The organism is Collinsella sp. TF09-1AT (genome assembly GCF_003436895.1).
In the GTDB taxonomy this organism is placed as follows: domain Bacteria; phylum Actinomycetota; class Coriobacteriia; order Coriobacteriales; family Coriobacteriaceae; genus Collinsella.
This window is the reverse complement of record NZ_QSRC01000003.1, coordinates 1-57671: the sequence shown is the minus strand read 5'-3', so window position 1 is coordinate 57671 and position 57671 is coordinate 1. Positions and strand designations below refer to the sequence as shown.

The window sequence follows — 57671 nt, the reverse complement described above, 5'->3', positions numbered from 1 at the left end:
GCCGGCCCGCAGTTTTTGCAGGCCATAACCGGCGCTGACCAGCCGGTGCGTATTGCGCCGTTTGTGCTGGGCTTTTTGGGCGTGGGTCTGTATCACGCGGCCTATATCTCGGAGGTCATTCGCACCGGCATCGAGGCCGTCCCGCGCGGTCAGATGGAGGCTGCCCAGAGCCAGGGCTTCACCCGCGCGCAGGCTTACTGGTACATCGTGCTGCCCCAGACGTTCAAGATCATCCTGCCGCCGCTGTGTAATCAGGCGCTCAACTTGGTCAAGAACACGTCGGTGCTGGCGCTCGTAGCCGGCGGCGACCTTATGTACCGTTCCGACAACTTTGTGAGTCTGTACGGTTACCTGCAGGGATACATCGTCTGCTGCCTTATGTACTTCATCATCTGCTTTCCGCTCGCCATGCTGGTGCAGTGGCTCGAGCGCCGCTCCAAGGAGCGTCCGCGCGGCGTGAGCCTGGCCGAGCTGGGGCTCGACAACGTAGAGGAGGCCTAGCGCATGGAAATCTTCAACGCGACCAACCTGCTCTACATTTGGGGCGGCTTTGTTAAGACCATCGAGATCTCGGTGCTGTCGATCTTTTTCTCGCTCATCTTTGGCACGGTGCTGGCGCTCATCAAGAGCTATGCGCCCCGTCCGTTCCGTATTTTGGTGAGCGCCTACATTGAGCTGTTCCGCTGCACGCCGAACCTGCTATGGATTCTGTTTATCTACTTTACGGTGCAGGGTTTGGACATTGTGATCTCGACCATAGCCTTTACGCTGTTTACCAGCGCTGTTATGGCCGAGATTGTGCGCGGCGGCCTCAACTCGATTCCGCGCGGCCAGTTTGAGGCAGCGCAGAGCCAGGGCTTTGGCTTTTTTGCCACCATGCGCTACATCATTCTGCCGCAGACGTTTAAGACGATCATTCCGGCGCTGTTCAGCCAGTGCACGACCGTCATCAAGGACAGCTCGTATCTTTCGGGCATTAACGTGGCCGAGCTCATGTACACGGCAAACGTCGTGATGGCCCATGCGATCGACCTGTCGCAGGTGCTTATGCTCTACGGCCTGGTGTTTGCGATGTACTTTGTGCTCAACTTTGGTATCTCGTTGCTGGTGAGGGCATATCAGAGGCGAATGGTGGCCGCATAGTCCTGCTTCCCCAAGCACGGCACCTTGCCCCTCAATCGTCGCTTGCGTACATTTAGTACGCGGCGCTCCTCTTTCGGGGCAATCTGCCGCACTTGGGAAACCAGGACCGGCGTAAGTGACAAAATGGGAAACAGAGACTGCCTTTTTCTCATTTGTTAGAAAGGAATCGCGATGAGCGATCTGGAGAATAAGAAGAATCCTGTGGTCATTACCATCGCGCGCGATTTTGGTGCCGAGGGTCACGAGATTGGCCGCATACTTGCCGATGAGTTGGGGATTCCGCTGTACGATAACGAGCTGCTGGTGCGCGCGTCACTGCGTGCGGGCGAGTCGCTCGACAAGATGGCCGCCTATGATGAGCGTCTGGCCGTGGAGAACATGGCGTTTCTGCCCGACCGCTACGATGCGCGTTCGTACTCGGATAAGTTGTTCCAGAAGATGAGCCAGGTGATTTTGGACCTGGGCGAGACCGAGAGCTGCATTATCGAAGGCCGTCTGTCCGATTACCTGCTGCGTAACAATCCCAACCACATTGCCGTGTTGGTGACCGCACCCTTTGAGGACCGCGTCGAGATCGTGCGCAAGAAGCGTGGCCTTAATAAAAAGAAGGGCGCCAAGCTGGTCAAGCAGCAGCAGAAGGCGCGCGAGGCGTTCTATAAGCGCTATAGCGCCGGAAAGTGGAAGATGACGAGCGGTAAAGACATCGTCGTCAATCGCGCCAAGCTGGGTCGCGAGGGCTGCAAAGACGTCATCGCGGCGGCCTACCGCTACAAAGTGGCCCAGCTCGAAGGCTAGCCGACCAAAACCACCACAAAGGGGACAGGCACCTTTGTGGTGGTTTTTGTTTTAGGCCGAGGGAAAGGCCTTGGTGAGACCGGCGCGCGTCTGCGTGTCGGTCTTTTGGTAAATAGAGCTCAGGTGGCGCTGTACCATGCGCATCGAGATACCAAGCTCCTCGGCGACCTGTTTGAGCGGGCGCTCGTCCTGGGTTACGGCCATGAGCACGTCGACTTCGCGCGGGGTGAGAGCGTGATCGGTGATGAAGACCTGACGCTGCTCCTCGATACTCGGTGCTGCCAGCGCCTCCTCGGCAAGCTGTTGATGTTCGCGCTCCTGCTCGGTTTGGGGCAGGCGGAATAGGCCCGCGGCAACGAATGCTGCGCAGGCGGCGACGAGAAGCACGACCGCGCCAATCATGATGAGGGCGACGTTGCCAGAGGTCACAAGCGCAAGCGAGACGCCCGACGTGGTGAACGCGCACACGTTATTGGCCGCACGGCCCATGCCGGCCCAGAAGGCGGGCACGTGCATGCGCGGTGCCAGCTGAGTAAACGTGGCGGTAAAGAATGTGACGAAAAAGCCCGAGCTCAGGTAAAAGACAATGAGGCCCAGGTTGGGATCGGCTCCTGCTTCGACGGCTAAGACCGAAATGGTGGAGAGTACCGTGACGCCGAACATGACGAGCCCCATGTAGCGACGCTCGGCAAGATTAAAGATAAGACCGGCGGCAAGACCGCTCGCTGCCAAAAAGAGGCGCGGCCAGGTCTGCACGGCGATGGTGCCGTGGGCGTTGGAGAACGTGACCACGTTATCGAGAGTAGAGAACAGACAGGCCAGAATCATGACGAGCGCGATGCTCCAACACGCCTGCTTGGCAAGGGCGTGCGACGGCTCAACAAAGGGATTGATGGCGGGGCTGGAGCTCTCAGCAGCCTTTTGGGGAACGACGCTGAGGGCGGAGATAGCGATCGTTGCTGTGCCAAGGACGATGAGCTCTGCGATGCCGCCGCAATTGAGCAGGTTGATGGCGAACTGCATCAGGATGCCCGCGGCATAGGCTGCTCCCGCACCGGTGGCGAGCTTGGGATCGTCTTGGAATGTCGTTGCGAAGGCATGGTGTGCCGCGCCGCCCAGTAGGCCGAGTCCGAGGAATGCGAGGCATCCCAGAATCTCGAGCGCAAGCGGGCTCGTGGGGGACTGAATCTGAGTCAACCCCAAGATGGCGATGGGGACGGCGGCGCTGACAACTGCCTGAGGCCGGCTTTTGCGCTGTGCGAGCCCGAGCAGCGGCGCATATCCGATAAAGCCGATCACGCTGGCGCCGAGGATGAAGCCCTGCGCAATCACAACACGCTCGGCACCGGCGAGCAGCCCGACATTAATGTCGAATCGAAACTCGGCGGCAAGAAAGACAAAGGTAAAGAGCGCAAGTGCCAGAAGCGCGTTGATTTTAGGCTTACTCAGGTTCAAGAACGGTCCTTTGGATGGACGAATAATCGTGTCCTCGATTGTAGCCTTCCTGGGACGAGTGTGGCGATGGTGAAATCATATTGAATTAAACCGCAGGTAGAGGCCTAGGTTCACATCTACGAACCTAGGCGTACGGAGTCATTTGGCGCATCTTGGTGGTACAGGACCACCACAAAGGGGACAGGCACCTTTGTGGTGGTATGCCCCTACGACCAAGGAGGCCGTTATGTACGGAAGCCGCTTTGATAAGCAAACTCAGCGGGAGTGCACCTGCTCGCTGGTTCATGGTACCTGGCACTGCGTGGGCGCCAAAATCGCTTGTGCCGGCGCGTGTGCGCTTATGGTCGGTCAGTTGCTGCTGCCGAGCGTGGCGCTGGCGACGGAATGCGCCGATCTCGCCGCTGGGACGGATGAGGTTGCCGCGGCTCCGGTGATGCCGACGGTTGCGGAGGATACGGCGGCTTCGGCGCCGGTACCGGTGGCCCCGGCTGCGCCGATGGCTGACTCGGCTCCGGTGGCGCAATCCACGGCAGAACCTCAGCAGGCTCAGCAGGACGCACCGGCGGCAACGGTGAACGATGCGACATCCGCCGAACAAAACACTCCCAGCGACAACGCCGCCACGCCGGCGAATGACGCCATCATGCCCTGTGGCGTGACCGACGCCATCGAGAACCCGGGTGGCGTCAACTTCAACACGACCGTGGTCGATCATTATACGGACTGTGTGCTTCCGGGCAACATCACGCTCGAAAAGGGTCAGTCGTATACCTATGATTTTCCCGATGTTGAGGGCGGCATGCCGGATGAGCCGCTCTGCGAACTTGTCGAAACCAAGTACTACCGGGTCGATGCTGTTTCGGGCACCCTGGCTGAAGTCCAGGACACATCTATGTCCGATGTGACGGCTCACTTTGAGCCTGTTGGCGATCACATGAGGCTGACGCTGACCTTTACGGGTGGCGCGGCGGGCGGCTCGTATCGACTCACGCGCAATGAGGTTCTTTATATTGGCGCGGCACTGACGTATACCGGAACTGACTATGAGGGCGGTGCCATCATTGTTGGGGATCCCGATGATATCTTCAACGCCTATCAGCCGGGCAGCTCGATTACCGTCAACGAAACCAGGTACGACTATTACCTCCGCTACGCCATCAATAGCGAAATTACGCTTGTTGCGTCAGAAAACGAAGCCATCCATAACCTGGACGTCAACGACGTGAAGACCGACTACGCGCCCGGCGAGGCGCCGCGCGCGACCGCGACGATCCCCACTGCCGATGCCGACAAGTACGAGATCGCCTACGAGTGCTGGGAGGAAATGGATGGCAGCGACCCTGCGGAGCTCACGCCCGTTGCCTTCTGGTATTCCGATCCTGCCAAGTATCCGACGGGCGCGAGGAGGATCGAACACTTCGAAGAGGGCAAGTTCTACATGTACTCCGTTGAGCTGAGGCTCAAGGGCGACAATACCGTGGCCGATGACTGCATGATGCACGTCAACGGTCATTGGGCGCACCACATCAAGACCGTCAACGGCGTCTTCGCGCCCGATGCTGACAATATGCTGTGCGAGCAGCCGATTGACGAATGGCGTGCCATCGACGTTATCGAGATCAACGGCGCCACGACCACCTTTAAGGCGGGCGATAAGCCGGTCTTTACGGCGAATGTTCCGACGGGCTCCAATTCCCTTCCTCAGTGTGAGTACTGGACGGGTAGCGACGGCAGTGAGGTGAATTCCGTTGAGTTTTGGGACCAGCACATCACCAATCACATCGACGCCTTTAAACCCGGCGTGACCTATCGCTACGGCATCTACCTCAAGGCCGCGCGCGGCTTCTACTTCACACCCGACACCAAGCTGGTGATCAACGGCCAGGAGTGCGGCTACCAGATGGGCGAAGCGAGTGTAGTTGATCCCGAGAGCGGCTGGATCTACACCCTGTGGCTCAACACCGATTTGACCTTTACGCCTGAAGCCACGCCGGCTCCCGATCCGCAGCCTACGCCGGATCCCAAGCCGACACCGCAGCCTGAGGTTAAGCCTGAGGCTAAGCCCGAAGTGAAGCCCGAGACCAAACCAGCGGCTAAGCCGGTCACGACAACCACCACGACCAAGACGGTTGAGAAAACCACGCCGGCCAAGAAGCCCGATGCTGTCCTGGTCGCCACGGGAGACACCACCGCGATAACGGTCGCCGCCCTGGGCATCGCTGGCGCAACTGTTGCCGCTGCCGGTGTTGCTGCGACCAAGCGTCGCAAGCGTTAGGTTGCGCTCCGCCACGACGGATGAATAACCCCAACCACCACAAAGGTGCCTGTCCCCTTTGTGGTGGTTTGCGCAGGTAGAACGGTAGGTTCGTATATATGAACCTACCGTTCGCTTTGTTTTTGGACGACGATTACGCTGGATGACTTTTGGTTTTCAGGAAAGGAACGACCATGAGGTGGACCACTGTTCGAGCGCTTTGTTGCCGCCTGACCGTTGTCGCTGTGACCCTCACCATGGTGACGGGTTCGTTGCCCGCGGGCGTGTTTGCCGAGGCCCTCAACACCGACGGCACTTTTGTACAGACGGATAACGGCCAAGCAGGCGACGCCGCTTCCGCCGATTCGGCTGACGCCCAAACGTCAGACTCTGCTTCCGCCGGCCCCATGCCCGATGCCGGCGCTGCCGACCCCACAGCGCTCGATGCCGGTGACACGCCTGCGCCCCCGGCCTCCGAGATTGCATCGGCGGCGGGCCTGACGGGCGCCGGGCAGACCGAGAGCACACCTGCGGGTACGCTCGCCACCGATCTCGTCGAGGGCAAGGAACTCGCCGAGCAGCAGAAGCAAGAGGAGACCGCCGAAGCCGAAGCAACCTGGAACGAGGAGCTTGAACTCTGGGCAACCTCGAAGGGCGCCACGGGCGTAAAGGGCGAATACGACGATGGCTACGTGGCCGGCGAGCAGACCCCCGCGCAGTACTACTTCTCGATCGATAGCCTCACCAACGAAATTTCTATCGAGTATGGCGACGCGGGCATTACCACGTTGGAGGTGCCCTCGACCATCGACGACAAAAATGTCGTAAGCCTTACGGGTATGGGAAGCGCTGCGCTCACATCGATCACCTTCGCCCCTAATTCGCATGTCCGCTCGGTTGGCGGCTTGGGCGGCAGCAGCATCAAAGAGATCGCACTGCCCGATTCGGTCGAGGAGCTCAAGAGCTATGCATTCTACAAAAGCAAGACGCTCCAAACGGTAACCTGGCCCAACAACGCGGCCTTTACCACGATTCCCGAGCAGGCCTTTAAGGACTGCGAACAACTTGACGACAATGTGGTGGCAACGCTGCCGCCTTCGGTCAAAACTATCGACTATCTTGCATTCGCCTATTGCGGCGTGCCGCAGTTCTATGTCTCGGATACAACGGTACTCACCTTTACGCAGATCAATGTGCCGGGCACGGTGGAGCGGATTGGGCCCTATGCCTTTAACGGGTGCTCGCATGTGTCGTCGGTGACGATTGGCGACGGCGTCAAATATATCGGAGCGCACGCGTTTACTTACCTCGATCCCGCACTGGCCGGTAAGGAAATCGTTGTGCCCAAGAGCGTGCAGTCGATTGATCTGGAGCCGTTTGACAATACGCGCATTACCAGCGCCGCCGGCAGCTCAACCACCAACCACAACGCGGTGACCCTGCGCGTCATGAATCCCGACATCAAGCTTGAAGAGGGGGGCCTGTACGTCAACAACGTGACGATCGATGGCGTCGATTACTCGATGCCTTTTAGCGAGGGCCAGACCATCTATGCCTATGCGACGGACTCGGCGGGCAACCCCTCGATGATTAAGAAGGTTGCGGATGCCGTCGGCGATCAGATGGACTCGGCCGACCCTTCGCGTCCCGCCTATACCTTTGAGTGGATGGGCGAGGCGGCCCAGGTGACGGGCAAACTTCCCCAGAGCGCGACGGCTACACTCGTGCAGGCGGGGCAGTCCACGCCGCTGGCGGTTGGCGATGACGGCAGCTTTACAGCGGACGCTCTCTCCAAGACAGCAGCCACCCTGCGCATTTCGCTCAGCGGTTACTATGGCATGGTGCTGGCGCGCCCGGGCGACCAGATGACGGGCACATGGAATATCGGAGAGATTAAGGCGGAGGACTTTACCAAGATTCCGGCCTCGCGCGCGATTGAGCTCAACGTGGCCTATCTTGAACCGATTGTGGGCCAGGATAAGACCGAACGCATTGAGCTCGATAGTCTCGATAACATCGATCTGACGGTGAAGAGCGGCGGCAAGACCCTCAAGCCGGCCAAGGGTGACAAGGAAAACGACTATCGCATCCAGGGCACGGTGCTCGTGGTGTCGCAGGCTATTGCCGACGCGGACCAGGATCTGGAGATAACGCTCGAGCCCAAAGACAGACTCAAGCTGGGTGGGGCGACGGCGACGGTGAAGCCTTCGGCTGGTAAGGTCGCTATCGACTTGAAGCCCTGGGGTACGGCGACGGTTACCACCAAGGGCGAGTATATGGGAGCCAACCGCGTGCTCGTGTTCCGCGCATCCGATGGCAAGCTGGTCGCCGACGGTGTCACCTATCTGACGGGCTATGAGGATGACGGCGCCACGCCCATCATGAAGGCCGAAACGCCGCGCCTTAAGGCCGGCTCCTATACGATCGTTGCCTTTAACAAGACGAGCTACGACATTCAGGCGAAGGACTACTCCACATTTAGCCGCTTGGGTTTGACCGCGGGCAAGCATATCGTGCAAAAGCAGGTGAAGATTGAGGACGGCAAACAGCTCGACGTGACGCTCGACGTCCCCACGTTTGACGTGGAGACGTATCGTGCCGAGCGCGGGCTGACGGCGGGCTCGGTTATCGCTGATTCGTCCGCGGTCGTTGGCGTGGAGACCGAGCTGCGCATTCATTACGAGCTCAAGGACAGCCAGGCTGCCAAGATTGAGATTCCGCTGGCCAAGGATGCCGTCGAGGATGTGTCCGCAGGCTCTCGCGAAGCCGGCGCCAGCTCCGATGCCGGGTGGGTTGACACAACTTGGGAGGGCGACAACCTCGTTCTCAATATGAAGAAGGGCATGGGCGCCGATGTGTTCGTGCGCTTTAAGCCCAAGACTGCGGGCACCTATGTCGTCTCGCCGCTTATTACGCTGGGCGAGGTGACATTGCCGCTGGGAAGCACCACACTCGAGGTTAGCGGATCGTGCATCGAGGTCGACAGCACCGACGTTCACAGCCTGCTGGGCAATGTGGCCTACGTTTATGCGGCGCCGGGCAAGAGCGTGCAGCTCACCGTGGGGACGGGCTCGTCGGCTGCAAAGTACACCGGCAAGACCAATAAACTCGGCCGTGCCAAGATTGAATACGACCTGCCGCAGGATACGCTTGCCGCCGAGCGCGTGATGCTCGAGGCGCGTGTGGGTTCGACCGACGTTGCCGCGGCTGCCGCCGATGTGACGGCTCGCAATTATGTGCGCTATGTTCCGGGCACTTCGGTCTGGAACTTTGATGTGACGTATCGTGGCGGTACGCAAAGCCTGGTCAAGGACGGCAAGGACACCGGCAAGAGCCTGTGGACCTTCCATCATCTGCCACAAAAGAAGAACGCCTACTGGACCTTTGACATCACGCTCGAGGTGGGAAACGAAGAGGCCGCCGACACGCTCGACCTGTACGTGGACTGCGTGGATGGCAAGACGGTGACGATTCCTCTGACTCAAAAGTCGCGCGAGGGCACCCGTGTGCGCTATGTGGCGGAGTATGTGGACGAGGGTTACCTTAAGCTGCTCGACGAGTTTAACAAGGCGAATGACTCGACCTATGTGAACTGCGGAAACTTTGAGCAGATCTTTATGCCGCAGACCTACCGCATCTCCAATGCTCAGCTTATGACCATGCTGAGTTTTGATGCCAACGCTTCGGCCAAAAAGCATTCCGCCGCGGCTGAGGAGCGCCAACAGGAGTTCTCGAATGCTGTGCAGCAGTGGCACGAGTATATGATGGATAACTCGTTTAATGATGTCGACGAGGCCTTTAACGACGCGATTGACCAGATGGTCGCCGATGCGTTTGCCGAGGAGGACAAGGACGGTAAAGAGGACGAAGCCCAAGGTGGAACTGCTCGCAAGGCCCGCCGTGCCCCTGCCGCCAGCGACGGCGAGGGTGATGATGCTGGCAACGACGAGGCGGCGCAGTTTGCCGCCGAGCTTAAGGCTGCGGTTGGCGGCTCGTCGGCGCTGCTGACCAAGCAGGGCGACAGCTATGGCGTCAACGTGGACAGGATGATCTTTGAGGATGCTTACGGCACCAGCGAGGATTGGTATCAGGAACTCGCGGCGGCCCAGGGCGCGAACGCTGCGGATGCGGCCGCCATCAAGGAGCTCGTCGACCATGCGTCGCGAGCGGAGTTTATTGCCCAGCAGGCCGAGGATCTGGTGGGCCAGTCGATGGGTATCGGCCAGCTCAACCAATACGGAAGCTGGAATGACGCAACCGCTGCGGCGCTCAACAAGTGTGCGGGCATTAAGGCCAGCGAGTACAACGGGCAGTCGACGAGCGGGTTTAACGATTTGGGCCAGGCGCTCGGCAGCTCGCTGAGCTACAAGGCGGCTGATGACGATACCGTCAAGGGCTTTAAGGTCGCCGCGCCCGATGGCGAGCAGACGGCCTATATAGAGTCGGAATTTATCGAGAACTCCAATAACAACAAGAACCAGGCGCTTCTGTTTAACTCGATTGCCATGCAGTGCGACATTCTGGACAACCTGTACGACAACTGGAATGTGGTCCATAGCCTCAACAACTCCAAGGTGCGCGGATGGCTCATGGCCTGGAAGCTCAACGGCGACGTGAGCGCCCATATGAAGCTCATCCGCACGATCCGTTCGCTCAAGAGCTATAAGATCGAGTGCGAGATGTTCGGACAGGTCTTTAAGACCGATGCGTGGAAGGCGGCCGGCCAGGCGTTTCCCGCGGCGACCCAGGGCATCGGCATCTTTACCGGCATTTACGGCGTGAACGATGCCAGCAAGAACTGGGAGAACGTGAACGTCCGTATGCAGAAGGTGAAGGGCGAGCGCGAGGGCTATGAGCTTCAGCATACGCGCTTGCTTGCCAAGCCCGAGAAGACCGAGGACGACTGGAAGTGCATTTACGCGCTGCGTGACGCCATGGAGAAGGCGCGTGCGTTTGAGGATCTGCTGTATCGCCAGCTCTGCCACGACAGCACCGATGTGGCAGTGGGCTCCATTATGACAATCGCCGGCGTGTTGACGGCCGGTTCGGCGGGTACCGTGGTGGGCGCTGCCTATGATGCGGCTTCGACCAGCGTGGGTTCGGAGCGCGCGATTAAGCTGACCAATGCTGAGTGCGCCTACGATGTCGCCTGTGAGCAGGTGGAGCGCGCGTGCCAGAATCGTATTACGGTCAACTGGGGCGAGCTGACCGATGCCGAGGTCTATAACGCCAACAAGGACGGCTTGATTTCGGACGAGAAGATGCAGTCGATCTTTGAGGCACGTTACCGCCATGTGGCTGCCAAGGCTGCACCCGACCCTGCGGGCGTGGTGTATGAGGGCCTGCTGTCCAATACGGTCGAGGGTGCAACGGTTGAGCTGTGGAGCGCCGACGATGCCACCGGCACCAATGCCACGCGTTGGGATGCCGAGGAGTATGAGCAGGACAATCCGCTTGCAACGGGTGCGGACGGTGCGTACAACTGGAATACGCCGACCGGCTGGTATCAGGTGCGCGTGACCAAGGACGGGTATGAGGAGGCGCGTTCGGATTGGCTGCGCGTGCCGCCGATTCAGACTGAGGTGAACATTGGCTTGGTGTCGACGGCGGCGCCCGAGGTGGCTTCGGCCCATGCCTATACCGATTGCATCGAGGTTGAGTTTGCGCAGTATATGGATGCGAGCGACGATGCCCTGGTCGCATTGTGCGCGCAGGGCTTGGGCGACGTGACGTATACGTGGCTCGACAAGCAGGACGATCCCAATGGCAAGCCGTTGTCGCGCGTGCTGCGCATTCGCTATGCCGATGCGCGTGAGGCGGGCTCGACGGTGGCGTTTGAGCTTGATGGCGTTCGGAACTATGCCGGCACGGCCATGTCGCGCTGGGCAAGCGGGGAGCTTGCCGTGGGCGTTCGTGCCGACAGACTCAAGCTCAACGTGGAACAAGCTGTGACCATGCTTGAGGGCGGCGACTTTAAGCTGGTGGCATATGTGACCGATAAGGCGGGCAAGCCGTTTGCGGGCGCCAAGGTTAGTGTTGGGCTGGAGTCCTCGGCTATCTGCTCTGTCGATGCCACCCAGGCCGTGACGGGCGAGGACGGCGCGGCGACGTTTGTGCTGCATGGTGCTCTGCCCGGTTTGACGACGTTGACGGCGGCGGTGGATGGCACGGCTCTGTCCAAGCAGGTTGACGTGCGCGTGTCTGCCGAGGCCGTGCGACCGGCGCGACCGGCGGCGACGATTGGTGCGACGACGTTTGGCTCGTGGTCGCCCAAGGAGAATTACATTACGGTGCCCAAGGGTACGAAGCTGGAGCTTTCGGCGGAGGATGACGCGACCATTTGGTACACCACCAACGACACCTGCCCCTGCCGTGACGAAGGCCGCGTAAAGTACATCGAGCCTATTGCGCTCGATAGCAACATGTATGTGCGCATTGCGGCACAACGCCCTGGCATGTCGTACAGCGAGTATTCCGAGCGTCTGAACATTACGATTACAGTGACCGATGAGGCGGTGCCTGAGCCCAAGCCGGAGCCCGGGCCGGAGCCCGAGCCCAAGCCGGAACCCAAGCCGACGCCTGGCGGTGGCGAGCAGGGTGGCGGTGCGGATGGCTCTGGCGGTACCGGGGCTCCTGCGGGTGGTTCGACTTCGACGACGACCACAGTGACGACGGACAAGTCCAAGGGTAAGGGCGAAAACGGCAAGAAGTCCGATGGAGCGGCGCTCGTCAACACGGGAGACACCACTGCGATGACGGTCGCCGCCCTGGGCATCGCCGGCGCAACCGTTGCCGCGGCCGGCGTCGCCGTGACCAAGCGCCGCAAGCGCTAGGTTTTGGTGGCGGCGCCCATTCTCGGCTTTTACAAAATCTCAATCTGTAACGCCAAGCCAGATATTTGGACTCAAGGTGTTACAGATTGAGACGAAACGACCAGGCAAGTCCCAAACCACCACAAAGGTGCCTGTCCCCTTTGTGGTGGTTTGGACGGCCGGCACAAAAAAGTCCCCGCCGGGCGTGTGCTCGACGGGGACTTTGCCGTTTCATGGCTAGCGCTGTAGGTGATTACTCGCCCAGCAGGCTCTTGGTGATGGAAGCGGCGGCCTTCTTGCCGGCGCCCATCGCCAGAATGACCGTAGCGGCACCGGTGACGATGTCGCCGCCGGCCCAAATGCGGGGATCGGTGGTCTGGCCGGTCTCCTCGTCAGCGACGATGTAGCCCCACTTGTTGAGCTCCATCTTGCCGCCGATCTTGGCAGCGAAGGGGTTGGCGTTGGTGCCGATAGCCGAGATCGCGACGTCGCAGGGGATCTCCTCGATGGCACCCTCGATGGCAACCGGACGACGGCGGCCGGACTCGTCGGGCTCGCCGAGCTCCATCTTCTGGACCTTGACGGCGCACACGGAGCCGTCCTCGCCAGCGACAAACTCGAGCGGGGAAACGAGCGGCAGAACCTCGACGCCCTCGGCCTTAGCATGGTGCAGCTCGGCGCGACGGCAGGGCATCTCGTCCTCGGTACGACGGTAGGCGATGATGGCGTGCTCGGCGCCCAGGCGCTTGGCGGTACGGACGGCGTCCATAGCCACGTTGCCGCCACCAAAGACGACGACGTTCTTGCCGTGCTTGGTGGGGGTGTCGTACTCGGGGAACTTGTTGGCCTTCATCAGGTTCACGCGGGTGAGGTACTCGTTAGCGAAGAAGACGTTGGGCAGGTTCTCGCCGGGGACGTTGAGGAACTTGGGCAGGCCGGCGCCGGTCGCCACGTAGATGGCGTCGAAGCCCTGCTCGAACAGCTCCTCGGCCGTGGCCATGTTGCCCACGACGGAGTTGTACTCAAACTTAACGCCCATGTCCTCCAGGCCGTCAATTTCGCGCTTGACGACTGCCTTGGGCAGACGGAACTCGGGGATGCCGTAGACCAGCACGCCGCCGCCGGTGAAGAAAGCCTCGAAGACGGTGACGTCAAAGCCGTTGCGGGCGAGCTCGCCGGCGCAGGTGATGCCGGACGGGCCGGAGCCGACGACGGCGACCTTCTTGCCGTTCTTGGGGGCCATCTTGGGCGTGGAGGCGAGCTCGGGGCGGTCACCCAGGAAGCGCTCGAGCTGGCCGATGGCCACGGGCTCGGACTTCTTGCCACGGATGCACTTGCCCTCGCACTGGTTCTCCTGCGGGCAGACGCGGCCGCAGATGGCGGGAAGCATGGAGTCCTCGCGGATGGTATCGAGGGCACCGCCGAAGTCCTTCTCGCGGATCTGCTCGATAAAGCGGGGGATGTTGATGTTGACGGGGCAGCCCTCAACGCAGAACGGCTTCTTGCAGTTGAGGCAGCGCTCGGCCTCGGCCAGCGCCATCTCCTCGGTGAAGCCCTTGTCGACGGGGCGGAAGTCGCAGGCGCGCTCGGCAGCCGGCTCCTCGTTATCGGGGGTGCGGGGCGACTTCATATCGGCAACGAAACGACCGTTAACTAGTGGCATGCGCAGCTCTTTTCCTCATAGGCCTTGAGGGACTCGCCCTCTTCGGAACGGTAAGCGGCCTGGCGGGCACGAAGGTCATCCCAGTCGACCAGGGTGGCATCGAAGTCGGGGCCGTCGACGCAAGCGAACTTGGTCACGCCGCCCACCTCGACGCGGCAGCAGCCGCACATGCCGGTGCCGTCAACCATGATGGGGTTGAGCGACGCGGTGATGGGGGTGTCGTACTTCTGGGCGGTGAGGGTCGAGAACTTCATCATCGGAACGGGGCCGACGCAGAAGACCTGGCTCACGGCCTTGTCCTGCAGCAGGCGCTCCAGCGGAGCGGTGACAACGCCCTGCTCGCCATAGGAGCCGTCGTCGGTGGTGATGTGGATGTGGTCCTCGTCGAGGAGCTCGCGGAACTGGTCCTCCATGAGCAGGAGGTCCTTGGTGCGGGCGCCCATGATGGCGTGCACCTCGTGACCGGTCTCGACCAGGTGCTTGGCGACCGGGAAGGCAATTGCTAGGCCGACGCCGCCGCCAATGACGGCGCAGGGGCCCTCGGCCATCTCGGTGGGAACGCCCAGCGGGCCCACGACGTCGCGCAGCGACTCGCCGGCCTCGTAGGTGGAAAGCATCTCGGTGGTCTTGCCGATCACCATGAAGATGAACTCGACCCAGCCCTCGTCACCGTTCCAGCCGGCCAGGGTGAACGGGACGCGCTCGCCCGTCTCGTTGGCGCGAACCATGAGGAACTGTCCAGCATGCGCATGCTTGGCGATTGCGGGCGCCTCGATGCGGAACTTGAACACCTTCTCCGAGAACTGCGTCTTCTCCAGGATCTTATACATAGAACCCCTCTCTTGTTAGGGCGACCGAACCGTGCCTCCACGGAAATGGACGGCAGCCCGATTAGAACCGTACGCGCACAGGCGTTGTGCAGACATACGGTGCAAATTATACCCTCATGGGCATGTCGCTTGCGTGTATCTTCGGCAGGTGGGAAAAGTGACCTGCCAAAAAGGGACAGGTTTATTTTGGCAGGTTTTAGTGCTTGCCGTTGGCGGAAGCGGCGCCGTTTACGTGATCGCGGGCGTAGATTACGCCGTGGACGATGGCCAGACCGGCAGCGTCGGCGGCACGGGCGCAGGTGTCCTGGAAATCCTCGGCCTCGCGGGCGCGCAGCTGCTTGAGCACATAGTCGGCGACGGCCATCTTGCCGGGAGGGTTGCCGATGCCGGTGCGGATGCGGCTAAAGTCGCGGCTGCCCATCTTGTCGATGATGGAGCGCAGGCCGTTGTGACCGGCATGGCCTCCGCCCACCTTGACGCGCACATCACCGGCGGGGATGTCGAGCTCGTCGTGGATGACGAGCAGCTCCTCGGCCTTGATCTTGTACTCGCGGCAGAGCTTGGAGATGGGGCCGCCCGAGGTGTTCATGTACGACTGCGGCTTGACCAGCACGATCTGGCGCTTGCCGTCCTCTTCCTCGGCATCGTTGATGTTGATGAGCGCGACCTCGGCGCCGGCCTGGTTTTTCCAATACGTGACACCGGCCTGACGGGCCAGCTCGTCGATCGCCTTAAAGCCGGCGTTGTGGCGGGTCTCGGCATATTCCTCGCCCGGGTTGCCAAGCCCGGCAATCATGCGAATCTTAAGCGGCTGTGCAGCTGCCATGTTCATCCTTTCGTTGATTTGTCGCCTGCTATGGTGAGCGACCCTGTTGCCACTGTCAAATGGAGGGCAATTGAGGTTGTTTGGGGGCGTTTGGACGCCCGTCAAAATCCGAGGTGGACAGTTAGTTCAGATACGTATAAGTTCTGAGGACTCGAAGTGCTTAATTCGATGCCGATACGTTGTTTTAGAGCTTTAGTTAGTCCATATGGCGCCGTTTTGAAGTCTACCCTGCCTTCAAATAGGGCGAATGGTATAGAGATAGCTGTAAAACAGCCTAATTCACTGTGTCCATTTATACGTATTTGAACTGACTGTCCAGCCCTGCTCGACGGCGCACGGGTGATTCGCCGTTTAGACCGGCACAAGGCCGATTCCGGCCCGCAGAGCGTTGAGCCAAGCGGCCTGACGCTTGCGATAGCCCTTGATGCGATACCGGAATCGGACTCCCGCGAGTCGATGCATCGTTTGGGCGAAGGCTTCGAGTGCAACAAGGTCTTTCATTTGGTCGCGATTGATAACCAGGACGTGGATGCCCATTGCTTTGAGTCCATTATTTCGATTGCCATCGTGGATGCGAGCGTTTTGAAGCTCATGCCCAATTCCGTTGTATTCGTTGTCGACTCCGGCTGCCGGGCAATATAGGTCGCAGATGGCGTAAGGGATGCCGGAGGACATGTTGACCGCAAGAGTGTCGAAGTCGATTCGATGGTTGAGTAGCAGGCCTCCCATGGGCAGGCTGCAGCATCCGAATCCGCCAAAGCGCATGGGCGCTCCGAGAACGGCAAACATTAGGGATTCGGCTGGGGATGCAGATCCGGGTCGGGCGAGATTGACTGCCGTGCGAAACGAGGTGTATGAGCTACTTTTGGCGAAGCGCGCGACCGCCTCAAGCTCTTCGATAGTTGTGGCGGGCTCGCATTTGTAGTGCGCCTGTTCGTAGCGGGTTTCGTTCTGCTGTTCGGCCGCCGACTGATCGCCCCGGCAATCGAGGTCGTCCATCGCTTCGCAGTCATCGCCCTTGGGCCAGATGTCGTCATAGGCAATGGGGTATGTTGCCCCAGGAGGAAGGGAGTAGGTTCCGAGCAGTTCCATGAGAAGCATCAAGGATTTGGCGACTGATTCATTTTTGGAACAAAGCATGGCTGTCATGGCAGGAGACGTTGCGTAGATGTCGGCCTCGACGTGCATAATTGCACCTTCAGGAAGAGGCGCGGAGAGAATATGCTGAAGAAGTCGCTTGTCGGGGCGTCTGTTGTCTTCGCTTGAAACGAGAAGATCGAGCAGTTCGGAATCATCTTCATTCCAGGCGTCGAGTATCGAAAGTGCGCCAAAGTCTATCGCGTCATTATTGGGAATGCAGCTAGCCAAGGCCTGTGCTTGCTGTTCACTATCAACGGAGTCCCAGGGTAGGGCAGAGTACGCCCGTCGTGCGCGACGAATTGCGCGGAGGGCGGAGAGATGTGAAATCACGGTCGTCATAGCTATAACGTACTAAGTTGGCGGCAGAATGCGACCGCCATACCGTTCTTTTCGCTCAGCGGGGCGCTGCGCGCCATGAACGGCTGGGTGTTATGAAATCGATGGAATCGGTTGAGGGGATTGCAGGAAATTGAGCTCTGCCGCGAAGGTTGACGATAGCTACTGGACAGCTAGTTCAGATACGTATAAGACGGCGGGCGTTCGAGGCGTTTCTAAGGGCCTTCGAGGGCGATTTGAGGGTAAATATGCGGCGGTTGTACTCGAAAACGATGAGCATTGGGCGGCATGGCATCCGCCGGGGAGCTCAGAAGGCTCCGAACGGCCCTTTGGGGCTTTAAAAAAATACGTATCTGAACTAATTGTCCAGGGAAGGTTGGCGAGGGATAGAAAAAGGGTCGGAAGCGAGCTTCCGACCCTTTAAAAGCATCAAAGATGATGCGATGCGCGTTGGATTACAGTGCGAAGTCGCCGCCGACGAGCGTGGAGACGGGCTCCTCGTGGTAAACGGCGGAAATGGCCTGGGCGAACTCCTCGGCGACCGAGATGGTCTTGATCTTGCCGCCGACCTCGACGGGGATGGCGTCGGTGACGACGCACTCGACGATGGGGGCGTCGTTCAGGCGCTCGATGGCCGGGCCGGAGAAGATGCCGTGGGTGGCGCACACGTAGATGTCGCCGGCGCCCATGGCCTTGAGCTCCTTGACGTTGGCGCACAGGGTGCCAGCGGTGTCGATCATGTCGTCATTGATGATGCAGGTCTTGCCCTTGATGTCACCGATGATGCCCATGACCTCGGCGGCGTTGTGGCGCGGACGGCCCTTGTGGGCGATGGCGAGATCGCAACCGAGCATGTCGGACAGCTTCTTGGCGGCCTTGGCGCGACCCACGTCGGGGGACACGACAACCAGGTTGTCGGTGTCGAAGTGCATGTCGTTGTAGTACTGGCCGAACAGCGGCAGTGCGGACAGGTGGTTAACCGGGATATCGAAGAAGCCCTGGATCTGGCCCTGGTGCAGGTCGAGGGTGATGATGCGGTTGACGCCGGCGCGCTCGAGCAGGTTGGCGACGAGGCGGGCAGTGATGGGCTCGCGCGGGCCGGCCTTGCGGTCCTGGCGGGCATAGCCGTAGTGGGTGATGACGGCGGTGATGGAGCGGGCAGATGCGCGCTTGGCAGCGTCGGTGGCGATGAGCAGCTCCATGAGCATGTCATTGACGTTGCCGCCGGCCACGGACTGAATCAGGAAGACGTCGGCGCCGCGGACGGTCTCGTCGTAGCGGGCGTAAATCTCACCATTGGCGAACTGCTTTAGCGTAAGGCCCGAAAGCTCGACCCCAAGGTACTCAGCGATCTTCTGAGCGAGGGGACGGTTGGAGGAACCGGAATACACGCGGATGGACTTGCGCATATTCTCCGACTTCTCGGGATCATTAATCGGCATTACCCTTCTCCTTTATACATCGAATGCCATATAGATGCCTTGTTGCATTGTAACCGCGCGGCGGGGTTTATCGAGTCTTGATAACGTCTTTACCGTCAACGGACACGAACCGACCACTCATCCGGTCGCGCAGGTCAGCATAGAAAAAGGAGCCGTCCCCATGGGAACAGCTCCTTAGATGCTTGATAAAACGTTATACCTCGTCGTCCTCGTGCAGACGGCGGCGATAATCGGTGGCCCAGCCTTCAATATTTACCTGACGGGCGCGGCCCAGGCCGAGTGCGTCTGCCGGAACCGGCTCGGTGATGACGGAGCCGGCGGCCACGAGCGCGCCGTCGCCGATCTGGGCGGGCGCGACCATCATGGTGTCGGAGCCGATGAAGGCGTCCTTGCCGATGACGGTCTTGTGCTTGTGGACGCCATCGTAGTTGCAGGTGATGGAGCCCGCGCCCACGTTGACGCCGGAGCCCATGGTGGTGTCGCCGATGTAGGACAGGTGCGGCACCTTGGAGCCCTCGCCGATCGTGGACTTCTTGATCTCCACGTGCGTGCCGGCCTTGGAGCCATCGAGCATGTGGGTGCCCGGGCGCAGGTAGGCGCGCGGGCCGCAGTCGACGCCGTTCTCGATGACGGCCTCGATGGCGATAGTCTCATCGATGACGCAGCCGCTGCCGACGGTGGTGTCGGTGAGGCGGCTGTTGGGGCCGAGCTGGCACTCCTCGCCCACGGTGACGTGGCCGATCAGGTGCGTCTGCGGCCACACGACGGTGTCGCGGCCGATGACGGCGTCGGGGCCGATCCAAGCCTGCGTGGGGTCGATGAAGGTGACGCCCTCGGCCATCCAGTGCTCGTTGATGCGATCGCGCGCGATGGCGGTGAGCTGCGCGAGCTGGATGCGGCTGTTGACGCCCAGACCGTCGCGGTAATCATCGCAGTGGAAGATGGAGACCGCCTGGCCGTGGCCCTTGAGAATTTCGAGCATGTCGGGCAGGTAATACTCGGACTGCGCGTTGTCGTTGCCGATCTCGTCAATGTGGGCGGCGAGCTGCGCGCCGTCAAAGGCGTAGCAGCCGGCGTTGCACTCCAGCAGCGCGGCGGCCTGCTCGGGCGTGCAGTCCTTCTGCTCGATGATGCGCTCGATCTGGCCGTCGTCGCCCAGCTTGATGCGGCCGTAGCCGAAGGGGTCGGGCGGGGTCATGGTCATGACGGTGCAGGCGAGCTCGCCGGTGGCGACGGTCTGTGCGAACTTGGCGACCGTGTCGGCGGTGATGAGCGGCAGGTCGCCGTTGAGTACGACGACCGGGCCTTGCGTGATGCCGCAGGCCTCGAGTGCGACCTTCACGGCGTGGCCGGTGCCCAGGCGCTCGGTCTGCTCAACGCACTCGACCTTGGTGGCACTGTTGGCGTAGGCGCCGTCGATGAGGGCGCGCATCTCGTCGGCGTGGCTGCCGATGACGACCACGACGCGGCTGCAGCCGGCTTTGATGGTGGCGTCGACGATCCACTGAACCATGGGCTTGCCCAGGATCTTGTGCGAAACCTTGCAGTGGTTCGACTTCATGCGGGTGCCCTCGCCGGCGGCGAGGATAATTGCGGTTGCGTCCATGTGATCTCCTGTTACGTTATAGAGACGTGTGTTTGGAAACGATACACGGCGCAATATGATACCGCAGGCATATGATGAGCGCGTAACGATTGGTTTGCGGCGGTTGAGGCTTGCGTCGCCGGTGTGGCGTTTACGCTGGTTGTGTATGGCGCCGGCGGCGCTGCGGCGTTGGCGTTTGAGCGAGGGGATGGGGGTGCCCGTGGACATCACGCGAGAGGAATCGGGCAGTGAGCCCGTCGCGGCATTCTCGATGTCGCACCCGGCGGTGCCGGCGCTCTATATGGTGCTGACGCTGGGGCTTACCATGTTCTCGATGCAACCGGTGTTGATTGCGCTGTCGCTTGCGGGCGGGCTGGCGTACGGGTTTGCGACGCGCGGTGCAGCGCGTACGCTGGGGGCGCTTCGCTGGCAGCTGCCGGTGATTTTGATCATCGCGCTGGTCAATCCGCTGTTTAGCGCCTCGGGCTCGACGGAGCTGTTCCGTATTGGCATGCGCGCGGTGTATCTGGAGAGCATGGTATACGGCCTGTGCATGGGCGGGCTGTTTGTGGCGAGCGTGCTGTGGTTTGAGGCCGCGGCGTCGATGCTTAGCTACGACAAGGTGCTCGCGCTTTTTGGCAACGCCGCGCCGGTGGTCGCGCTCATGATCTCGATGTGCATGCGGCTTATCCCGCAGTTTCTGCGCCGCGGTCGTACGGTGCTGGCGGTGCAAGATGCGATTGACGTGCCGGGGCGCGCGCCGGCCGACCCCGTGCGCTCGCGCCTGCGGGCGTCGAGCGTGCTGATGGGCTGGGGCATGGAAGATTCGCTGGAGCGTGCGGACGCGATGCGCTCGCGCGGGTGGGGTGCCGCGACGCGTCGCACGACGTACGCGCGGTATCGGCTGGGGCGCGGCGATGTTGCCGCGCTGGTTGGGCTTGCGGCGTTTGGTGCCGCCGCGGTAGCGGTGGCATGGGTTGCGACGACGCAGTATTCGTTTTACCCGCAGCTTTCGGTGCCGGCGCCGTGGCCGGGCTATGTTGTATACGCGGCTTGGATGGCACTGCCCTGCGTGCTGCACGCGGTTGACGAAAAGAGGTTTGGCTGATGACTCGGTTGGACGGGAGCATGATGACGGACGCGGCGCGCGGCTCGGATGAGCCGGCGATTGAAGTGCGAGGCCTGCGCTTTGCCTACCCCGGGGCCGAGGCGCCGGTGCTCGAGGGGCTTGACTGGGCTGTTCCCCAAGGCGCGTTTGCGCTGCTCGTTGGTGGTACCGGGTCGGGTAAGTCGACGCTGCTGTCGCTGCTCAAGCCCGAGATCGCTCCGGCGGGCGAGCGCACTGGCGAACTGCTCGTGCTGGGCGAGAACGTTGCCGACATGGACGTGCGCGCGTCCGCGGAGCGCGTGGGCTATGTGTTTCAGGACCCCGAAAACCAGATTGTGTGCGAGACCGTGTGGCACGAGATGGCGTTTGGCCTGGAAAACTTGGGCATGTCGCGCGACGAGATGCGCCGTCGCGTGGCCGAGACCAGCTATTTCTTTGGGTTGGAGGATTGGCTCCACCGCGATACCGACACGCTTTCGGGCGGACGCAAGCAGCTGCTGTCGTTGGCTGCCGTGCTGGCGTTGCGCCCGCGCGTGCTGCTGCTCGATGAGCCCACGTCCCAGCTGGACCCCGTCGCCGAGAAAATTTTTATGCATGCGCTGTTTCGTGTGAATCGCGAGCTGGGCTGCACGGTTGTTGTGGCAACGCACCAGCCGCGGCCGATGCTCGAGTATGCGACGTATGCGTACCGGATTAAGGGCGGTCGCGTACGCGAGGCGGCTGACCTAGCGAGTTTGGGTAGTCGCGAGGGACTTTTGGCTTTGGACTCTTGCCGGCCCGCGCAGGGGGCGGCGACGAGTGCGGCAGCGGCTATCCGCGAGGGCTGGTTTCGCTACGATCGCGCGGGCGGTTGGGTGCTGCGCGGGCTCGACGTGGCGTTTTCGGCCGGCGTGGTGCATGCGGTCGTGGGCGGAAACGGCTGCGGCAAGTCAACGATGCTCTCGGTGCTGGCCAAGACGGCTAAGCTGCAGCGTGGCCGCATGGTGCGTGGGACGGCTTCGGCGGCGCTGCTGCCTCAGAATCCCAAGGCCCTGCTGGTTGCCGAGACGGTTCGCGATGAACTAATGGAATGGGCTTCGACCTGCGGGTACGACGAGGCCGTGGCACAGGAGCGCGCAGCAAGTCTGGGGCTGTCGGGCCTGGATGGGCGCCACCCGTGCGATCTTTCGGGCGGACAGCGTCAACTGCTTGCATTGGCAAAGCTGCTGCTGATTGGCCCCGAGCTGTTGCTGCTTGATGAGCCCACCAAGGGCCTTGATCTGGCAAGTCGCTGCATTATCGCCCGAGCCCTGCGTGAGCATGCGCAGGCCGGCGGCACCGTCATCATGGCCACGCACGACCTGGACTTTGCCGAGCAGGTCGCTGACGAAATCGCCATGATGTTTGACGGCGAGATCGCCTGCGTGGAGCCGCCGACCGACTTCTTTGCCGAAAACGTGTTTTATAGGGCGTGATGGAATGGCGGATTATCGCGTCTCGCGCCTACTTGCAAAAATGGAAATCCCGCTGCTGCTGGCGGTCCCCGCAGTGATGACTGCGGCGTTGCTGGCGGGCGTTGAACAGGCGGCGCTTGCCATGCTTGTCGTGGTGGCGTTGGTGCTCGCGCTGTTCTTTGCGGGCTACGAGGTATCGCGCCCCGGCCTGCGCCAGATTATGCCAACGCTGGTTCTGGCGGCGTTGGCCGCGGCGGGGCGTATCTTGTTTGGCCCCATTCCCGACTTTAAACCCGTGAGCGCCATCGCCATTATCGCGGGGGCGACGCTGGGCCGGCGCAACGGGTTTATGGTCGGCGCGCTGGCGGCGCTGACCAGCAACTTCTTTTTTGGCCAGGGTATGTGGACGCCGTGGCAGATGTATGCCTGGGGACTCGTCGGCTATGTTGGCGGCGCCCTGGCGCATGCGGGTGCGTTCGACCGTGCGGATGGGACCGTGCGCATGCCGGCATTGCTTGCGTACGGTTTTGCATCGGGCCTGCTCTATGGCGTCGTGATCAACGCATACGACATCATCGGTTTTGTGCAGCCGCTCACGTGGGCGGGCGCCGTGGCGCGTCTTGCCACGGCGGTGCCGTTCGACATCACGCACGGACTCGCGACCTGCGTGTTTTTGGCCGCCCTGTACAAGCCCTGGTGTCGCCGCATCAACCGAGTCGTCGTGAAGTACGGGCTGTAGGGCTGGTTGTGTCGGGGCGGGAATCAATACTGTCGAAGTGCCATTTCAAAACTACGCCGGTTTACGGGGCTAGATTGGCACAGGCAGGCCATACCGGCTTTTTTCGAAATAGAGTAAGCCGTTTACCTGCAGTTTTATTATTTCGGAATTGCGTATGGTTGGGGGTTTGCGATTTAGCCCCGTAAACCGGCATAGTTTTGAAATGGCCGGTTGACATGACGGGCATCGTGGCCCTCAGAGAGCCAAATTGATCCGTTTTCTTCCGTCCCCAGACGTCCCAGGGAATCAGCTGACCCCGCCCGCCACGAAAGCTGCCCATCTACTACGCTTAGCCTGATACCCCCGACCATGACCGCGTTTTATGAAAAACCGCAGGCTTTCTACCTGCGGTTTTCTTTTCGCGTTGTTCGCTGTGGTTGAGGGTGGCGGCCTAAACGTAGTAGATGGGCAGGTTTCGTGGCGGGCGGGTTGCGCGAACACGCCCGCAAGACGAAAACGCCCCGCTTTTCTTCGTCTTTGGGAGATCAGTTGGGTTAGAGTTCAAGGGCGAGGGTAACGGGGCAGTGGTCGCTGCCAAAGATGCCACCGCGGATGCCCGTGTCGCGCACGTTGCCGGCGATTGCGTCGCTCACCAGGAAGTAATCAATGCGCCAGCCAGCGTTGTTTTTGCGAGCATTAAAGCGGTAGCTCCACCAGCTGTAGACGCCCTCGACGTCGGGGTTTGCCGCGCGCCAGGTATCGGTAAAGCCGGCATCGAGCAGCTCGGTGAACTTGCCGCGCTCTTCGTCCGAAAAACCCGCGTTGCCGCGGTTGGACTTGGGGTTCTTAAGGTCGATCTCCTCGTGCGCCACGTTAAAGTCGCCGCAGGTCACCACGGGTTTACCGGTCTCGCGCTCAAGTGCGCTCAAAAAGCCGCGGTAGGCATCGTCCCACGCCATGCGCACATCGATGCGGGCGAGCTCGTTTTGGGCGTTGGGCGTATAGACGTCGACAAACCAGAACTTATCGAACTCGAGCGCGCAGACGCGGCCCTCGGTTGCGGCCTGCGCCACGAGCTCTGCCGCCTCGCCCTCGCCGGCGTAGGGCAGCAGGGCATCGGCGCGCAGCACGCGCAGCGGTTCCTGGCGGCTAAAGACCGCGGTGCCCGAATAGCCTTTGCGCTCGGCGTAGCTCCAGGTTTGGTGATAGCCGGGCAGGTCGATATCGACCTGGCCCTCTTGCAGCTTGGTCTCTTGCAGCGCCAAGATGTCGACATCGAGCTCCTGCGCGATCTGGATAAAGCTCGGGTCCTTTTTGAGCACGGCGCGCAGGCCGTTGACGTTCCACGAGGCGAAAGTGTAAGTCTGAGGCATGGTGTCCTTTCGACGGGGTTGGCAGGCTTAAGATTAGCGCAACAAGGGCGGAGCGGGCACCACGCGTGACAACCCAAGGGCCGCGTGCTGGGATATTGCCCGACGCTGCCCGACCAACCAGGACGGAGGACTCGTATGACGCAGGCAATATCGGACCCCAAGCAGGCCTCCGCGGCGCTGGCGGAGCTGTTCGATACCCACGAGCGCGTGGTGTTCTTTGGCGGCGCGGGCGTTTCCACGGCGAGCGGCATTCCCGATTTCCGCAGCGCGGACGGCCTGTATCATCAGCAGTTTGCCTACCCGCCCGAGACTATGCTCTCGCATAGCTTTTACGAGACGCATCCGGCCGAGTTCTTTGACTTCTACCGCACCAAGATGATCGCGCTTGGCGCCAAGCCCAATCGCTGCCACACCAAACTGGCCGAGCTGGAGCGGACCGGCAAGCTTAGCGCCGTGGTGACGCAAAATATCGACGGCCTGCATCAGATGGCCGGCTCGCAGCGCGTGTTCGAGCTGCACGGCTCGGTCCACCGCAACATTTGCCAGGCGTGCGGCGCAGTCTATAGCGCCGAGTGGATCTGTGCGCGCGATCACGAGGATGCCGCGGGCGTGCCCGCGTGTCCTGTGTGCGGCGGCCGCATCAAGCCCGATGTGGTGCTCTACGAGGAGCCGCTCGACGAGCATGTGCTTACCGGTGCCGTTGCCGCCATCGCCGCGGCCGATGCCCTTATTGTGGGCGGGACTTCGCTCGTGGTGTATCCGGCGGCGGGCCTTACGCGCTACTTTACCGGCGATACGCTGGCCATTTGCAATCTTGCTCCCACCGATCAGGATGCAAATGCCGACCTGCTGATTTCTTGCGACATCGCGGCCGCGTTTGCGTTCTAGCCCGCGCACGCGGATACAATAGAAAGACTGATTGCAAAACGACCCCGCCGCCAGCGCCCAAGCGCGGCGGCGTGGGCATTTTAGGAGGATGTTCATGGCGAACGATAGCAAGACATGGCGGTGCGGAAAGTACGAGCTCAGCTTTGACCGTCCGCGCATCATGGGCGTCCTCAACGTGACGCCCGATTCGTTTAGCGACGGCGGCGAGCACTTCGATGCGGATGCCGCTATCGAGTACGGCCTGGCGATGCTCGACGCCGGCGCCGACATCATCGACGTAGGCGGCGAGTCCACGCGCCCCGGCTTTACCCCGGTCAACCCCGACGAGGAGGCTCGTCGCGTGCTGCCCGTGGTGCGCGCGCTGGCCAAAGAGGGCGCCATCGTCTCGATCGACACACGCCACGTGGCGGTTGCCAAGGCTGCCGTGCGCTGCGGTGCCTCGATCGTCAACGACGTGACGGGCTTCACCGACCCCAAGATGGTCGAGTTTGTCGCGACAAGCACCTGCGGCGTCATCGTGATGCACGCCGGCGAGGTCGCGGCACCTACCCGCACACATGCAACGGTGCAGCTCGATACCTCGGCCGCGGCGTTTGTTGCCGAGAAGGCGCGCGAGGCGGCTGCCGAGGCCGCGCGAGAGGCCGAGAAGCCGGCTCGCCGCCGTCGCGGCAAGCTGCTGGGCGAGCCCAAGACGGAGGCCAAGCTTCCGGGCGGCGTGGTGCAGCCTTCGCTGCCGTTTGGCGACCCGGAGCCCGCGCCCGAGCCTGCGGACGAGCAGAAGCAGGCGGCACCGGCGGCCGAGCAGGTCGCCCCTGCCGCCGAGCCTGCCGCGACCCCCGAGCCCGCGCCGGAGCCCAATGACCACCTGGCAGCCATGATGCGCCGCAGCGCCCGCCGCGAGGAGGCCTACGTGCCCACCTCTCAGCTCCGCCGCTTCACCCTGCCCGATTCGGCGCCCATCATGCGCCGCGTCATGGGCTTTCTGTCCGACCAGGCCCGCACGCTCATTCATGCCGGCGTGTCGCGCGATCGCATCTGCATCGATCCCGGCCCGGGTTTTGGCAAGACGGCCAACGAGGATATCGTCATCCAGCGCGAGACCGCCAAGATGGCATCGCTGGGCTATCCGCTCATGTGCGCCGTGTCGCGCAAGCGTTTTGTGGGCGCCGTCTCGGGCGTGACCGAGGCGGCCGCGCGCGATGCCGCCACGTTTGGTGTGTGCCTGGGCGCCATCCAGGCCGGTGCCAACATCGTGCGCGTGCACGACGTCACCGGCTTCGCGCAGTTCCTGAACGGTTACTGGGCCGTCGCCAAGCCGCAGCCGCGCCGCGCGTTTGTGGCCGTGGGTTCCAACCTGGGGCATCGCTGCGACAACATCCGCGCCGCGCGCGACATGATCGCCGAGATTCCGCTCACCTGCGTGTCCAACTGCTCGCGCATCTACGAGAGCGAGCCGGCCTACGAGACGCGCCAGGACGCGTTTGCCAACGCCGTTATCGAGATTAAGACCGAGCTGGCGCCGCTGGTACTGCTTGACGAGCTGCAGAAGATCGAGCTCGAGCTGGGCCGCGACCGCTCCAAGAAGGCCAAGGTCAACGGCCCGCGCACCATCGACTTGGACCTGCTGTGGATGGATGGTGAGACGCACGGCGGCAAGAAGCTGCGCCTGCCGCATCCGCTGATCGGCGAGCGCGACTTTGTGCTGGTGCCGCTCGAGGACCTGATGCACGACCCGGCGCGGTTCTTCCGCTTCAACGGCGTCGAGGTCAAGGAGCCCGAGGACCGCGTGGGTCATATCGTGGGCGAATTGGGGCGTATGTAGATGATTGAGATGAATGCTGTAGCTGCCGGCACCGAGCTTGATGCCGCGCGCGACGCGGGCCGCGAGGGTGCGTCTGCGGGTTGGTGCGCTTGGAGTGCGGGTGAGGCGTCGTTGACGTTTTCGCTGGTCGTGCGCCCAGACGTGAATATGCATGCCTTCCACGGCCTGCCGTTTGTGGCGGCGATGGGCATGATGGACGCGCTTGTGGGCACGGCTTCGACGCCGGGTCTGGGCCTTGCCGGCAAGGTGGGCATTGAGTGGCCGAGCAACATCGTGTGCGGCGCGCCCGCGTTCGAGACGCCGTTCGCACGCGTTGCCGTGAACGGTGGCGCCGGTGCCGCGGGCATGTTCGGTGCCGTGACGGTGGATATTGAGCGCACGGCGCTGAGCGGGCTTGGCGTGGATATGGCCGACGAGGCGCTGGTCGAGGCGCTGTCCGCCGCCGTGCTGACCCGCGTGGGCGCTTGGGCAGTTGTTGCCAACACGCCGCAGGGCGCTGCCGGCCCGTTGGCTCCGGTGCTGGGTGAGTACTTCGATATGGTGCCGCTGCTGGGTCGTCAGGTTGCGGCGGTGTCGCCCAACGGTTTGCCGCTTGCGGTCGGTGTGTTTGCGGGCCTGGATATCTGGGGCCGTGCGACCATCAAGACCGATGCCGGCGAGCAGGAGTTTCCGCCCGAGGCCGTACGGATTCGCGGACTGTAACGCGAGGCACCCGCGCTCAAAGATAACGATGACAACGAAGCCCTCTTCTGCCTGTGCCGGGGAGGGTTCCGCCTATCTGGGGAATGGGTTGCCAGCGCCCTATTCCTCAAAATTGAAAAATTTTCGTTTTTGAGGAATAGGATTAAGGCAGCTCGGTCTTTCGCGAGGTATATTCGCTATAGAGCCTATTCCTCAAAACTGAAAATTTTTCAATTTTGAGGAATAGCGATAAAAGACCGCGAGGAGGCCCCGATGAAACTCATCAATAGAACGTCATATATGGACACGTTGACGAGTCTTATTGGCGTGCCGGACATCAAGGTCATCACGGGCATCCGTCGTAGCGGTAAATCAAAATTGCTCGAGGCCCTCCGCGATTACGTGGAGGCACATCTGTCCAATTCGAATGTCATCCATATCAACTACAACCTCGATGAGTTCGAGAACCTGCTCGAGTATCACGCGCTGCTCGCCTATGTAAAAGAGCATCGAGTGTCCGGCAAACAGAACTTTCTGCTTATCGATGAAGTTCAGATGTGCGACGGCTTTGAACGCGCGATCAACAGCCTCCATGCATCCGAGCAGTACGACATCTTCATCACCGGATCGAACGCTTTTTTGCTGTCGAGCGATCTGTCGACGCTCTTTACGGGGCGCACGTTCGAGATCGAGGTTTTCCCATTCTCGTTTGAGGAGTATCGTCTCTATGGCGACGAGGGCGAGGTCGACCGCGACTTCGATGAGTACGCGAGAACCGGCGGTATGTCCGGCTCTTACCCTTATCCACTGCAGGAGCAGCGCTATCAATATCTCTCCAACGTCTTCAAGACGCTCATTGTGAGAGATATCGTGCAGCGGCATAACGTGAGAAACGAATCGGCGCTGCTGCGCATTGCCGATTACATGATGGACAACGTTTCCAACATTACGTCGGCACGCAACATTACTGATGCATTAAATGCGGATGGGCTAAAGATTACGAACAAGACGGTCGGCACGTACATGGGGTACCTGTGCGATGCGTTTGCCTTCTATAAAGTTCGTCGGTACGACATTCGCGGCAAAAAATACCTTAAGAGCGGCGAGAAGTACTATCTGGCGGACCATGCGTTTAAAAATGCGCTTCTTGGTACACGCGATATGGATTGGGGACGCGTATACGAGAACATGGTGGCAATCGAGCTGCTGCGTCGCGGATACGAGGTATACGTCGGCGTGCTCTATAAAAAGGAAATAGACTTTGTAGCAATCAAGCGGAGCGAGAAACTCTACATTCAGGTGAGCGACGACATCAGCTCGGATAAGACATTTGAACGCGAGATTTCGCCACTGCTGAGCATTGGCGATGCGTATCCCAAGATGATTCTCGCCCGCACGCATCACGAGGCCACGGATCGCGATGGGGTGCAGATCGTGGACCTGGCGAGGTGGTTGTGCGGCGAGGCTTAGCAAAAAATCCTATTCCTCAAAACTGAAAAATTTTCGATTTTGAGGAATAGGATTGGCGGCTGGTTGCTGCGACCTGGCGTTTGCTCTATCCCAGCTCCTGCATGCGACGATAGATTTCGCAGATACCCTTAATGGTAAGTTGTCCGTCGATCACGTCGAAGGCGTCAGTCGAATCGGCAACGATGCCGGCGAGACCGCCCGTGGCGATAACGGTGGCGTCCTCGCGGCCCAGCTCGCGCTTCATGCGCGCGACCAAGCCCTCGGCCATGGCGGCGGCGCCCACCACGGCGCCGACCTTGATGCACTCCTCGGTATCGCGGCCGATGGCGTGCTCGGGCGCCTCGAGCGGAACGCTGGCGAGCTTGGCAGCTCGGGCGGCGAGCGCGTCCATCGAAATGCGGATGCCCGGCGCGATCGCTCCGCCAATGTAATAGCCGTCCTCGTCGATGACGTCGATATTGGTTGCGGTGCCAAAGTCCACCACGATCGCCGGGGCGCCGTAGAAGGTCTCGGCAGCGACGGCGTTGGCGATGCGGTCGGCACCAACGGCTTGGGGGCGCGCCGCCCGCAGTTTGGTCACCGCAGCCGTCTGCGGCCCGATGACGATGGCGTCCGCGGCAATGCGGTCGGCCACGGCGTGCCACTCGCGCGAGAGCTGCGGCACCACGCCGGCAAAGGCGATTGCGTCGACCGCATCGAGCGAAAGGTCGTACATCTTAAAGAAACCCATCAGGCGCACGTGGATCTCGTCGGCGGTATAGGAGCGGTCGGTGGGCATGCGCCACGACTGCACCAGCTCGTCTCCGTCAAACAGGCCCATGGCCGTCTGCGTGTTTCCCATATCGATAGCGAGCAGCATGTCTACTCCAGGTGTCGGCATAAAAGGACGCGCACCATTGTATACGTGCCGTCGACGGCGCTCGGCTGCGATTCGTTTACGGTGATAGAGGCTGAGGGGTTTAAATATGAAGGAACTATGCTCTACGAGATTTTCCTTGCCGTTTACCGAACTCCCGCGTAATATTCTTTCTTGCGCACATGAGGCGCCCAGACATTGCGGGGTGGAGCAGTCTGGTAGCTCGCCGGGCTCATAACCCGGAGGTCGTAGGTTCAAATCCTGCCCCCGCGACCAAGAACTTGCAGCTCGTCGGCCTAGCCGGCGAGCTTTTTTGTTATCCCGGGACTGTTTTCTCGGCCCAATTCCTAACCTCCCAAACAAAATCTCAATCTGTAACATCTAGACCCGATTTGGGCGGCTAGGTGTTACAGGTTGAGATATACCGGTGGGTTGGGCCGTGTTTGTCTAAATCTGTAACACGAGGGACGGATTTTGCCGAGTTGTTGTTATAGATTGAGATTTTCTAGCAGGTGGGTTTGGTTTGTCTCGATCTGTAACGGGTAGGGGTCAAAAGTGGGTCTAGCTGTTACAGATTGAGATTGTTGAGGTTGGGTCGAGGGGAATATCTCGATCTGTAACAGTAAGACCCAGTTTTGCCGCGTAACTGTTACAGATTGAGACAAACCGACGGGCCGCCCCGCCCACCCCCATCCACCTGTCGCTACCTGCTATCCGCCGATTTTCGTTGTGCCGCTGTGCCCCCATGCCATATCCTCTAGACAACTACGCGGCATCATCGCCGCCGCGCCTACAAGAGAGGAATGTCCATGACCACACCTGCGTCTAAGCTGCTTCAACCCATTACGGTTGGCCCCCTTGAGCTCAAGAACCGCATTATGTTCCCGCCGCTTACCACCGGCTACGAGGAGCGCGACGGTTCCATCGGCGAGCGCAGCCTGGCTTTTTACGAGCGCCTGGCCCGTGGCGGCGTGAGTTACATCGTCATCGGCGACGTCGCTCCCGTTATGACCGCAAGCCCCACGCCCAAGCTGGCGACCGACGCTCAGATCCCCACGTTTAAGGCACTGGCCGACGCCGTCCACAAGCACGGTGCCAAGGTCGCACTGCAGCTGTTCCACCCCGAGTACGACGTCCCCGGCGTCGGCCGCATGGTCATGGGCTCAATGGCCGCCGCCAAGGCCGCGCAGGAGGCCAAGGCCGCCGGCGACGAGGAGACCTTTGCCGCCAAGATGGCCGAGTCCAACGAGATCCGCAAACAGGCCTACGCCAAGCTGCACCACGACATGCAGCACTTTGTGAACGAGGCGAGTGTGGAGCAGCTCACCCAGATCAAGGAAGCCATCGCCGCCTCGGCCGCCCGCGCGCAGCAGGCCGGGATCGACGCCATCGAGGTCCACGGCGACCGTCTGGTGGGTTCGCTGTGCTCGGCTATCCTCAACCAGCGCACCGACGAGTACGGCGGTTCGTTCGAGAACCGCGTCCGCTACGCGCTCGAGGTCGTCGCCGCCATTAAGGAGGCCGCGCCGGAGCTGATGGTGGAGTACAAGCTCCCCGTGATCATGGAGAACCCCGACGGCACGCCGCGCGGCAAGGGCGGCCTGCTGCCCGACGAGGCCTGCGAGTTCGCCAAGCTGCTCGAGGGGGCCGGCATCGACATGATCCAGGTTGCGCAGGCAAACCACACCGGCAACATGGGCGACACCATTCCGCCCATGGGCGCCATGCCCTACAACTGGACGCTGCCCGTGGCCGAGCGCGTCAAGGCCCTGGTTTCCGTGCCGGTGGCAACCGTCGGCCGCGTTGTTTCGGTCGAGGCCGGCGAGAAGATCCTGGAAGACGGCTCGGCCGACATCGTCGCGTACGGCCGCTCGCTCATGTGCGACCCCGACATTGCGCTTAAGGCCGCTACAGGTGAGCCCATCCGCGAGTGCCTCAACTGCAACAAGGGCTGCGTCGACGCGATCCAAAACCGCAAATACATCTCGTGCGTGCTCAATGCCGAGAACGGCGACGAGGCGACCATCGCCATTAAGCCGGGCGAGGGCAACAAGAAGATCGCCGTGGTGGGCGGCGGTATTGCCGGCCTGGAGGCAGCGCGCGTGGCGGCAAAGCGCGGCTACGACGTGACCGTCTACGAGGCGAGCGACCATCTGGGCGGCCAGATTGTGCTGGCGGCCGCGCCTCCGCGCAAGGACGAGATCATGCGCTCGGTCGAGTACTACGAGAAGATTCTGCCCGGCCTGGGCGTGAAGGTTGAACTCAACCACACCGCTAGCCCCGCGGACCTCAACGCCGCCGACGCCGCGATTGTGGCCGTGGGCGCGCACGATGTGGTCATTCCCGTACCCGGTGCCGATTCGGAGAAGGTTGTCTCGAGCTGGGACGTGCTGGCCGGCAAGGTGGAGCTCAGCGGGCGCGTCGCCGTCATTGGCGGTGGCCTGGTGGGCACCGAGACTGCCGAGTACCTGCTGCAGCACGGCTGCGAGGTGGCGATCGTGGAAATGCTCGACAAGATTGCCGCGGGCGAGTCCGAGACCATTCTGCCGCTGATTATGAGCGACTTTGCAGAGCACAATGTGGAGCAGCATGTTAAGACCCGCCTGACCGCCATTACCGACGAGGGCGTGGAGGCCGTTCGCACCACCGAGGACGGTGCCGAGGAGCCGGTGAAGATTGCCTGCGATTACGTGGTGATGGCCGTGGGCTCCAAGGCCAACGCGTTTGACCTGGACGGCGTGACGGTGCCCGTGACCTGCGTGGGCGACTGCTCGGGTGAGCGTACCGCCGACATTGCGAGCGCCATCCGCACGGCGTATCACGCGGCCAACGAGCTGTAAGCAAGAAAGCTACCGCGTATTGAGTGGGCGGGGGGTGCCGTTATCGGCGCTCCCCGCCTTTTTGTCAATGAGGGCGCCCCTGACCAGTGGGTTCAGAAAATCCGACTCTTTAGAACATGAAAATCCGAATTATATGAACATGAAAATCCGAATCGCAACCACCCGAAAATCCGAATTTACTACAGTGGAATAGAAGAATCAGAAAGCAGGAACTGGAAATCTGCGGGGGTGGCTCATGGCAGGAGAGAGGCTACATCGGGACGGATACATCCCACGTATCGTGGATGCGCAAATCGAACGCTACCTTCGTGTTTTTGGCGCGGTCGAGATTGCAGGCACCAAGCGGTGCGGCAAGACGTGGGCCGCGCTTGAGCACGGGGCGTCCGTCTCGTATGTCGACGAGAATCTCGACCTCGCGCGTGCCGACCCGGCGATGATGTTGCTGGGAGACCGTCCGCATATTATCGATGAGTGGCAGCGCGTTCCCCAGATTTGGGACTACGTTAGACACGAGGTCGACCGTGCCCGGGGCACGCGCGGCGCCTATATCCTCACGGGTTCCGCCACGCCTGCGTTTGGCTCAAAGGCGGAGGCGCCCGCGCATAGTGGAGCCGGCCGCATCGGCCGCGTCCGCATGCACCCCATGACGCTTGCCGAGACAGGTGAGTCCAACGGCAAGGTGAGCCTGGCGGGCTTGTTTGAGCATCGTTTTGAGCCCTGCCGGTGCAATGGCGATACGCCGGGGCTTGTCGAAGCCGCTTGCCGCGGCGGCTGGCCCGAGGCGATCGATATGGTCTCGGCTGACGCCCAGCTCATCGCCCGCGAATATCTCAACACCACGTTTTCGAGCAGCTTTCCGGCGGTCGGTCTCGACCCCGATATTGCTCGTCGAGTCTCCGCATCGATCGCGCGCAATCTGGGACAGGCGACCACGTATAAAACGATTCTTATGGATATGTTCGGTGCCGAGGAGGAACCCGCAGCGTTTGCCGACGAGACCAAGGTGCGTAGGTACCTGGATGCTCTCAAAGGCATGTTCATTCTCGAGGAGGTCCCCGGTTGGGTTCCCGCCGCGCGCGACAAACGACGCTTTACCGTCAAACCCAAGCGCTATCTGGCAGATCCAAGCCTTGCTTGCGCCTTGCTGGGCATGTCCTTGCAGGCGCTGCTTGCCGACTGGCAGACATTTGGTCTGGTGTTTGAGAATATGGTTATACGCGACCTTTCGGTCTACGCGCGGTCGCTCGACCTGCTGGATAGTACGCCCGTGCGCTATTATCGCGACGATTCGGGCCTTGAATGCGATGCCATCGTGCAGCTAGCCGATGGACGGTGGGCCGCCTTTGAGATTAAGGTGAGCGAAGATAAGGCGAGCGCCGGCGTCGAGAGCCTCAAGCGCGCTCGCAAGAAGGTCTGTGGAAATCCTCGTTCACGCACACACGAACCGGAGTTTATGGCCGTGATTGTGGGGGTGGGTGAGTACGCCCGCGAGGTCGAGAACGGTATCTACGTGATACCCGTGCGCGCGTTGGGGTGTTAAGGGGGCGGTACGTCGTGCGTCCGCTGCCCGGTGCTACGGATTGGTGCAAGGGGGTCAGGTTACTTTGCACCAAGAGCTCGACTTTTAAGACATCATTAAGGCTTGTGTTGTGGGGCAAACCGCAGGTCAATGCTATTCTTTTCCCTTATCGCATGGTGTTGTATTCTGCCTGAATTCTATGCCTACGAGCAATGATTGAGCACGACCAAGCGGAAAGGATGGCACGCTCACTAGCAGGGCAAACGTAAACGATGGGTGGCATGGACCGACATAGCGAGCTCTAGCAGCACAAGACGGCGGCCGAGTACCGCCAAGCTGCCGACGAGCATGTGCGGACCCTCAAGGATTTCTGGAAGGATTTCCTGGTGAGCGGTCTGTTTGTGCTGGCCGCCATCGTTGCCATCTTTGCATGCCTGGCCTGGTTTTCCGCGAATAACCGAGTGAGCGCCACGGGAAGCACGATCGCGGCGAAGGGCCCGCGGTTTGTGCTCTCGGGAACGCAGGACGGCACGGCGGGCAAGTACGACGCCCAGGACAACTACGCGTCGGACAGTACAAGCCTTGCCGTGAACAATTTTTTCAACCTCAATAACATGAGTGCCGATGGCAGTCTCTCTTCGGGATCGGCGGGCCAGCTCCAGCTCAACGTCAAGCCGCTCTGCAACGACCTGCACGATATCACGGTGGAGATGACCTGGGAGATTTCTGTCCAGACGAGCGCTGCGGGTACGGGCACCGCCGCGGACGCATCGAAAAACGAAGAGATCATCAACTCGCTTAAAGGTTTGGTGCGCGGTCATATCCTGGTTTTCTAGGGCAAAGACACCTCTGGCTTTTACTCCAATCCGCTGGTTCCCACGACAACCGCGGTGACCCAGGACGGAGCCAGCGTTACCGTCATCACGCAGAGTTTTGCCATTCCGGCGAGGAGCTTTCGCGCTGAGGGCTCAAACAATACGACCAAAACCGTACCCAAAACCCTCTACTGGATTTGGCCGGAGCAGTTTAAGAGCTACGTTCGCACGGGCAACGCCGGCTACGGCGGCAACCTTTTTGCGAGCACGGACCCCGCCGCGGGATACGCAGCCCTCGTCGGCGACATCAACAGTAACCACGCGCGCCATTTCCGCGCCGATAGCACGAGCGTGCCAGGTCAGGCGCCTAGTGCGGTCCCGCCTGTCGGAGCCGGCATGTCCTCTGCGGATGTGGAAACCTGCGCCAGCTACTACAACAACGCCGACGAGGTTATCGGCAAGAACATCAAGTACATTCGCGTGCGCTTTACCGCCAAGGAGGCGGATAAATAAATGGACGAGCAGCTTAATGCCCGCGAGCAGGGCGATATCAAACACAACGAAGGAGCGGCAAACCCCGGCGGCAACGGGTTCGGCTCGCACGGCGAAGCGCGTCCGGTTGGCCGCATCGAGCGCATCAAGACGTGGACCAGCAATCATCGTCGCGAATCCCTGGCCATCATGGGTCTGCTGGCCGTGCTTCTCGTGTTGCTGGGGTTGACGCTCGGATGGTTTGTCGATGCCAATCGCGGCTCCACCGTCGGCAAGATCAAGGAGCCGGCAGAGCTCAAGGTGCTGGGCCCCAACGCTACGGCCGCCGAGCAGATCGACCTGAGTTACAACCCCGAATACGGCGATACCAAGACCGGCAACACGGTGACGCTCAAGCGCCCGTTTTGCGTGCAGACGGGCGGCGATGGGTTTGAGCTGCAGCTTGCGAATACGACCAATATTAAAGGTCTCACTATCGAGCTGTATAAAGCCGAGAATCAGGGCCTAGGTGATACTCCCGACGTGAGCGGCACTGCGGGTGGCAAGCCCTATAGCATGAAAATGTCTGAAACGGATCTGCTGAAGAGCTTCACGCCCATCAACGACCCGGGCGGCGGCCTGGCAGCCGTGCCGGGCGAGGGCGCAAGCGACCCTACATTCAAGGACTATCAAAACGTCCAGCGCAACGCACGCCCGCTCTACCGTTTCAAGGTGTTCAGCAAAAGCGAACTCAACGCCAAGACACTCGACGGCTCGAATGGCAAGAACACGCTCAACTTTATCATCGAGCTTTCGTGGGATGAGAGCGCCAAAGAGACCGATGTGATCTACCTGATCGCGCGCAACACGAGCGGTAAGTAGGAGAGGGAGCGCACATGGAGAAGCAGGGGAAGCAGCAGGATGCCGAGCGCGAGCAGCTGGCAAAAAGCAAAAGCCTAGTCAAGAACAAGCTGGTTGTGGCGGCAATCGCACTTGTTTGCGCCGTGGCGCTCGTGATGGGTGGTTACTTTACCTATTCCGCCTACATCGCCAACGGATTTCTTAAGTCCGTCGCCGCGACGGGTACCGCTCAGAGCCTGTTTGCGAGCGATTTGCTCACGGGCTACATGGGTACGCCTAGCAGCGACGAGCTCGACCGTGCCCAGCGGATGCTAGTAATGAAGTGACGTACGTCTACAAGCAGGCGAGCAAAACATGAGAGAGACGGGTCGAGCCTAACAAAACCGACCCCAAAGATACGCTTGACGACGCGACGATGCATAGCTATCTCCAGAGTGCCTACTACAGCATCGAGCCGGAGAACGACAAGGGGGAAAGCATTGACACGCTTGAGCTGGACGCCGCCGTTTTTCAGGGCTTGGGTAATAAAGGTTACCCGTTCCGTGGCGTTATCGTTGGTAATCTGAGGGGCTCGTCGCAGGTAGCTACGCAGGCGGCTATCAAGATCCGCAACTCCAAGGACACAGGTGCGCTTTCTGGGTTGATCCCGTATAGCTACGGTAGCGTTGTGAGTAATCTGAACATTGAATACTCGGGCAAGGCGGCCTCTATTGCACATAAGAATAAAGACGCCTCTGGCGTGCCGGGCGCGTTTTTTGGCGGCGTGATCGGGTGCGTCCGCAGCGGGACCGATGGTTTGTATGAGAACGTAACGGATGGCATTTCCAACTACGTAACGGGGGCGAGTGAACTTGCCGAGGTTAAAGCTGAGGGCAATGCGATTACCTTCACCGACACGAAGGAGAATGGCAAATTCAAAACGCAGAACGCTGGCACTACGTTTAGCCTGCCCTTTACTGTTACGGTCAAAATGCAGGTTGAGCCGAGTCGGTTCTACGCGAACTATCGCTTGGTGATGACAGCGAGCCTGGTTAAGGGTGACATGGCGAGCGCAACGCCTCAATCGCCCGACTATGTGACCTATACGCTCACGAGGGTGAACCTCAACGGCATCGATCACTGATTCCGAAGCCGACTAGCTTCGCAAGGGGGGCGGCAACCACCCAGTTGCCGCCCCCCTCTAGTCTGCGCGATCCCGGTCTTGGACTCCGCTGGACAGTTAGTTCAGATACGTATAATTCCAGACCGCAGCAGGCGCATCCGGCGCTCGTTTTGGGGCAAAAAACAGTCCAGAACTATGGTTAGCTGGCCGATATGAGCTCTATTTGTATTTAGTGAGCCGCCAACGGGGCTTCTCAGGGGGCCAGAATAGAGTTTCGGTGCTGTCAAAAAATACGAATCTGAACTAACTGTCCAGCCGCCGCTGGAGAAAGGTGTTTTAGCTTTGCCGACTTCCCACCATCTTTCCAACTTTCCACTTAACTTAACACCTAAGGTGGAAAGCTGGAAAGTTAAGTGGAAAGCTGGAGAGTAAACGGAAGGCCCGCCGCGTTAACTTAGGGGCTAGGAGGGGTTAATAATTACGCAAACTATACCAAGCGAAACAAAAAGATACCAATCTGGTTGGTAAAACACGCTCAATGAGCTGCGAGCTAACTAGCTGCGTAAATAGAACGTAAAGAAATGTCGCAAATAAATGGCAAATGCCCAGATGCCGCCGTTGCTATTTTCAATTAACTGCTACGCGCGAACAGCAAAATGCTACTATCTAACATGCACGTAAGAAAGCAGATTAACGGTTAAGGCTAAGAAGTGGCAGGTATGTCAGAAGCAACTAGGACTCGTACGCATGCGCCCGAGGTTAGGCAGCGCGCCGTCGAGGTCCTCCAAGAGGGGGTCGGTCATCGCGCCCTCGCCGCGGAGCTTGGCATTCCCCAGGCAACGGCTCGTCAGTGGGCCCGCGCATATGCCGTGGGCGGTGCCGATGCCGTGCTCAACGCGGGCACTCACCATCACACGTATTCGTACGAGGTTAAGCTCGCCGTAGTTAAGGATCGCCTGGAAAACGGCCTGACGGTTCGCGAGGCCATGATCAAACACCAGATTCCCAGCGAGTCTTCGGTTAAGGCCTGGTGCCGCCAGTATCGCGACGGCGGCGAGGCAGCGCTGGTTGATAAGCCGCGCGGTCGTAAACCACGCGCCAAGAAAGCGGAGTAGCGAAAACGTGCGCCTACGGGGTGCATTTTTTCTATCGCGATGCCCCTCTAAAGGCTCTTTCGGAGCAGAGGAGGTTGTCATTTAATGGGGCGCGCCCTGCACTGCCGCGACGGGGCCCGCCATATTGCTTCAATACGGACAGGCTTCTTACCTCGCACGTCTAAAGTTCCACAGTTGGCCGAAAGCCCGCCTTCAGGTGCTCGAATTAGCGTTATAACGTAATGCATGTATAGCGTTTTTGCATGGGGGAGTGATGGTATGACGCTACTGTATTTCCTTACCCTGTTTCCGCTGGTACCGGCGCTGGGCATGCTGCTTGCGCGCGGTGACCGTGCTCGCGATGCGGTAGGGCTTGTAGGCTCCGGCGTCATTATGGCGACAACGGTTGTAGTTGCCGTCTTATTTTTTGGCACGGGTCCGCAGAGCTTTGAGGTTGCCCCCGGCACCTCGCACGTGCTCTCGATCATCAACTCCGTCATCGACGTGATCCTGTGCGCCGTCATCCTGTACAACGCGCATAAATATAAGAGTGTGCTTACCGGTGTGCTCGGCATCGTCCAGCTGGTGGGTTCGGTCGCCTTTGCGGCCATGACGCTGCCCGCGGTCGAAGCCGTTACGGCCACGCCGCTCTACCTGGATTACATGAGCGTGATCATGGTCCTCGCCGTTGGCATCGTCGGCAGCCTGATCTGCGTGTACGCCTTGGGCTACATGAAGGACTTCCAGGCCCACGACGAGCACGAGGCCGCACTGCGCGGGCAGACTGCGCCCGACCGTCGCCCGCAGTTCCTGGCGCTCATGTTCCTGTTCCTCTCGGCCATGTTCGTCATCGTGACGAGCGACAACCTTGAGTGGCTGTTCTGCGGTTGGGAAATCACCACCGTGTGCTCGTTCCTTATGATTGGCTACACGCGCACGCCCGAGGCCATTAAAAACGCCTTCACCCAGATCATCCTCAACATGCTGGGCGGTATCGCGTTTTTGGCCGGACTCATGTACCTGCACGTTAACGGCATGCCGCTGACCATCTCGGGTATGATCGAGCTTTCCTGCGCCGGAACCGCACAATCCGCGCTGCTGGTGATGCCGGTCGTTCTGCTGTCGCTCGCCGCACTCACCAAGGCCGCGCAGATGCCGTTCCACACCTGGCTGCTCGGCGCCATGGTTGCCCCCACGCCCACGAGCGCCCTGCTGCACTCGTCCACCATGGTCAAAGCCGGCGTGTTCCTGATGGTCAAGCTGAGCCCGCTCTATGCCATCTATCCCGTGACCGGCTTTATGGTCACGAGTGTGGGCGCCATCACGTTTTTGCTTGCTGCCCTCATGGCCATCTCGCAGAGCAATGCCAAACGCGTGCTCGCGTACTCCACCATTTCCAACTTGGGCCTCATCAGTGCCTGCTTGGGTGTCGGCGCGCCCGAGGCCGTATGGGCGGCCATCTTCCTGATCCTGTTCCATACGGTGGCCAAGTCGCTGCTGTTCCTGTGCGTGGGCACCGCCGAGCATCATATCGGCAGCCGTAACATTGAGGACATGGACGGTATGTTCAGCCGCATGCCGCACCTGACGCGTCTGATGATGCTGGGCATCATGGGTATGTTTGTGGCGCCGTTTGGCATGCTCGTTTCCAAGTGGGGCGCCCTGGTGGCGTTTGCGCAGACCGGCAACGTGCTCATGATCATGGTGCTTGCTTTTGGCTCGGCCGCGACGTTCTTCTTCTGGGGCAAGTGGCTTGCCAAGCTTTCGGGCGTCGACCCCACGGCTCAAAACGTTGAGGTCAATGTCCATAAGACCGAATGGATGGCGCTCAACACCATCGCCGCGCTGCTGATTCTGTGTTGCGTGGCGTTCCCGGTTATCTCGAGCGGTCTGGTGTCGCCTTACTTGGCCATGGTGTTTGGCCGCGTGCCGTACGTTATTGGCAAGGATGCCATGTATCTGATGGTGGTTATCGTGGCGTTTATTGCCGTGGTGCTGCTGACTTCATTCCGTGTGAGCAACAAGCCGCACGTAAACGTATATCTTTCGGGCGTGGGGACCGACAATTACCGCCATTTCCGTGGCTCGATGGGTCACGAGGTGAAGGCCGAAAAGCGCAATTGGTACTCGGAGGACGCCCTTGGCGAGAAGCGTATCGGCCCCGCGGGCAGCGTCGTGTGCTGCAGCATTATCTTGTTTGCGCTGCTGTGCTGCGCGTGGATCGGGCCCGAGAGACTTGCCATGAGCGCGCCCTCGGTGCTGCGCGGTAAGTATTTTGAAGGTTCGGGCGTCGTGGGCATATTTATTGGTACCGTGGCGTTTGCCCTGATTGCGCCGCTTGTGGGCGGTTTGATCGACGGCGTTGACCGCAAGCTTTCGGCCCGCATGCAGGGCCGCGTGGGCCCGCGCCTGCTGCAACCGTTCTACGATGTGGCCAAGCTCCTGCGCAAGGCCCCTGCCAGCGTAAACACCATGGATGATACCTACATGGCGTGCGCGCTCATCTTTACCGTGGTGGGCGGCGGCATCTTTGTGTCGGGTTCCAACACGCTGTTATGCGCTTTTATGGTGACGCTCGCCGCGATCTTTGTGGTGTTGGCGTCCGCCTCGACGCAAAGCCCGTTTGCCCAGGTTGGCGCCGACCGCGAGCTGCTGCAGGTTATGAGCTACGAGCCCGCCGTTCTGCTGATGAGCGTGGGTCTGTATCTCGCCACCGATAGCTTCGACTCCATCGCCGTAACCGGGCAGTCGGCGCCCATCATCGCGTACAGTGCGCCCATTTTCTTGGCGCTGCTTGCGGTGCTCACCATCAAACTGCGCAAGTCGCCGTTTGACCTTTCGTACTCGCATCACGCGCATCAAGAGATTGTCCAGGGTGTCGCCACCGAGATGAGCGGTGGTACGCTGGCCAAGATGACCCTTATGCACTGGTGTGAGACCGTGCTGTTTTTGATGTGGGTGGGCATGTTCTTTGTCTGGGACAACCCGGTGAGCTGGGCCGTAGCCCTGGTCGTGATGGTTACGACGTACTTTGTCGAGGTGCTGATCGACAACACCTTCGCACGCAGCACCTGGCGCAGCTGCTTTAAGCTCGGCTGGGGCGTGGCGCTGGTGTTTGGCCTGCTCAACCTTATGCCCATCCTCGTCGACGTGTTTATTTAGGAGGCGGCATCCATGGATCATAAAATGTCGCGCTCGCCGTGGGTTATTCATTACGACGGCTCGAGCTGCAACGGATGCGATATTGAGGTGTTGGCCTCGCTCACGCCGCTGTTCGATGCGGAGCGCTTTGGCGTGGTCAATACCGGCAACCCCAAGCATGCGGACATCTTTTTGGTGACGGGGTCGGTCAATGCCCAGAACCTGCCCGTCGTGCGCCAGATTTACAACCAGATGCTCGAGCCCAAGTGCGTGGTGGCCTGCGGCATTTGCGCGTGCTCGGGCGGCGTATTCCGCGATGCCTATAACGTGATCGGCGGCGTGGACCGCGCGATTCCCGTGGACGTGTACGCGCCCGGATGCGCCATCCGCCCCGAGACCGTGATCGATGCCATCGTGGAGGCGTGCGGCATTCTGGACCAGAAGGAGGCCGTGATGCGTGCCGGTGGCGACCCGCTCACCGTGGGAGGTGCCGCAACCTGGGACGGTGGCGTTGAGCTGGGCGAGGACGGGTTTGTGGCAGTTGCGGGGGCCGGCGACACGCCCGCTGGGACGCCCGCCGCGCCCGTCGCTGCAAAGGAGGCCGAGTAATGCAAAAGGCTATCTATACCACCGTTGGGATCGACGAGCTCCTGTCGCATGTCCAGGTGCTCAAGGGCGTCGGCGCGCGCTTTGTGCAAATGCATGCCGAGCGCAACGTCGACGACGGCACGTATCGCCTAGTCTATACGTTTATCAACGTTCGTGCTGCTCAGGAGCATATTGCGCAGGACGGCAGCTATGCGATTGAGAACCTGGTAGTCGAGGGCATCGACCAGTACCAGGAGATTCCGTCCATCAGCTCGTACTATCCGGCGGTGTTCCCGTTTGAAAACGAAGCGCACGACTTATTTGGTCTTGCCATCACCGATATGCAGATTGACTTTAAGGGCTTTTTCTACCAGGTTTCGACTGCCGAGCCCATGAGCGTTATCACGCCCGAGGTGAAGGCCGCGCGCGAGAAGGCCATGAAGGTCCGTGCCGCCGCCGAGGCCAAGGCGCGCAAGGCTGCGGCCGAGAAGGCCGCCGCGGCTGCGGCTGCTGCGGGGGAGGGCGCCGCGGGCGCTGGCGGTGCCGCGGGCGCTGTCGTCGCTCAGCCCGCTGCGGCTGCCGGCTCCGATGCTCAGCACGATGAGGCTGCCGCCAAGGCCGCGCTCAAGGCTGCCGAGATTGAGGCAAAGCTCGCCGCCATGGATCCCGAGAAAGCGGCCAAGGTCCGCGCGGCGCTTGCCGCCAAGGCCGCCCGCGACAAGCAGAAAAAGGAGGCGTAAGGTCCATGGCACACCGCTCCGTTATTCCGTTTGGCCCGCAGCACCCTGTGCTGCCCGAGCCGCTTCACCTGGACCTGGTGATCGAGGACGACCGCGTTATCGAGGCAATTCCGCAGATTGGCTTTGTGCACCGCGGCCTTGAGAAGCTCACCGAAAAGCGCGATATGCACCAGTTTGGCTACATCGCCGAGCGCATCTGCGGCATTTGCGCCGTGGGTCACAGCTACGGTTATGCCAGCGCCTGCGAGCGCATGCTCGATATCGAGGTGCCCGGGCGCGTGCAGTATATCCGCACCATTTTGCATGAGCTTTCGCGCATCCACTCGCACCTGCTGTGGCTGGGCCTGCTCGCCGATGCCTTTGGCTTCGAGGCGCTGTTCTATCGTTCGTGGACCCTGCGCGAGCAGATTCTCAAGATCTTTGAGAGCACGTGCGGCGGCCGCGTGATCCTTTCGATTAACGAGGTCGGCGGCCTTAAGCATGATATTGAGGATTCTGAGCTGGCGGGTATTGTCCAAACGCTCGACGCCATGCGCCCCGACTACGAGGCCCTGGTGCATACGTTTTTGGACGACGACAGCTGCGGCGAGCGCCTGCATGGCGTGGGCGTGATCAGCAAGAAGGACGCGCTGGACCTTTCGATGGTCGGTCCGTTTGGGCGCGCTTCGGGCGTGGACTACGACGTGCGCATGTTCGGCGACGGCGCCTATGCGGATCTGGCTGCGTTTGAGCCTATCGTTGCTACCGATGGCGACTGCTATGCCCGCTGCCAGGTGCGTTGTGCCGAGGTCACGCAGGCCCTGGACATCATTAAGGAGCTTGTGGGCAAGATTCCGCACGACGGTATCGGCGGGCGCACCAAGCTCACGCCGGCTGACGGCGCGCTCGGCGAGGTTGTGATTGAGCAGCCGCGCGGCGAGGCGTATTACTATGTGCGCGGCAACGGCACCAAGAACCTTGACCGTTTCCGCGTGCGCACGCCGACGTCGCAAAACCTGGCGGGTCTGACGCATGCGCTGCAGGGCGTGCTCATTGCTAACGTGCCTATGATTATCCTGACCATCGACCCCTGCATTAGCTGCACGGAAAGGTAGGCGCGGCATGAGTTTGCTGACATTTGCCAAGACGGCCTTGGGCTCTATGATCAAGCAGCCGGTAACGGTGTGCTATCCGCAGGAGAAGCTCGCGGCACCCGAGCGCCTGCGTGGGCACATCGTCAACGACATGGACGTGTGCATTTGCTGCGGCATGTGCGCGCGCCGTTGCCCGGCGGGCGCGCTTGCGGTCGATCGCAAAGGCGGAACGTGGTCGATTGACCCGTACGCCTGCGTGGTGTGCGGCGAGTGCATCGAGAGCTGCCCCAAGCACTGCCTGACTATGGACACCGCCCGTACTCCGGTTGCGGCGGACAAGATTCTCACGGTAGAAACCAAGCCGGAATAGCGCCGGAATAGAGCTGGAATAGAGCTGGAATAGGGGCCGGCGGGGCAAAAATGCCCCGCCGGCCCCGCGCTTGAACGCGCGGTTGGGCCGCCGCGAACAAAACTATGCCGGATTACGGGGCTGAGTCACGAGTCCCCAACCATGCCGATATTCGTGAAAATGAAACCGCAGGTAGACGAGCCGTCATTTTGCAGAAAACGCGGGTATGGATGGGGGTCCTGAGTTTAGCCCCGTAAACCGGCATAGTTTTGAAATGGCATTAAATCGGTGACAGCCATTTTGCTATGCCGGGGCGGTTGGCCGTTGGGTAATTACCCTCGCAGGTAGGCGATGGCGATCTGCGTGCGGTTGCGCAGGCCCATTTTGGCAAGGATCGAGCTGATGTGGTTGCGCACGGTGCCTTCGCCCATGTATGCCGTGGCGGCAATCTCCTTGTTGTCGAGACCGCGGGCGATGAGCTCTGCGACTTCGAACTCGCGGTCGGTCAGGCCGGCAAAGGCCGCGGGCCGGCGGGGCGTGCCCGCCGCGATGCCCGCCCCATCAAAATCGATATCCTCGATCGCCTTGCCCTCGAGCACGCGTTTGCCGTCCATGACCTGCGCCAACGCCGGAGGAATGGCGGCGATATCGGTTTTAATCAGGTAGCCGCGGGCGCCCAGCTTGAGCGCCGACACGATGTACTCGTCATCCGAGAATGTCGTCAGAAACACCACGCGTGCCGCGGGGTCGTGCTCAAGGATTTCGCGCGCCGCCGAAAGGCCGTCGCGCCCTGGCATTTGAATGTCGAGCAGCGCGACGTCGGGTGCGTGCTCGGCGCAGAGCGCCACCGCGTCGTCGCCGTCGGCACCGGTGCCCACCACCTCTATCTGCGGCTGAGCGCCCAGGATAATCTTGAGCGAATCGACCACTAGGCGGTCGTCGTCGACAACTATGAGCCTCATCGGCCCTCATCTCCTTGCTGTTTGGGGATGGTGGCAAACACGCGCCAGCCGGGGGCGCCGGCGCGCAGGCCGGCGGTGAAGGTTCCGCCAAGCGCCTCGACGCGCTCGCGCATGGAGACGAGCCCCATACCCCCTGTGGCGCTGTGGGCGCCTGTCCGAACCCCGCCCGTTCCATCGTCGGTAACGACGAGCTGGTAAAACGACGGATGCTCCATGCACCGCACGGTAATGGTTTTGGCATGGGCGTGGCGCATGGCGTTGGAAAGCGCCTCGCGCAGTACCGCCGCAAAGCAGTTGGCGACGTTGGCGGGTGCATGCTCGGCCAAAACCTCAAGCTCAATCTGCGGACCGCTGTCCGAGCGTGCGCCTTCAACGATGCGCTCGAGCTGCACGGAGAGGTTGGCCGCATTGTCGTTGAGCGCGTGGACGCTGGCGCGCACGAGCTGAAGCGCCTCGTCAACGGTGTATTTGACGTCGGCGAAATCGGCGGCGACGCTGGGCTCGTTGGCGTGGACCACGCGCAGAGCTTCGGTTTGAAGCGAAGCGCGCGTGAGCTGGTGGCCCACGTTATCGTGGATCTCGCGCGCGATGCGGGCGCGTTCGGCGAGCGTCGCGAGCTCGACTTCGTAGTCCTGGCGGTCGGCGAGGTCGCGGTTGCGTGCCTCGAGTGCCAGGGCGCGTTCTTGCAGCTTGTCGCGGGTGCGACGCATGCGTTCCTGTTCGCGCTCCAGCTGCGCGGTGCGCAGCGACAGCAACGTGGCAGCGACCGAAAGGATGGCGGTTAGCAGCAGCGTTCGGGTGGTGAGCGCGCCGCCGCGAAGGTCCGCGACAAGCGCGCAGACAAACACGGCGCTAATCGCCGGCGCGGGCCAGATGCGTTCACGGCGCACGCGTCGCGCGATGTCATAGAAGGCAAGGGGTGCGAACGGCATAAATGGCGGCACGAAGACGGCAGCGATGATGTAGGCGTAGCTCGCGGCCTCGCTCGCGCGATGGGCGTGTTCTTCTCGTGCGACTTCCGACGCCGAGGTGGCTATAACGCCAAGGCAAAACGCCGCGACCAAGCGGGCATCCACAGCAAGGCCCAGAGCGGCCGCAATACAGCACGCCAGCACGATCGATTTGTCGAATAGCCTATTCATACGGGTATTGTACGCGATGCCGCGCACGGGGAAGGCGCCGCCCGGGGCAACCGTGACATTCCTCCCGCGCGGCAAAGCGGCGTCGATCGCTTGCGCGAGCGGGGATTTCGCCTCCGCCCCCTCGCACTCGTGACAAAGCTCACTGGTGCGCGCCGTCCGCTCCTGCGATGATGCAATCGTACCGGGCCGCAAGCAACAGAAGGGCCGCCTTATGACAGACATCGTCCACGTCGAAAACCTCGTCAAGCGCTATGACGATCTTATTGCGCTCGACCACTTTAACCTGAGTATTGCCCCTGGCGAGATCTTTGGCCTGCTGGGCCCCAACGGCTCGGGCAAGACCACGTCCATCAACTGCATCTTGCAGCTGCTCGCTTACGACAAGGGCACCATCGAGCTGTTCGGCGAGCCCATGACGCCCACGCGTTACGACCTCAAACGCCGCATCGGCGTGGTCCCACAGCAAGTTGCGGTGTTTGACGAGCTTACGGTGCGTGAGAACATCGACTATTTCTGCAGTCTCTACGTCAACGACCGCAAACGTCGCCGCGCGCTGGTGGACGAGGCGATCGACTTTGTCGGCTTGGGCGACTTTACCAAGTTTCGCCCCGGCAAGCTCTCGGGCGGCCTGGCGCGTCGCCTCAACATCGCCTGCGGCATCGCGCACAAGCCCGAGCTGATCTTTTTTGACGAGCCCACGGTGGCGGTCGATCCGCAGAGCCGCAACGCCATCCTGCAGGGCATCTGCCGTCTGCGCGACGAGGGAGCCACGGTGGTGTATACCAGCCATTACATGGAGGAAGTCGAGCAGATTTGCAGCCGCATCATGATCATGGACGGCGGGCGCGTGCTGGCGCAGGGCACCAACGACGAGCTCAAGCGCATGATTCAGATGGGCGAGCGCGTGACCGTCGAGGTCGGCACCGTCGAGGCCGCCACGGTCGAGCGCCTGCGTGCCCTCGAGCACGTGCTCAGCGTTGAGCTTTCCGGCGGCGAACTCGTCTGCACCTGCGAGGCGAGCCCGCACAATCTGGTCGACATCCTCGACACGCTGCGCGTCGCCGACGTGGCGCTCGGCCGCGTGTGGAGCGAGCCGCCGACCCTCAACGACGTGTTCCTCGAGATCACCGGCCGCGAGCTGCGCGACTAGGGGGCAGCCATGTTCAACACCATCATCACCACGGTCAAGACGCTGCTGCGTCGGCCGAGCACATGGGTCTGGGGCGCGATCTTTCCCATTGCGCTTTCAACGATGTTCATGTTTATGTTTGCGAACCTCAGCTCCGACGGCAAAATCGACCCGGTGCCGGTTGCCGTCGTGGCGGACGAGGCCTGGGACGCTTCGACCTTTAAGGGCGTGGCGACTTCGCTTGCCAAGGAGGGCGACGATCAGCTGCTCGATGTGAGCGAGTGCGAGGATGTGGACGCCGCGAACCGTGCGCTCAAGTCCGGCGAGGTCGTGGGCATCTACACGGTCGATGCCGCGGGCACGCCCAAGCTCACGCTGCTTTCGAGTTATGACAGCTCGCGCGCCTCGTCGGTGCTCACCGACCGCAGCATCCTTGAGACGGTGGCGAGCTCGTATACGCAAAATGCCGAGCTCATGTCCCAGATTGCCCAGGACAACCCGGCGGCGCTCGCCGACCCCGAGGCGGTTGCGCGCGCCCTGTCGCTCGAGGGCGGCGTCCGCCGCGTAAGCCTGACACGCACCACGCCCGATGGCACAGTCATCTACTATTACGCGCTTTTTGGCCTGGTCGCGATGATGTCTGCCGAGTTTGCCGCCTTAAGCGTCGTCGACCTGCAGCCCAATCTGTCGGGCCTTGGCGCGCGCCGCTGCGTGGGCGGCCTTTCCAAGACGGCGTCGCTGGCCGGCATTTTTGTCGGCTCGTGGCTGGTCTCCTTCGCCTCGATGACGATCGCGATCGGCTACGTGCGCCTGGTCGTGGGCGTCGACTTTGGCGGGCGCGAGGGACTGTGTTTGGTGGGCGGCGCCGCTTCCGCGCTTGCCGCCACGGGCTTGGGACTCTTTGTGGGCACGCTTCCCGTTAAGGGTGGCAAGGCATCCAAGTCGGGCATCCTCACGGGTTTCGCTACCACGTGCGCCCTGTTCGCCGGGCTTTACGGCGAGCCGGCGATGGCACTTGCCGACGACGTTGCCCGCGCCTGCCCGGCCGAGTGCTGGCTCAACCCCGTCAAGCTCATCTGCGACATGTTCAACCGCTTATATTTCTTTGAGGACCTGGGTCCCTTTGTCATCCGTGCGGGCGCGCTGGTCCTCATGACGCTGGTGTTTGTTGTCGCCGCCACGCTGATTTTTGGAAGGAGCCGCTATGAGCACCTTTAAGACTGCGCTGCGCATGGCGCTCGCGCATCCGTTCTACCTGCTCATCTATACGGTGTTCATATCGCTGATGGGTGTGTTCATCGCGGCATCGGTGAGCTGGAACTCGTCGCAGCTCACCGAATACAAGCCCTACGACGCCAATGTGATTGTGGTCGACCGCGACGACAGCGATCTTTCGCGCGCGCTCACCAAGCACTTGGGCTCGCGCTTTGACCTGGTTACGGGTGTTGGCGACGACACGTACGACCTTGCGGACGCGCTCTCCAAGAGCAACAGCGCCAAGGGCAGCGCCGACTGCGTGTTCTTTATCCCGGAGGGGTTTGAGGACGACCTCGTTGCAGCCGCCCGCGTGGGGGAGTCCCTGCCCAAGCTCGATGTGACCTACGGTGCCGGCACCATGGCGGCGGCGCTTTCGTCTGCCGAGGCCTCGCGCTGGATCTCGCTCGCGGGCGCTGCGGCGGCACTTGAGCCCGCTGCTTCTAACGGCGACGTTGCCAAGGCGGCCGAGCACGCGGCCGCAAAGCGCGCGGAGGTCCAGATCGAGCAGGTCAAGGTCGACTCGACTGCCGCCGCCACGCTCGAGTCGTACTTCAACTTTGGCGCGTACGCGATCATCTCGTCGGTCATCGTGTCGGTGGGATTGGTGCTCTCGGGCATGAACGAGCCCGAGCGCGTGCGCCGCATGGATGCCGGCCCGGTCTCCGAGCGTCAGCGTTCGCTCGCCGTGTTCGCGGCCGCCGCCGTGCTCACCGTTTGTATTTGGTTTGTGTCGAGCATGATGGGCGTCGTGGGCTTTGCCGGAGCGGTTGCCGAGGTTGGCGTGGATCGCGTGTGCCTAGCGCTGGCTGCAACGTTTGCCCTGGCGTGCACGCCGCTGGCCGTTGGCTTTACGCTGTCGAGCTTGGGCGCGCGCGAGGAGCTGCTCAACGGCGTGGGCAACTTACTCGGCATGCTCATGACGTTTTTGGGCGGCGCCTGGATGCCGCTGTCGCTCATGGGCTCGGCCGTGCAGACCGCGGCGCATTTTGTGCCGACGTATTGGGTGAACGACGCGATCGGCAAGGCACTTGCCTCGGACCTGACGCCTGCCGTGCTGGGCGACATTGCCTGCGACCTGGGCGTCACGGCGCTCTTTGCCGCCGCCATCGCCGCCGCAGGCCTAGCCCTCGCGCACAACAAATCCCGCGCCTAACCGCCTAGTCATTGGGGACGTTCTTAAACGACTAGCCATGGGGGACAGTCTTTGCCGATTGGCCGGCTTGCCGGCCGGGCTGGCAAGGACTGTCCCTAACTGTCGGCAGAAAAGGAGCGTCCCCAACTGCCGGGTGGCGAAAGGGTGCCCCCAGCGACTAGTCGTTTAAGAACGTCCCCAACGGCTAGGCGCCGCGCTTGACTTCAACCCCGCTATAACGGGTACCATCCTCTATGTCTGTAACGCCATATAGACCGAGGGGATATATCTATGACCGCAACTGCACCCGCTGCACCTGCCAAGGTGTACTTCACCAACCTGCGCACGCACGGCCGCGAGAGTCAGCTCGACAAGCTCAAGCGCCTGATTCGCCGCGCCGGCATCGAGCAGATCGACTTCGACAACAAGTTCGTCGCCATCAAGATCCACTTCGGCGAGCTGGGCAACCTGAGCTTCTTGCGCCCCAACTACGCCCGTGCCGTCGCGGACGTGGTCAAGGAGCTGGGCGGAAAGCCTTTCCTCACCGACTGCAACACGCTCTACGTGGGCAGTCGCAAAAACGCGCTCGAGCACATCGACTGCGCGTACCAGAACGGCTTCACTCCGTACGCCACCGGCTGCCAGGTGATTATCGCCGACGGCCTCAAGGGCACCGACGAGACGATCGTTCCCGTCAAGAACGGCGAGTACGTGCAGGAGGCAAAGATCGGCCATGCGCTCATGGACGCCGACATCGTAATCAGCCTCACGCACTTCAAGGGCCACGAGGGCGCGGGCTTTGGCGGCTGCATGAAGAACATCGGCATGGGCGGCGGCAGCCGCGCGGGCAAGATGGAGCAGCATGCCTCGGGCAAGCCGAGCGTCGATGCCGAGCATTGCATCGGCTGCCATGCCTGTGAGCGCATCTGCGCCCACGGCGCCATCAGCTTCCCCACTACGCGTGAGCGCACGCTCAAGAACGGCCAGGTTGTGAGCACGCCCATCGCGAGCATCGACCACGATCGCTGCCTAGGCTGCGGCCGCTGCATCGGCGCCTGCAACCAGGACGCCATCGAGGCTGACTATAACGCTGCTGCCGAGGTGCTTAACTACAAGATCGCCGAGTACACACAGGCCATCGTGCAGGACCGTCCGTGCTTCCATATCTCGTTGGCTATGGACATCAGCCCCAACTGCGACTGTCATGCCGAGAACGACACGCCCATCGTGCCCGATATCGGCATGTTCGCGAGTTTTGACCCGGTCGCCATCGACCAGGCCTGCATCGACGCGGCGCTCAAGATGCCGGCGATGCCCAACACCGAGCTCACCGACATGCGCGACAAGCTCGAGGCCTCCGGCGGCATCCCCGAGCACTGCGAGCATGACCACTTCAACATGACGCACCCCGACACCAATTGGCGTGCCATGATCGAGCACGGTGTCAAGATCGGCCTCGGCACCGACCGGTATGAGCTGATCGAGGTCAAGTAGCCAATACGGATGCGTTTAGCAGCGAAGGCCCGCATGACGGTTATGTTGTGCGGGCCTTTTCCGAAACACGGTATGTTTTCGAGCTTTTACTGCGGAACATGGGCTCGAAATGCCTAAAACTACCGGATCGGCATCTTTGATTCATATGCGAGATGCTTTTGTGTTTACCGCTTGGCGGATTTTATATTAAACGAGGGCCTCCTTCCCGTACTTCCAGTGTTAAGGTAACCGAATTTATATAATGTAATCATTCTGCCGCTATATAGATTCTTACAAATTCGGTTACCAGCGCACGAACGTGTGCAAACGTAGAGGGGAAGCAGGTATGGTTGCGAACGAGAATCTGAACATTTCAGGGGGGGGGGGCCTTCTAAAATGGGGCCTAGAAAGAGCAGAGGTCCCATCAAGGCTCTGTGCGCCATCATAGCCGCCGTCTTCCTGACGGTTGGAACCTGTGCGTGTGCGGGCACGGCCCTTATGCAGCAGGTGGCACAGTTGCACGATTCGCAGCGCGCCCCGCGGACGGGGACCGTGTTCAAGGGCGAAGACACCGACTACACGTTTGCGTCTCAGGATGTCGTGACGCTCAACCTGAACTACCGCTACTCCAACACCGGCGGATTGGCGGGCATCGACGCCGCCGCTCCCCAAACGGTCGAGTTGAAGTTTGAGAAACAGGCCGATGGCACGTATCAGGCCACGTGGAAGTTGCCCACCGTCGAGGGCTTCCGCATCGTGCTGGATGCCACAGAGCTGAACAAATACCTGGTCAACCCGCCGACCGACGGCATGACTGCGGATGAGTTCGCAGAGGCCCTCGAAAGCGGTGACTTCGACGTCGACATCGACCACAAGACCGTCTACTACTACCAGCAGCAAAAGGTCGACAGTGATCACAACCTGCAGAACCCCGCCTATGGCAATCGCTACTCCGATGAATACAACAAGGCATGGAACGCCGCCCGCCGGCTCAGTGCCGATGGCTACTATGCGGAGGCGGTGTGCGGCGACGACGCCACGCATCCCGGCGACACTTCGGGCAACCATGGCGCAAACGCTCTGGTCAATCCCAAGATCGAAGTGACGCTGACCGCAGACCAGCTGGCAAGCGCCCGGAAAAACGAGCTCGATATCACGGTGTACTATCGCCGTAATGCAACTTGGTATCTGGTGAGGCACTGGGTCCCGCGGACGCTGTGCGGTCTGAGCGACGACGAGATCACCGTCCTTCCGCCCGAGGACAAAAAGCAGGTGGGCACCGAGGAATACGTCTGCCTGGACAAGGACACCCAGCAGGGGCGCGTGGGCGCTCAGACTCGCGCGACCGCGCGCACTCATACCGACAATGGAAGCGCTGATGGTAATCCCTACGAGCTGGTTCAGCCAAACGCCTTTGCTCAGAAGCTGATCGAGAATCAAACCACGAATAACGAGACGACGGTTGACATCTTTTATTCAGCAGCGAGCTCCTATCGCGTTATCTTCGATACCGACTACACCTATATTCCCCGTCAGCAGGTCGAGTTAGGCAAAGAAGTCGACTTCACAATTGTTACGGAACCAAAACGTACGGGCTATACGTTTGCCGGTTGGCGCTATCTCGAAAAGAATGCAACGGCCAACGCGGATGGTAGTTACAACGATGATCAATATATCGACCTCGATCAAAACAACCCTTCGCTTGTCATAAATGAGGACACGATTGCACAAGCCAAGCTGCAGGAGAGTGGCGGCGTCCTCGCACTGCATCTGGTGCCCAAGTGGATTCCGGACACAACCCAGGTTCGCGTCATTCTTTGGACCGAGGATTTGACCGGTACCGATGATGTGCAGGCGCTTGCCGAAGGCGGCAACGCGGGTGGGGATAGCTACTACACGCAGAAGTACACTAATTACCAAAAAGCTCCGGTGACTCATAAGCCGCAGCTGGGTACTACCGAGTCTCACTACAGCAACGCCCATAGCTTTACGATGGACGTGGAGACCGATTCTGCGTTGTTGAAGTCTGGTGGCAATAAGGAACTGCTCAATGGCATCCAGTCTAAGGTGGCCGAAGAGTTCAAGACCGCCATGGGCGAAGCGAGTGAGCTCGACGTGGCCGATTTCTACTCCCAGGCGGGTTTCGAGATCGTGCATGAGGACGAGAGCGGAATCAACTACAATGCGACTTCTGCTTCCTCTGATGGCAAAACCACAATCTACGTCTACTTCACGCGCAATGTCTATGAGTTGAAGTTTACTTATTATGGTGAGGCAAGCTTTAACGGCGATTCTTCCCCTTATTGTGTGGCTACCAGCACTAACGGCTACAGCTTCAGCCATGGCGCAGCGGTTCCGGACGGAACCCTCAACTTCGGCTACAGCACACCCCATGACGGCGGAAACGGCACTTACCGCAATGGATGGATGCGCGCCGACGTGGACGCCGACGCGGCTATGCCCGTCCCTCGGACCATCACCATCCGCGCCAAGTACGGCGCGGACCTGCGCGACGTCTGGCCCGTTGCCAGGTCGAGCGAGAGTGTTGTCAGCAGATTGGACAACCCTGGCAATCGTGGCACTACGGCCAGGATGGTCTCGTGGGGGACGACCGATGGCAAGTACTGCGAGGGTGGCTTCTTCAACTCGGGCAAGTACAACCAAGGCGAGCCCACCATTATGGGAACGTACGCGGCCATGGGCTCCGAGATCGTCGCCGACCCGAAGCATCCGGTGACGTTCGACGAGTCTGGCAAAGTCACCGGCTCCGGTCTGCGCCACAACCTGGTGGCCTACTGGTTCAACGGGAGCATCAGCCACTACCGCAACAACCACTGCTTCGAGGTGCCTGATCTAAACGTGACGGGCATGCAGCGGGTCAGCATCAACAACAATAATACGACCAACGAGCGCGACTTCCTGTACCTGGTCCCGACGGACAACCCGACGATCGCCGGGTACGGCTTCAACGACCTGATGAGGGTGTCCTATAACAACGGGCAGATCACGTACGACGACCCGAACGGGGCCTACTACGCGGTGCGCTCGTACGACGGCAAGTACTACGCCGTCGCCCGCCGGGTGGAGACGGTGTCCTCGAACTCTATCGAAAAGCAGAACCCCAGCGCGCGCCTGCACATGACTCGTGCGAACACCCATGCCGACCACAGCACGCGGTATGCCGACGGTGACGGTGCGTGGAACGGGACGACGTGCGGAACGGCGGCGGACCCCTACGACCTGTACTTCTACTACAACAGGGAGCGCTACACCATCACCTACATGGCGCCCTCCAGCAACATCACGACGGGCAGCGAGGTGACGCTCGGCACGGTCAGGCTGCCCTACGGCGCGCAGGTGACCAAGGACGCGTACGGCTACAAGCTGGATTACCAGGACAAGAACGACACGATGGTCGATGGCGCGAGAAAATACGGCTGGGAGCTCACGGATACCAATGGGTCCGCCCTCGGCTCGACCGCCGTGTGCCCCGACCGTGCGGATAACGGCACCAAGCCTTGGACGTTCAAGGGCTGGGCGCTCGGTCCCGCAGGTGTGAACATGCGGTGGACGATGAACGAGGACGCCGGCAGTGAGGCGCAGGCCGGCGATACGTTTGCCATCGAGAGCAACATGCGCCTCTATGCGATTTGGGATGCGCCTTCGTACGAGGTGACGTTCCATCTAAACGGTGGCACGATCGGCAACAGCGGCAACGACGTTGTCGAAAGCGTTCCCGCCAATAGGCGCTACACCTCCACCGAGGCGATCATTCCGCGTCCGGTCCGCGCCGGTTACACGCTGAAAGGCTGGTACGCTGCGGACCAAGATGGCAACATCGCGTCTCCCGAGACGGCGTTTGACTTCGACCAGGCCATTGCGGAGGACAAGCATGTTGCGGCGAAATGGTCGGCGAACAGCACGGAAACATTTAGCTACACGATCTACTACGTGACGAAGGACCCGCTTGATGGCGATGAGGACAAAGATACGGTTCTGGTAGACGAGAACGGCAACATCACCTCTAACGGCCGTACGAAGTATTACGTGTTGGAAAAGTCCGAGCAAAAGGACCAGGCGTTCAACCCGGGCTCGACGATGGCCTTCTCCGCAAAGAGTCAGACTGGCTATGTTCCCAACGGGACGAGCAAGGTTCTCAAGCTCGACCAGCCGGACGGCACTTACAATGTTATTTTCTACTACGATCCCATCGTGGTGCGCCAGCATAAAGTGCGCTTCGTGAAGGCCGGCACTGAGACAGGCGACACGCCCAAAGTCATCCGTGAGTTCACGACAAGCCCCTATCAAACGGTGACGACGCCCCGTCCCGCGGATGTGGAAAAGCTTATCGGCATGGGCTATACACTGGTCAATAAGGATGGTAACAAGTATATCTCGGTGAACGATGCCTCCGTTCTGCAGTGGATCGATAAAGACGGCAACGCGCAGTCAGTGTCCGCCCTTGCGGGCGATAAGGTCCCGGACGTCATCACATACCTGGTGCAGCCGATCAACTACACCGTTGCGTACACCAACGCGGATGGTTCGCCTGCCGCCGCCGACGTCGCCCTCAAGGCCGTCACGGCACCGGAGGGGACGTCGGTGAATGAAGCCGCGGGCAAGAACCCGACCCGGTACACGGCCGAGGAGGGCTTCTCGGTGAAGAATCCCGAACGCGTGTGGAACGAGGCGACCAAGAAGTGGTACGTGTTTGACGGCTGGACGTTGGGTGACGGGACTAAAACCAATCCCGAGCAGGGTGACTTCCCCTCGACCAACAGCCTGATCGTCGGCGCCGGGACGGTCGGCAAGCTGACGTTCATCGCCAACTGGCGCGTAGACGACAGCGGTGGGACTCTCGACGGCTCCACGAACCTGATCGTTCAGAAGAGCATCGACGGTCGAGATTGGATTTCCGGCGACTCGTTCTCCTTCTCCCTTGCGTACAAGGACGACGAGACGCAGCGTGCCATTGAAGGTCACGAGGTCCTGCTTCCCGACACAACGAAGGTGACAATCACCAACAAGACTGCCGACCACCAGGCTTCGTTCGGTAACATCACCTTCAATAAGGCTGGCACCTACACGTTTGCCGTGACCGAGGTTTTCCCGACGGATAACGCGAAGATTCCGGGCATCGCCTATGACGATACCGTACGGATCGTCAAGGTCAAGGTGACCTCCGGTGCCGACGGCAAGCTGACCGTGGTACGAGTGGATGAAAATGACGCGCCTACTGCGGCTCCGCTCACGTTCACCAATACGTATAAGACGCCCGGCGCGACGTTCGACACCGATCCCACCGCTGCGGATGCGCTCTTCAACAAGGTGCTCGATGGCCGTGATTGGCTGG

Annotated in this window: 41 protein-coding genes and 1 tRNA gene (1 of these 42 running past the window's edge); 31 read left to right on the top strand and 11 right to left on the bottom strand. The window is 60.9% G+C overall.

Annotation, left to right across the window (positions count from 1 at the left end):
- The 3 genes from DXC90_RS03400 to DXC90_RS03390 form a co-directional block, all read left to right on the top strand.
- On the top strand, nt 1-501 hold the 3' portion of the coding sequence (locus DXC90_RS03400; RefSeq protein ID WP_117734777.1) for an amino acid ABC transporter permease. The gene continues 246 nt to the left of window position 1, outside the view; the window shows 501 of its 747 coding nt (coding positions 247-747); its start codon lies off the left edge, out of view; it ends in the stop codon at nt 499-501.
- Between the two features lie 3 nt (nt 502-504).
- Nucleotides 505-1143, top strand: a complete 639-nt coding sequence (locus tag DXC90_RS03395) for an amino acid ABC transporter permease (RefSeq protein ID WP_117734776.1) — start codon at nt 505-507, stop codon at nt 1141-1143.
- Between the two features lie 171 nt (nt 1144-1314).
- The gene (locus tag DXC90_RS03390; RefSeq protein WP_117734775.1) at nt 1315-1938 is read left to right on the top strand and encodes an AAA family ATPase; all 624 of its coding nucleotides are present in this window, start codon (nt 1315-1317) and stop codon (nt 1936-1938) included.
- A gap of 51 nt (nt 1939-1989) precedes the next feature.
- On the opposite strand, the gene DXC90_RS03385 is transcribed toward DXC90_RS03390, so the two are convergent.
- Nucleotides 1990-3393, bottom strand: coding sequence for a helix-turn-helix transcriptional regulator (locus tag DXC90_RS03385; protein WP_117734774.1), 1404 nt, complete (start codon nt 3391-3393; stop codon nt 1990-1992).
- Nucleotides 3394-3619: 226 nt separating this feature from the next.
- Between DXC90_RS03385 and DXC90_RS03380 the strand changes: the two genes are divergently transcribed.
- Nucleotides 3620-5668: a hypothetical protein gene (locus DXC90_RS03380; RefSeq protein ID WP_117734773.1), complete on the top strand. Its 2049-nt coding sequence runs from the start codon at nt 3620-3622 to the stop codon at nt 5666-5668.
- Between the two features lie 173 nt (nt 5669-5841).
- Entirely contained in the window at nt 5842-12480 is a 6639-nt protein-coding gene (locus tag DXC90_RS03375) for a leucine-rich repeat protein (protein WP_117734772.1), read from the top strand.
- A 232-nt stretch (nt 12481-12712) separates the two neighbouring features.
- Here the strand turns inward: DXC90_RS03375 and gltA are convergent, their stop codons facing one another.
- The 6 genes from gltA to glmU form a co-directional block, all read right to left on the bottom strand.
- Complete coding sequence (gene gltA, locus DXC90_RS03370; protein WP_117734771.1) at nt 12713-14122, bottom strand: NADPH-dependent glutamate synthase; 1410 nt, start codon at nt 14120-14122, stop codon at nt 12713-12715.
- Nucleotides 14113-14952, bottom strand: coding sequence for a sulfide/dihydroorotate dehydrogenase-like FAD/NAD-binding protein (locus DXC90_RS03365; RefSeq protein ID WP_006235793.1), 840 nt, complete (start codon nt 14950-14952; stop codon nt 14113-14115). The genes gltA and DXC90_RS03365 overlap by 10 nt, the downstream gene beginning before the upstream one ends.
- 196 nt (nt 14953-15148) lie before the next feature.
- The gene (pth, locus tag DXC90_RS03360) at nt 15149-15778 is read right to left on the bottom strand and encodes an aminoacyl-tRNA hydrolase (protein WP_199406602.1); all 630 of its coding nucleotides are present in this window, start codon (nt 15776-15778) and stop codon (nt 15149-15151) included.
- Between the two features lie 351 nt (nt 15779-16129).
- On the bottom strand, nt 16130-17146 hold the full coding sequence (locus DXC90_RS03355) for an endonuclease domain-containing protein (RefSeq protein ID WP_233502132.1): 1017 nt from the start codon (nt 17144-17146) through the stop codon (nt 16130-16132).
- A gap of 563 nt (nt 17147-17709) precedes the next feature.
- The gene (locus tag DXC90_RS03350; RefSeq protein ID WP_089573682.1) at nt 17710-18696 is read right to left on the bottom strand and encodes a ribose-phosphate pyrophosphokinase; all 987 of its coding nucleotides are present in this window, start codon (nt 18694-18696) and stop codon (nt 17710-17712) included.
- 193 nt (nt 18697-18889) lie between these two features.
- Complete coding sequence (gene glmU, locus DXC90_RS03345) at nt 18890-20302, bottom strand: bifunctional UDP-N-acetylglucosamine diphosphorylase/glucosamine-1-phosphate N-acetyltransferase GlmU (RefSeq protein ID WP_117734769.1); 1413 nt, start codon at nt 20300-20302, stop codon at nt 18890-18892.
- Between the two features lie 199 nt (nt 20303-20501).
- On the opposite strand from glmU, the gene DXC90_RS03340 reads away from it, so the two are divergent.
- The 3 genes from DXC90_RS03340 to DXC90_RS03330 are packed head-to-tail and all read left to right on the top strand — an operon-like array spanning nt 20502 to nt 23561.
- Nucleotides 20502-21389, top strand: coding sequence for an energy-coupling factor transporter transmembrane component T (locus DXC90_RS03340; RefSeq protein ID WP_233502131.1), 888 nt, complete (start codon nt 20502-20504; stop codon nt 21387-21389).
- A gap of 20 nt (nt 21390-21409) precedes the next feature.
- Nucleotides 21410-22843 (top strand): ABC transporter ATP-binding protein, encoded by a 1434-nt coding sequence (locus DXC90_RS03335; RefSeq protein WP_233502129.1) that lies wholly within the window; start codon nt 21410-21412, stop codon nt 22841-22843.
- Between the two features lie 4 nt (nt 22844-22847).
- Nucleotides 22848-23561, top strand: a complete 714-nt coding sequence (locus DXC90_RS03330) for a DUF6580 family putative transport protein (protein WP_117734767.1) — start codon at nt 22848-22850, stop codon at nt 23559-23561.
- Between the two features lie 533 nt (nt 23562-24094).
- Here DXC90_RS03330 and DXC90_RS03325 read toward each other — a convergent pair.
- A complete protein-coding gene (locus tag DXC90_RS03325; protein WP_117734766.1) occupies nt 24095-24913 on the bottom strand; it encodes an exodeoxyribonuclease III in 819 nt (272 codons plus the stop codon).
- Between the two features lie 135 nt (nt 24914-25048).
- Here DXC90_RS03325 and DXC90_RS03320 point away from each other — a divergent pair, with 135 nt between their 5' ends.
- The 4 genes from DXC90_RS03320 to DXC90_RS03305 all read left to right on the top strand — a co-directional run bounded on the left by DXC90_RS03320 (nt 25049) and on the right by DXC90_RS03305 (nt 29774).
- Entirely contained in the window at nt 25049-25801 is a 753-nt protein-coding gene (locus DXC90_RS03320) for an NAD-dependent protein deacylase (RefSeq protein WP_117734765.1), read from the top strand.
- 94 nt (nt 25802-25895) lie between these two features.
- Nucleotides 25896-27623, top strand: a complete 1728-nt coding sequence (folP, locus tag DXC90_RS03315; RefSeq protein WP_117734764.1) for a dihydropteroate synthase — start codon at nt 25896-25898, stop codon at nt 27621-27623.
- Complete coding sequence (locus DXC90_RS03310) at nt 27624-28325, top strand: hypothetical protein (protein WP_117734763.1); 702 nt, start codon at nt 27624-27626, stop codon at nt 28323-28325.
- A gap of 252 nt (nt 28326-28577) precedes the next feature.
- Nucleotides 28578-29774, top strand: a complete 1197-nt coding sequence (locus DXC90_RS03305; RefSeq protein WP_117734762.1) for an ATP-binding protein — start codon at nt 28578-28580, stop codon at nt 29772-29774.
- A gap of 85 nt (nt 29775-29859) precedes the next feature.
- Here DXC90_RS03305 and DXC90_RS03300 read toward each other — a convergent pair whose 3' ends face one another.
- On the bottom strand, nt 29860-30633 hold the full coding sequence (locus tag DXC90_RS03300; protein ID WP_158550213.1) for a type III pantothenate kinase: 774 nt from the start codon (nt 30631-30633) through the stop codon (nt 29860-29862).
- Nucleotides 30634-30829: 196 nt separating this feature from the next.
- Between DXC90_RS03300 and DXC90_RS03295 the strand changes: the two genes are divergently transcribed.
- From DXC90_RS03295 to DXC90_RS03225, 14 genes are all read left to right on the top strand, one after another.
- Nucleotides 30830-30906, top strand: a tRNA-Met gene (locus DXC90_RS03295).
- A 533-nt stretch (nt 30907-31439) separates the two neighbouring features.
- Complete coding sequence (gene bilR, locus DXC90_RS03290) at nt 31440-33470, top strand: bilirubin reductase, long form (RefSeq protein WP_233502128.1); 2031 nt, start codon at nt 31440-31442, stop codon at nt 33468-33470.
- Between the two features lie 235 nt (nt 33471-33705).
- The gene (locus DXC90_RS03285; protein ID WP_117734759.1) at nt 33706-35010 is read left to right on the top strand and encodes an ATP-binding protein; all 1305 of its coding nucleotides are present in this window, start codon (nt 33706-33708) and stop codon (nt 35008-35010) included.
- A gap of 329 nt (nt 35011-35339) precedes the next feature.
- Nucleotides 35340-35825 carry a hypothetical protein gene (locus tag DXC90_RS03280; protein WP_147326602.1) on the top strand — a complete coding sequence of 162 codons (486 nt, stop codon included), beginning with the start codon at nt 35340-35342 and terminating at the stop codon, nt 35823-35825.
- A 54-nt stretch (nt 35826-35879) separates the two neighbouring features.
- The gene (locus tag DXC90_RS03275) at nt 35880-36317 is read left to right on the top strand and encodes a hypothetical protein (RefSeq protein ID WP_117734757.1); all 438 of its coding nucleotides are present in this window, start codon (nt 35880-35882) and stop codon (nt 36315-36317) included.
- A complete protein-coding gene (locus tag DXC90_RS03270; RefSeq protein ID WP_117734756.1) occupies nt 36318-37157 on the top strand; it encodes a hypothetical protein in 840 nt (279 codons plus the stop codon).
- Between the two features lie 14 nt (nt 37158-37171).
- Nucleotides 37172-37462, top strand: coding sequence for a hypothetical protein (locus DXC90_RS03265; RefSeq protein WP_117734755.1), 291 nt, complete (start codon nt 37172-37174; stop codon nt 37460-37462).
- A gap of 89 nt (nt 37463-37551) precedes the next feature.
- Nucleotides 37552-38259, top strand: a complete 708-nt coding sequence (locus DXC90_RS03260; protein ID WP_117734754.1) for a hypothetical protein — start codon at nt 37552-37554, stop codon at nt 38257-38259.
- A gap of 698 nt (nt 38260-38957) precedes the next feature.
- A complete protein-coding gene (locus tag DXC90_RS03255; protein ID WP_117734753.1) occupies nt 38958-39353 on the top strand; it encodes a helix-turn-helix domain-containing protein in 396 nt (131 codons plus the stop codon).
- A 258-nt stretch (nt 39354-39611) separates the two neighbouring features.
- A complete protein-coding gene (locus DXC90_RS03250; protein ID WP_117734752.1) occupies nt 39612-42494 on the top strand; it encodes a proton-conducting transporter membrane subunit in 2883 nt (960 codons plus the stop codon).
- A gap of 12 nt (nt 42495-42506) precedes the next feature.
- Nucleotides 42507-43082: an NADH-quinone oxidoreductase subunit B family protein gene (locus tag DXC90_RS03245; RefSeq protein ID WP_117734751.1), complete on the top strand. Its 576-nt coding sequence runs from the start codon at nt 42507-42509 to the stop codon at nt 43080-43082.
- Nucleotides 43082-43801, top strand: coding sequence for an NADH-quinone oxidoreductase subunit C (locus tag DXC90_RS09505; RefSeq protein WP_158550212.1), 720 nt, complete (start codon nt 43082-43084; stop codon nt 43799-43801). The genes DXC90_RS03245 and DXC90_RS09505 overlap by 1 nt, the downstream gene beginning before the upstream one ends.
- Nucleotides 43802-43806: 5 nt before the next feature.
- Entirely contained in the window at nt 43807-44895 is a 1089-nt protein-coding gene (locus DXC90_RS03230) for a nickel-dependent hydrogenase large subunit (RefSeq protein WP_117734750.1), read from the top strand.
- Nucleotides 44896-44902: 7 nt separating this feature from the next.
- Complete coding sequence (locus DXC90_RS03225) at nt 44903-45244, top strand: 4Fe-4S dicluster domain-containing protein (RefSeq protein WP_117734749.1); 342 nt, start codon at nt 44903-44905, stop codon at nt 45242-45244.
- 311 nt (nt 45245-45555) lie between these two features.
- Here DXC90_RS03225 and DXC90_RS03220 read toward each other — a convergent pair whose 3' ends face one another.
- Nucleotides 45556-46185 (bottom strand): response regulator transcription factor, encoded by a 630-nt coding sequence (locus DXC90_RS03220; RefSeq protein WP_117734748.1) that lies wholly within the window; start codon nt 46183-46185, stop codon nt 45556-45558.
- The gene (locus DXC90_RS03215; RefSeq protein ID WP_158550211.1) at nt 46182-47327 is read right to left on the bottom strand and encodes a sensor histidine kinase; all 1146 of its coding nucleotides are present in this window, start codon (nt 47325-47327) and stop codon (nt 46182-46184) included. Before DXC90_RS03215 ends, DXC90_RS03220 begins: the two co-directional genes overlap by 4 nt.
- A 211-nt stretch (nt 47328-47538) precedes the next feature.
- Between DXC90_RS03215 and DXC90_RS03210 the strand changes: the two genes are divergently transcribed.
- From DXC90_RS03210 to DXC90_RS03190, 5 genes are all read left to right on the top strand, one after another.
- Nucleotides 47539-48477: an ABC transporter ATP-binding protein gene (locus DXC90_RS03210; RefSeq protein WP_117734746.1), complete on the top strand. Its 939-nt coding sequence runs from the start codon at nt 47539-47541 to the stop codon at nt 48475-48477.
- Nucleotides 48478-48486: 9 nt separating this feature from the next.
- The gene (locus DXC90_RS03205) at nt 48487-49674 is read left to right on the top strand and encodes an ABC transporter permease (protein WP_117734745.1); all 1188 of its coding nucleotides are present in this window, start codon (nt 48487-48489) and stop codon (nt 49672-49674) included.
- Nucleotides 49661-50866 carry an ABC transporter permease gene (locus DXC90_RS03200; protein ID WP_117734744.1) on the top strand — a complete coding sequence of 402 codons (1206 nt, stop codon included), beginning with the start codon at nt 49661-49663 and terminating at the stop codon, nt 50864-50866. Before DXC90_RS03205 ends, DXC90_RS03200 begins: the two co-directional genes overlap by 14 nt.
- Before the next feature lie 270 nt (nt 50867-51136).
- Nucleotides 51137-52339, top strand: coding sequence for a DUF362 domain-containing protein (locus DXC90_RS03195; protein ID WP_117734743.1), 1203 nt, complete (start codon nt 51137-51139; stop codon nt 52337-52339).
- Between the two features lie 375 nt (nt 52340-52714).
- Nucleotides 52715-57671, top strand: a 4957-nt coding sequence (locus DXC90_RS03190) for a Spy0128 family protein (RefSeq protein ID WP_147326600.1), incomplete at its 3' end; no start/stop codon positions are given.

Excerpts from the sequence above, each read along its gene's own strand:
- DXC90_RS03330 (WP_117734767.1), top strand. The coding sequence starts at position 22,848 with ATGGCGGATTATCGCGTCTCGCGCCTACTTGCAAAAATGGAAATCCCG.
- DXC90_RS03225 (WP_117734749.1), top strand. The coding sequence starts at position 44,903 with ATGAGTTTGCTGACATTTGCCAAGACGGCCTTGGGCTCTATGATCAAG.
- DXC90_RS03320 (WP_117734765.1), top strand. The coding sequence starts at position 25,049 with ATGACGCAGGCAATATCGGACCCCAAGCAGGCCTCCGCGGCGCTGGCG.
- DXC90_RS03200 (WP_117734744.1), top strand. The coding sequence starts at position 49,661 with ATGAGCACCTTTAAGACTGCGCTGCGCATGGCGCTCGCGCATCCGTTC.
- DXC90_RS03350 (WP_089573682.1), bottom strand. The coding sequence starts at position 18,696 with ATGCCGATTAATGATCCCGAGAAGTCGGAGAATATGCGCAAGTCCATC.
- DXC90_RS03375 (WP_117734772.1), top strand. The coding sequence starts at position 5,842 with ATGAGGTGGACCACTGTTCGAGCGCTTTGTTGCCGCCTGACCGTTGTC.
- DXC90_RS03230 (WP_117734750.1), top strand. The coding sequence starts at position 43,807 with ATGGCACACCGCTCCGTTATTCCGTTTGGCCCGCAGCACCCTGTGCTG.
- pth (WP_199406602.1), bottom strand. The coding sequence starts at position 15,778 with ATGGCAGCTGCACAGCCGCTTAAGATTCGCATGATTGCCGGGCTTGGC.
- DXC90_RS03205 (WP_117734745.1), top strand. The coding sequence starts at position 48,487 with ATGTTCAACACCATCATCACCACGGTCAAGACGCTGCTGCGTCGGCCG.
- DXC90_RS03300 (WP_158550213.1), bottom strand. The coding sequence starts at position 30,633 with ATGCTGCTCGCTATCGATATGGGAAACACGCAGACGGCCATGGGCCTG.
- gltA (WP_117734771.1), bottom strand. The coding sequence starts at position 14,122 with ATGCCACTAGTTAACGGTCGTTTCGTTGCCGATATGAAGTCGCCCCGC.
- DXC90_RS03195 (WP_117734743.1), top strand. The coding sequence starts at position 51,137 with ATGACCGCAACTGCACCCGCTGCACCTGCCAAGGTGTACTTCACCAAC.
- DXC90_RS03285 (WP_117734759.1), top strand. The coding sequence starts at position 33,706 with ATGGCAGGAGAGAGGCTACATCGGGACGGATACATCCCACGTATCGTG.
- DXC90_RS03255 (WP_117734753.1), top strand. The coding sequence starts at position 38,958 with ATGTCAGAAGCAACTAGGACTCGTACGCATGCGCCCGAGGTTAGGCAG.
- DXC90_RS03310 (WP_117734763.1), top strand. The coding sequence starts at position 27,624 with ATGATTGAGATGAATGCTGTAGCTGCCGGCACCGAGCTTGATGCCGCG.
- DXC90_RS03365 (WP_006235793.1), bottom strand. The coding sequence starts at position 14,952 with ATGTATAAGATCCTGGAGAAGACGCAGTTCTCGGAGAAGGTGTTCAAG.
- DXC90_RS03220 (WP_117734748.1), bottom strand. The coding sequence starts at position 46,185 with ATGAGGCTCATAGTTGTCGACGACGACCGCCTAGTGGTCGATTCGCTC.
- DXC90_RS03325 (WP_117734766.1), bottom strand. The coding sequence starts at position 24,913 with ATGCCTCAGACTTACACTTTCGCCTCGTGGAACGTCAACGGCCTGCGC.
- DXC90_RS03380 (WP_117734773.1), top strand. The coding sequence starts at position 3,620 with ATGTACGGAAGCCGCTTTGATAAGCAAACTCAGCGGGAGTGCACCTGC.
- DXC90_RS03210 (WP_117734746.1), top strand. The coding sequence starts at position 47,539 with ATGACAGACATCGTCCACGTCGAAAACCTCGTCAAGCGCTATGACGAT.
- DXC90_RS03265 (WP_117734755.1), top strand. The coding sequence starts at position 37,172 with ATGGAGAAGCAGGGGAAGCAGCAGGATGCCGAGCGCGAGCAGCTGGCA.
- DXC90_RS03335 (WP_233502129.1), top strand. The coding sequence starts at position 21,410 with ATGATGACGGACGCGGCGCGCGGCTCGGATGAGCCGGCGATTGAAGTG.
- DXC90_RS03250 (WP_117734752.1), top strand. The coding sequence starts at position 39,612 with ATGACGCTACTGTATTTCCTTACCCTGTTTCCGCTGGTACCGGCGCTG.
- DXC90_RS03270 (WP_117734756.1), top strand. The coding sequence starts at position 36,318 with ATGGACGAGCAGCTTAATGCCCGCGAGCAGGGCGATATCAAACACAAC.
- glmU (WP_117734769.1), bottom strand. The coding sequence starts at position 20,302 with ATGGACGCAACCGCAATTATCCTCGCCGCCGGCGAGGGCACCCGCATG.
- DXC90_RS03245 (WP_117734751.1), top strand. The coding sequence starts at position 42,507 with ATGGATCATAAAATGTCGCGCTCGCCGTGGGTTATTCATTACGACGGC.
- DXC90_RS09505 (WP_158550212.1), top strand. The coding sequence starts at position 43,082 with ATGCAAAAGGCTATCTATACCACCGTTGGGATCGACGAGCTCCTGTCG.
- DXC90_RS03390 (WP_117734775.1), top strand. The coding sequence starts at position 1,315 with ATGAGCGATCTGGAGAATAAGAAGAATCCTGTGGTCATTACCATCGCG.
- DXC90_RS03305 (WP_117734762.1), top strand. The coding sequence starts at position 28,578 with ATGAAACTCATCAATAGAACGTCATATATGGACACGTTGACGAGTCTT.
- DXC90_RS03260 (WP_117734754.1), top strand. The coding sequence starts at position 37,552 with ATGCATAGCTATCTCCAGAGTGCCTACTACAGCATCGAGCCGGAGAAC.
- DXC90_RS03395 (WP_117734776.1), top strand. The coding sequence starts at position 505 with ATGGAAATCTTCAACGCGACCAACCTGCTCTACATTTGGGGCGGCTTT.
- bilR (WP_233502128.1), top strand. The coding sequence starts at position 31,440 with ATGACCACACCTGCGTCTAAGCTGCTTCAACCCATTACGGTTGGCCCC.
- folP (WP_117734764.1), top strand. The coding sequence starts at position 25,896 with ATGGCGAACGATAGCAAGACATGGCGGTGCGGAAAGTACGAGCTCAGC.
- DXC90_RS03215 (WP_158550211.1), bottom strand. The coding sequence starts at position 47,327 with ATGAATAGGCTATTCGACAAATCGATCGTGCTGGCGTGCTGTATTGCG.